This window comes from Bifidobacterium callitrichidarum, assembly GCF_003129905.1.
Lineage (GTDB): Bacteria > Actinomycetota > Actinomycetes > Actinomycetales > Bifidobacteriaceae > Bifidobacterium > Bifidobacterium callitrichidarum.
This window is the reverse complement of record NZ_QFFM01000013.1, coordinates 57672-99647: the sequence shown is the minus strand read 5'-3', so window position 1 is coordinate 99647 and position 41976 is coordinate 57672. Positions and strand designations below refer to the sequence as shown.

Annotated in this window: 38 protein-coding genes, 2 pseudogenes and 1 riboswitch (1 of these 41 cut by a window edge); of the genes and pseudogenes, 35 read left to right on the top strand and 5 right to left on the bottom strand. The window is 60.9% G+C overall.

Translation table 11 applies throughout. The annotated features are described in order from the left end of the window. The 9 genes and pseudogenes from DF196_RS07525 to DF196_RS07485 all read left to right on the top strand — a co-directional run. Window positions 1–140: pseudogene (locus DF196_RS07525) on the top strand (N-acetyl-gamma-glutamyl-phosphate reductase); the annotation flags it as partial. Beyond that, window positions 137–1315 carry a bifunctional glutamate N-acetyltransferase/amino-acid acetyltransferase ArgJ gene (gene argJ, locus DF196_RS07520; protein ID WP_109057236.1) on the top strand — a complete coding sequence of 393 codons (1179 nt, stop codon included), beginning with the start codon at window positions 137–139 and terminating at the stop codon, window positions 1313–1315. The pseudogene DF196_RS07525 and the gene argJ, both read left to right, overlap by 4 nt. Window positions 1316–1459: 144 nt before the next feature. After that, a complete protein-coding gene (argB, locus tag DF196_RS07515) occupies window positions 1460–2416 on the top strand; it encodes an acetylglutamate kinase (RefSeq protein ID WP_109057235.1) in 957 nt (318 codons plus the stop codon). Next, entirely contained in the window at window positions 2406–3701 is a 1296-nt protein-coding gene (locus tag DF196_RS07510; RefSeq protein ID WP_109057234.1) for an acetylornithine transaminase, read from the top strand. Before argB ends, DF196_RS07510 begins: the two co-directional genes overlap by 11 nt. 11 nt (window positions 3702–3712) lie before the next feature. Beyond that, window positions 3713–4678, top strand: a complete 966-nt coding sequence (gene argF / locus DF196_RS07505; protein ID WP_109057233.1) for an ornithine carbamoyltransferase — start codon at window positions 3713–3715, stop codon at window positions 4676–4678. Beyond that, a complete protein-coding gene (locus tag DF196_RS07500) occupies window positions 4675–5205 on the top strand; it encodes an arginine repressor (protein WP_109057232.1) in 531 nt (176 codons plus the stop codon). The genes argF and DF196_RS07500 overlap by 4 nt, the downstream gene beginning before the upstream one ends. A gap of 178 nt (window positions 5206–5383) precedes the next feature. Then, window positions 5384–6622 (top strand): argininosuccinate synthase, encoded by a 1239-nt coding sequence (locus DF196_RS07495; protein ID WP_109057231.1) that lies wholly within the window; start codon window positions 5384–5386, stop codon window positions 6620–6622. A 363-nt stretch (window positions 6623–6985) separates the two neighbouring features. Continuing rightward, entirely contained in the window at window positions 6986–7645 is a 660-nt protein-coding gene (locus DF196_RS07490) for a restriction endonuclease subunit S (RefSeq protein ID WP_241519633.1), read from the top strand. Between the two features lie 63 nt (window positions 7646–7708). Beyond that, complete coding sequence (locus DF196_RS07485; protein WP_109057230.1) at window positions 7709–8638, top strand: site-specific integrase; 930 nt, start codon at window positions 7709–7711, stop codon at window positions 8636–8638. A gap of 26 nt (window positions 8639–8664) precedes the next feature. Here the strand turns inward: DF196_RS07485 and DF196_RS07480 are convergent. Next, window positions 8665–9240, bottom strand: a pseudogene (locus tag DF196_RS07480) (restriction endonuclease subunit S); the annotation flags it as partial. A 105-nt stretch (window positions 9241–9345) separates the two neighbouring features. On the opposite strand from DF196_RS07480, the gene DF196_RS07475 reads away from it, so the two are divergent. The 19 genes from DF196_RS07475 (at window position 9346) to DF196_RS07385 (ending at window position 30831) form a co-directional block, all read left to right on the top strand. Beyond that, a complete protein-coding gene (locus DF196_RS07475; RefSeq protein WP_241519632.1) occupies window positions 9346–10161 on the top strand; it encodes a GIY-YIG nuclease family protein in 816 nt (271 codons plus the stop codon). Continuing rightward, window positions 10154–12715, top strand: a complete 2562-nt coding sequence (locus tag DF196_RS07470) for a type I restriction-modification system subunit M (RefSeq protein ID WP_109057228.1) — start codon at window positions 10154–10156, stop codon at window positions 12713–12715. The genes DF196_RS07475 and DF196_RS07470 overlap by 8 nt, the downstream gene beginning before the upstream one ends. Before the next feature lies 1 nt (window position 12716). After that, window positions 12717–13976, top strand: a complete 1260-nt coding sequence (locus DF196_RS07465; protein WP_109057227.1) for a restriction endonuclease subunit S — start codon at window positions 12717–12719, stop codon at window positions 13974–13976. A gap of 14 nt (window positions 13977–13990) precedes the next feature. Then, the gene (locus DF196_RS07460) at window positions 13991–14179 is read left to right on the top strand and encodes an antitoxin VbhA family protein (RefSeq protein WP_109057226.1); all 189 of its coding nucleotides are present in this window, start codon (window positions 13991–13993) and stop codon (window positions 14177–14179) included. Then, a complete protein-coding gene (locus DF196_RS07455) occupies window positions 14172–14837 on the top strand; it encodes a Fic/DOC family protein (protein WP_109057225.1) in 666 nt (221 codons plus the stop codon). The genes DF196_RS07460 and DF196_RS07455 overlap by 8 nt, the downstream gene beginning before the upstream one ends. 22 nt (window positions 14838–14859) lie before the next feature. Then, complete coding sequence (locus DF196_RS07450; protein WP_109057224.1) at window positions 14860–18066, top strand: type I restriction endonuclease subunit R, EcoR124 family; 3207 nt, start codon at window positions 14860–14862, stop codon at window positions 18064–18066. Window positions 18067–18132: 66 nt separating this feature from the next. Further along, window positions 18133–19605, top strand: coding sequence for an argininosuccinate lyase (argH, locus tag DF196_RS07445; RefSeq protein ID WP_109057223.1), 1473 nt, complete (start codon window positions 18133–18135; stop codon window positions 19603–19605). An 80-nt stretch (window positions 19606–19685) separates the two neighbouring features. Further along, a riboswitch (TPP riboswitch) is annotated at window positions 19686–19786 on the top strand. Between the two features lie 174 nt (window positions 19787–19960). Beyond that, entirely contained in the window at window positions 19961–20155 is a 195-nt protein-coding gene (gene thiS, locus DF196_RS07440) for a sulfur carrier protein ThiS (protein ID WP_109057222.1), read from the top strand. Window positions 20156–20367: 212 nt separating this feature from the next. Continuing rightward, complete coding sequence (locus tag DF196_RS07435) at window positions 20368–21141, top strand: thiazole synthase (protein ID WP_033890456.1); 774 nt, start codon at window positions 20368–20370, stop codon at window positions 21139–21141. Window positions 21142–21346: 205 nt separating this feature from the next. After that, window positions 21347–22156 carry a thiazole biosynthesis adenylyltransferase ThiF gene (gene thiF, locus DF196_RS07430; RefSeq protein WP_109057220.1) on the top strand — a complete coding sequence of 270 codons (810 nt, stop codon included), beginning with the start codon at window positions 21347–21349 and terminating at the stop codon, window positions 22154–22156. Between the two features lie 96 nt (window positions 22157–22252). Then, window positions 22253–22612, top strand: coding sequence for a rhodanese-like domain-containing protein (locus DF196_RS07425; RefSeq protein ID WP_109057219.1), 360 nt, complete (start codon window positions 22253–22255; stop codon window positions 22610–22612). A 272-nt stretch (window positions 22613–22884) separates the two neighbouring features. Next, a complete protein-coding gene (locus tag DF196_RS07420; protein ID WP_109057218.1) occupies window positions 22885–23430 on the top strand; it encodes an HD domain-containing protein in 546 nt (181 codons plus the stop codon). Next, window positions 23421–24374: a putative ABC transporter permease gene (locus DF196_RS13885; RefSeq protein ID WP_241519631.1), complete on the top strand. Its 954-nt coding sequence runs from the start codon at window positions 23421–23423 to the stop codon at window positions 24372–24374. Before DF196_RS07420 ends, DF196_RS13885 begins: the two co-directional genes overlap by 10 nt. A gap of 231 nt (window positions 24375–24605) precedes the next feature. Beyond that, window positions 24606–25928, top strand: a complete 1323-nt coding sequence (tyrS, locus tag DF196_RS07410; protein ID WP_109057217.1) for a tyrosine--tRNA ligase — start codon at window positions 24606–24608, stop codon at window positions 25926–25928. Window positions 25929–25961: 33 nt separating this feature from the next. Further along, window positions 25962–27827: a hypothetical protein gene (locus tag DF196_RS07405; protein ID WP_109057216.1), complete on the top strand. Its 1866-nt coding sequence runs from the start codon at window positions 25962–25964 to the stop codon at window positions 27825–27827. Further along, window positions 27827–28867: an HAD-IIA family hydrolase gene (locus tag DF196_RS07400; RefSeq protein ID WP_109057215.1), complete on the top strand. Its 1041-nt coding sequence runs from the start codon at window positions 27827–27829 to the stop codon at window positions 28865–28867. The genes DF196_RS07405 and DF196_RS07400 overlap by 1 nt, the downstream gene beginning before the upstream one ends. A 9-nt stretch (window positions 28868–28876) precedes the next feature. Next, window positions 28877–29083 carry a hypothetical protein gene (locus tag DF196_RS07395; RefSeq protein ID WP_109057214.1) on the top strand — a complete coding sequence of 69 codons (207 nt, stop codon included), beginning with the start codon at window positions 28877–28879 and terminating at the stop codon, window positions 29081–29083. 49 nt (window positions 29084–29132) lie between these two features. Beyond that, complete coding sequence (locus DF196_RS07390; protein WP_109057213.1) at window positions 29133–29903, top strand: TlyA family RNA methyltransferase; 771 nt, start codon at window positions 29133–29135, stop codon at window positions 29901–29903. Between the two features lie 247 nt (window positions 29904–30150). Further along, on the top strand, window positions 30151–30831 hold the full coding sequence (locus DF196_RS07385; RefSeq protein WP_146194731.1) for a hypothetical protein: 681 nt from the start codon (window positions 30151–30153) through the stop codon (window positions 30829–30831). A 32-nt stretch (window positions 30832–30863) separates the two neighbouring features. Here DF196_RS07385 and DF196_RS07380 read toward each other — a convergent pair whose 3' ends face one another. Beyond that, window positions 30864–31538: a potassium channel family protein gene (locus tag DF196_RS07380; RefSeq protein ID WP_109057211.1), complete on the bottom strand. Its 675-nt coding sequence runs from the start codon at window positions 31536–31538 to the stop codon at window positions 30864–30866. A gap of 66 nt (window positions 31539–31604) precedes the next feature. Then, window positions 31605–33071 carry a TrkH family potassium uptake protein gene (locus DF196_RS07375; protein ID WP_109057210.1) on the bottom strand — a complete coding sequence of 489 codons (1467 nt, stop codon included), beginning with the start codon at window positions 33069–33071 and terminating at the stop codon, window positions 31605–31607. Window positions 33072–33373: 302 nt separating this feature from the next. Here DF196_RS07375 and DF196_RS07370 point away from each other — a divergent pair, with 302 nt between their 5' ends. From DF196_RS07370 to DF196_RS07360, 3 genes are all read left to right on the top strand, one after another. Beyond that, window positions 33374–34393, top strand: coding sequence for an NAD kinase (locus tag DF196_RS07370; protein WP_241519630.1), 1020 nt, complete (start codon window positions 33374–33376; stop codon window positions 34391–34393). After that, window positions 34393–36234 (top strand): DNA repair protein RecN, encoded by a 1842-nt coding sequence (locus DF196_RS07365; RefSeq protein WP_109057209.1) that lies wholly within the window; start codon window positions 34393–34395, stop codon window positions 36232–36234. The genes DF196_RS07370 and DF196_RS07365 overlap by 1 nt, the downstream gene beginning before the upstream one ends. Window positions 36235–36315: 81 nt before the next feature. Then, window positions 36316–36969, top strand: a complete 654-nt coding sequence (locus DF196_RS07360; RefSeq protein ID WP_109057208.1) for an HAD family hydrolase — start codon at window positions 36316–36318, stop codon at window positions 36967–36969. Between the two features lie 211 nt (window positions 36970–37180). On the opposite strand, the gene DF196_RS07355 is transcribed toward DF196_RS07360, so the two are convergent. Continuing rightward, on the bottom strand, window positions 37181–37801 hold the full coding sequence (locus tag DF196_RS07355) for a GNAT family N-acetyltransferase (protein ID WP_109057207.1): 621 nt from the start codon (window positions 37799–37801) through the stop codon (window positions 37181–37183). Window positions 37802–38053: 252 nt separating this feature from the next. On the opposite strand from DF196_RS07355, the gene DF196_RS07350 reads away from it, so the two are divergent. The 4 genes from DF196_RS07350 to DF196_RS07335 all read left to right on the top strand — a co-directional run bounded on the left by DF196_RS07350 (window position 38054) and on the right by DF196_RS07335 (window position 40904). Further along, window positions 38054–38434 (top strand): GntR family transcriptional regulator, encoded by a 381-nt coding sequence (locus DF196_RS07350; RefSeq protein ID WP_109057206.1) that lies wholly within the window; start codon window positions 38054–38056, stop codon window positions 38432–38434. Between the two features lie 108 nt (window positions 38435–38542). Next, the gene (locus DF196_RS07345; protein WP_109057205.1) at window positions 38543–39469 is read left to right on the top strand and encodes an ABC transporter ATP-binding protein; all 927 of its coding nucleotides are present in this window, start codon (window positions 38543–38545) and stop codon (window positions 39467–39469) included. Next, a complete protein-coding gene (locus DF196_RS07340) occupies window positions 39466–40185 on the top strand; it encodes an ABC-2 transporter permease (protein ID WP_109057204.1) in 720 nt (239 codons plus the stop codon). The genes DF196_RS07345 and DF196_RS07340 overlap by 4 nt, the downstream gene beginning before the upstream one ends. Continuing rightward, window positions 40185–40904 (top strand): ABC-2 transporter permease, encoded by a 720-nt coding sequence (locus DF196_RS07335; RefSeq protein WP_109057203.1) that lies wholly within the window; start codon window positions 40185–40187, stop codon window positions 40902–40904. The genes DF196_RS07340 and DF196_RS07335 overlap by 1 nt, the downstream gene beginning before the upstream one ends. A gap of 149 nt (window positions 40905–41053) precedes the next feature. Here the strand turns inward: DF196_RS07335 and thrC are convergent, their stop codons facing one another. Next, on the bottom strand, window positions 41054–41976 hold the 3' portion of the coding sequence (thrC, locus tag DF196_RS07330) for a threonine synthase (protein WP_109057202.1). 568 nt of this gene lie beyond the right edge of the window; the window shows 923 of its 1491 coding nt (coding positions 569–1491); its start codon lies beyond the right edge, outside the window — the gene reads right to left on this strand; its stop codon occupies window positions 41054–41056.

The following is a 41976-nucleotide window of genomic DNA, read 5'->3' as shown; positions in this document are numbered from 1 at the left end:
GCAAGTCCGGCCGCATCTACGCCTTCGCCGCCATCGACAACCTCCACCGTGGCACCGCCGGACAGGCGGTCCAGTCCCTGCACATCGCACTCGGCCTGCCGGAAGACGCGGGCCTGACCAAGATCGGAGTCGCACCGTGAGCGTCACATTCGCACAAGGTTTCTCCGCCGCCGGCGTGGTGGCGGGCATTTCATCCGTCGAAGGCAAGAAGGACCTGGCCCTCGTCGTCAACAACGGCCCGCTGGACGCGGCCGCGGGCGTGTTCACCTCGAACCGTTTCTGCGCCGCCCCCGTGCAGTGGAGCCGCAAGGCCGTGGCCGACGGTCACATCAAGGCCGTGATACTGAACTCCGGCGGTGCCAACGCCTGCACCGGCGAGGCCGGCTACCAGCAGTCCGTGGCCACCGCCGAGACCGTGGCCTCCCTGGTGGGCGCCGACGACCCGTCCGAAGTGGCCGTCTGCTCCACCGGACTCATCGGCGAGCTCCTGCCGCTCGACAACGTGCTTTCCGGAGCCAAGGCCGCGTTCGGCGCCCTGGCCGCCACGCCCGAGGCCGGCGCGGACGCCTCGCACGCCATCATGACCACCGACACCAAGCCCAAGACCGTCGCGCTGACCGGCTCCAACGGTTGGAAGATCGGCGGCATGGTCAAGGGCTCCGGCATGATCGCCCCGCAGCTGGCCACCATGCTGTGCGTCATCACCACGGACGCCGTGGTGAGCGCCGGCCAGATGCAGGCCGCACTCGCCACCGCCACCGAGCACTCCTTCAACCGCATCGACGTGGACGGCTGCATGTCCACCAACGACACGGTCCTGCTGCTCGCCTCCGGCGCCTCCGGCGTGGAACCGGACAAAGACGAGTTCAACAAGCTCGTGCGTGAGGCCTGCGCCTCCCTGGCCCGCCAGATCATTGGCGACGGCGAAGGCGCCTCCCACGACATCCGCATCACCGTCACCGGCGCCACCAGCGAGGACGCGGCACTGGCCTGCGGCCGCGCCGTGGCCGCCTCGAACCTGCTCAAGTGCGCCATCTCCGGCAACGACCCGAACTGGGGACGCATCGTGAGCTCCCTGGGCACCGTGCCTCCGGAAGTCGCCCCGTACGACTCGGACAAGGTGACCGTGGACGTCAACGGCGTGCGCATCTGCGAGAACGGCGGAGCCGGACGCGACCGCAGCGAAGTGGACATGACACCGCGCGAGGTCCACATCGACATCGACCTCAACACCGGCTCGGACGCCCAGGCCACCGTCTGGACGGACGATCTGACACACGAGTACGTGCATATCAACGCCGACTACGAAAGCTGAGTACACGAGAGTTGGCGGGTTTCGGTGTCGGTGTCCGTTGTGCGACACACTCAAGGCCGTTCGGCCAAGCCTACGGTCTTACAACGGACACCGACACCGAAACCCTTCCCTTCGTGGGGGATGAAAGACAAGGAATAACAAGGAATGGCTACTGAATTGAAGGGACCTGGGTTCCACTTCGACGTGCATACCGACCTCAGGGCCGATCAGAAGGCGGAAGTGCTCATCGAAGCGCTGCCGTGGCTGGAGGAGTTCGCCGGCCAGCGCATCGTGGTCAAGTACGGCGGCAACGCCATGGTGGACGAAAACCTCAAGCGCTGCTTCGCCGAGGATATGGTGTTCCTGCGCCAGGTGGGCCTGCACCCGATCGTCGTGCACGGCGGCGGCCCGCAGATCTCCCACATGCTCAAGGCCTTGGGCATCAAGTCCGAATTCAAGGGCGGCCTGAGGGTCACCACCCCCGAGGCCATGGACGTGGTGCGCATGGTGCTGACCGGCAAGGTCTCACGTGAGCTCGTCGGCCTGATCAACGCGCACGGCCCGCTCGCGGTCGGCCTGTCCGGCGAGGACGGCGGCCTGTTCTCCGCCATGCAGCGCAAGCCCGTCATCGACGGCAAGCCCACGGACATCGGCCTCGTGGGCGACGTGGTCTCCGTGGACGCCTCCGCCGTGGAGGACCTGGTGGCCGCCGGCCGCATCCCCGTGGTCTCCTCCGTGGCCCCGAACGAGGAGGACGCCACCGAAGTGCTCAACGTGAACGCCGACTCCGCCGCCGCGGCCCTCGCCGCAGCCGTCGGTGCCCACAAGCTGATCATTCTTACCGACGTGGACGGCCTGTACGCCGACTGGCCGGACAAGAACTCCCTGATCGGCCGCATCGGCGTGGAGAACCTGCGTGACATGCTGCCCGACCTGGAATCCGGCATGCGCCCGAAGATGGAGGCGTGCGTGCGCGCCCTCGACGGCGGCGTGCCTCAGGCCCACATCATCGACGGTCGCAAGCCGCATTCGATTCTGAACGAGATATTCACCTCCGCCGGCATCGGCACCATGGTCGTTCCGGAGGACGGACTGGAAATGAGGAGCTCCTATGGCTACTGAACACAAGGAAACACTGGGTGCTGAGGACAGCAAGTGGCTGGGGGAGTACTCCCAGGTCCACATGAACGTGTTCGGCACGCCGCTGCGCGTGATGGACCACGGCAAGGGCGCGCACATCTGGGACGTCGACGGCAACGAATACCTCGACTTCCTCGCCGGCATCGCCGTCAACTCGCTCGGCTACGCCCACCCCAAGTGGGTCGAGGCCGTCACCGAGCAGGCCGGCCGCATGGCCCACATCAGCAACTACTTCGCCTCCGAGCCGCAGATCGAGCTCGCCGCCAAGCTGGTCAAGCTCGCCGGCGCCCCCGAAGGCTCCAAGGTCTACTTCGGCAACTCCGGCGCCGAAGGCAACGAGGCCGCCCTGAAGCTCGCCAAGCTCTACGGCCGCACGCTGCCGGGCGCGCTGCCGTCCGTGGGCGGCAAGCCCGCGCGCATCATCGCCATGACGCACGGCTTCCACGGCCGCACGATGGGCGCGCTGTCCGCCACGTGGAAGCCGAACATCCGCAAGCCGTACGACCCGCTCGTGCCGAACATCGAATTCGTGCGTGCCGGCGACAAGATCGCCCTGCATGACGCCTTCGCCCAGACCGGCGTGGGCCACTACGGTAAGGGCCCGGTGGCCGCGGTGATCCTGGAACTCATCCAGGGCGAAGCCGGTGTCAAGCCGCTCGGCGCCGACTACGTCAAGTTCGTGCGCGAGATCTGCGACATCCATCACGCGCTGCTCATCATCGACGAGGTGCAGACCGGCATCGGCCGCACCGGCTCCTGGTTCGCCTTCCAGCGCGAGGACCTCTCCGGCGGCGTGACCCCGGACATGGTCACCTTCGCCAAGGGGGTGGCCGGCGGCTTCCCGATGGGCGGCATGATCGCCTTCGGCGCCAAGCTCGCCGCGCTGTTCACCCCCGGTTCGCACGGCTCCACCTTTGCGGGCAACCCGCTGGGTGCCGCCGCGGCCCTCGCCACGCTCGGCGTGATCGAGGACGAGAACCTGGTGGCCAACGCCGAGGAACGCGGCAAGCAGCTGCGCGAGGGCATCATGGCCACCGGAAACCCGCTGTACGTCTCCGTGCGCGGCCGCGGCCTGCTGGACGCCGTCGAACTCAAGCACCCGTGCGCCCACGCCGTGATGAACTACTGCCTCGAACATGGGCTCATCGTCAACGCGGTGGCCCCCGACGCGCTGCGTTTCGCACCGCCGCTGATCGTGACCGCCGAGGACGTGGACCAGGCCGTCGCCGTCCTGAAGAACGTCCCCGCCGACCTGCCCAACGACTAAGGAGACCCATCATGACCCCAGAACTGCGTCACATGCTGCGCGATGACGACCTCAACCACGAGGAGCAGAAGCAGGTCCTCGAGCTCGCCATCAAATTCCACAAGGACCGCTTCTACAAGCAGCCGTTCGCCGGCCCGCAGGCCGTGGCCGTGCTGTTCGACAAGCCCTCCACCCGCACCCGCTCCAGCTTCTCCATCGGCGTGGCCGAGCTCGGCGGCTACCCGCTGGTCATCGATAAGTCCGGCTCCCAGCTGGGCCGCGGCGAACCCGTGGCGGACACCGCCCGTGTGCTCGACCGCATGGCCTACGGCGTGGTCTGGCGCACCTTCGGCCAGGACCGCGTCGAGGAGATGGCCAAGTACTCCACCCACCCGGTGGTCAACGCCCTGACCGACGACTTCCACCCCTGCCAGATCCTCGCCGATTTCCAGACCATCGCGGAGCACCGCGGCGGCGTGGACAACCTCAAGAACCAGACCATCGCCTACCTGGGCGACGCGGCCAACAACATGGCCAACTCCTACCTGCTTGGCGGCGCGGTGGCCGGCATGGACGTGCGCGTGGCCGGCCCCTACGGCTACTTGCCCCGTCCGGACATCGTGGCCGACGCCAAGCGCATCGCGGCCCAGACCGGCGGCTCCATCACGGTGACCACCGATGCCAAGGCCGCCGTTGAAGGCGCCGACTGCGTCTTCACCGACACGTGGGTTTCCATGGGTGAGGAAGCCGAGTACGCCATCCGCTCCAAGCCGTTCTGGGGCTACCAGGTCAACGCCGAGCTCATGGCGCTGGCCAAGCCGGACGCGCTCTTCCAGCACTGCCTGCCCGCCTACCGTGGCAAGGAGGTCACCGCCGAGGTGATCGACGGCCCGCAGTCCGTGGTGTGGGATGAGGCCGAGAACCGCCTGCACGCCCAGAAGGCGCTGCTGACGTGGCTGACCGGCAAGGCCCGCGGCGACGAAAGCCTGCTCGCATGACCGCTCGCGTCAGCGAGACCTCACCGTCCCTGCAGCGGCCCGCCACGCGCGCGGCCCGGCTCAGCGCCATCGAAGAGGCACTGGCCACGCATGTCATCACCTCGCAGTTACAGCTCTCGAAGATCCTCCTCGACGAGGGCATCGTGGTTACGCAGGCCACGCTCAGCCGTGACCTCGATGAGATGCATGCGGTCAAGACCCGTCTGCGGGACGGGACGGTGGCGTATGCGGTGGACCGCGGGGCTTCCTCCGGTGCGGACACCGGCGAGGACGTGGGCCAGCGCGGTGAACAGCAAATGGCCCGCGTGCTCTCCGGCCTGGTCACCTCGGTGGCCGCCGCCCGCAATCTCGTGGTGGTGCATACGCCGTCCGGCGCGGCCCAGTACGTGGCCTCGGTGATCGACAAGCAGCCGCTCGACGGTGTGCTCGGCACGATTGCCGGCGACGACACCGTTATGGTGATCTGCGCTGATGACGAGGCCGCCGTCACCCGCGGCGACTGGCTCCTCGCCCTCGTTTCCAAGTAGGCGGCCCATACTCTCCTGCTTCGGCTCCACTTGTCAGGGGAGCTGGCGCCGAAGGCGACTGAGGGGTAGTCGTGGACATACGTCTTTTGTCAGTTGCCTCAACACGCCCATGCATAAATATGCATAGGTCTGTATATACTTGCATCAGTTTGTTTTTGACTTATAGGAAAGGTGACCCATGGCAGATAACAAGCGCATTGTTCTGGCCTATTCCGGCGGTCTCGACACGTCCGTCGCCATCTCGTACCTGAAGGAGCGCACCGGCAAGGATGTCGTGGCCGTCTCCCTCGATGTCGGCCAGGGCGGCGAAAGCTTGGAGACCATCAAGCAGCGCGCCCTCGCCTGCGGTGCCGTCGAGTCCTACGTGGTTGACGCCCGCGACGAGTTCGCCAATGAGTACTGCATGAAGGCCCTCAAGGCCAACGCCATGTACGAAGGCGTCTACCCGCTGGTCTCCGCCATCTCCCGTCCGCTCATCTCCAAGCACCTCGTGCGCGCCGCCCACCAGTTCGGCGCCGACACCATCTCCCATGGCTGCACCGGCAAGGGCAACGATCAGGTGCGTTTCGAGGTGTCCATCGCCGCTATTGATCCGACCCTGAAGGCCATCAGCCCGATCCGCGACCTGGCCCTCACCCGCGACGTGGAGATCGCGTTCGCCAAGGAGCACAAGCTGCCGATCACCCAGACTGAGAAGTCCCCGTACTCCATCGACCAGAACGTGTGGGGCCGCGCCATCGAGACCGGTTTCCTGGAGGATCCGTGGAACGGCCCGACCAAGGACTGCTACTCCTACACCGACGATCCGGCCTTCCCGCCGGTCGAGGACGAGGTGGTCATCGAGTTCAAGCAGGGCATCCCGGTCAAGATCGACGGCCGCGACGTCACCCCGCTGCAGGCCATCGAAGAGATGAACCGCCGCGCCGGCGCCCAGGGCATCGGCCGCATCGACCTCATCGAGGACCGTCTGGTCGGCATCAAGTCCCGCGAGCTGTACGAGGCCCCGGGTGCCGTGGCCCTCATCACCGCCCACCAGGAGCTCGAGAACTGCTGCCTCGAGCGCGAGCAGCACCGCATCAAGCGCGACATCGACAAGCGTTGGGCCGAGCTGGTCTACGATGCGCAGTGGTTCTCCCCGGCCACCCAGTCCCTGAACGCCTTCATCGAGGACACCCAGAAGTACGTTTCCGGCGAGATCCGCATGGTCCTGCACGGCGGTCGCGCCGTGGTGACCGGCCGTCGTTCCGACACCTCGCTGTACGACTACAAGCTCGCCACCTACGATTCCGGCGACAGCTTCGACTCCAAGTCCTCCAACGGCTTCATCGACATCTACGGCCTGCCGACCCGCGTGGCCGCCGCCCGCGACGTCAAGTTCGGCAACGGCATCGAGGTGCCGACCAACACCGTGGAGTAGTCCCATAACCGCGTAACCCGAATAACCCGCTGAAGGAAGCGATGTCCCGCGCAGTCCTTCAGATTTCTCGATCGGTCCTCCCTGCGAAACGCAGCGAGGACCGATTTTTTGTTGCCTGAGCTGTATTTGAGCGTGCTTGTCGCTCCTGTCGGATCGTGAGGTTCCGAGTTTCCTGAGTCTTGTGATTTGACGGCTAAGAAGCTTCCCCGCAGCCATGCCGACGGTCTCCAGAGGTGCGATGTGGTTATCTACTGCCCGATTGACCGCGCTCATATCATTTCAGTGAAGCGGATTCTCCAGTTCATGCTCGAATAGCTGCGCTTACTGCGTTTAAGCGCAGCAAGGCAGGTACTTAGTGGCCATATGTCTTCGTTTACAGACTTTCATCGCAGTCGATTCGCCACTTTCTGCCCGAATAGCCTCGATAAACCATATCTCGGCATTACCATTCGGGCATTTACCCATGTCTTCCGCCGCTGGGCCGTCATTCCGCCCGCTTGGGAACAGCGTAAGTTGGGGAACATTGCTTCTTTCACGAAAGGTAACGGCTACTCGAAAGCCGATATTCGCGAATCGGGTGTACCTCTATTCTTGTATGGGCGCATGTATACCCAGTATGAGGCAGCGGTCGAGTCAGTCGACACATTTGCTATGCCGAAACAGGGAACTCTTTATAGCACGGGTAAGGAGCTTGTTGTCCCGGCTTCAGGTGAAAGTGCTGAAGATATCGCGCGAGCATCAGCGATTTGTAGGGCCGGTATTGCATTAGGCGGGGACCTCAATGTGATTTATCCTCAAGAGATGGCTAAGCCATTGTTTCTGGCTTATGGCTTGTCCCATGGTTCTAACCGGAAACTGTTAGCGCAACGAGCACAAGGGAAAACTGTAGTTCATATACATGCAAGTGATCTTGAAGGATTGAGTGTGGAGCTGCCATCCATACCTGAGCAGCAGACCATCGGCCGGTTCTTCTCCCGTCTCGATTCCCTCATCACCCTTCATCAGCGTAAGCGTCTTCTCTGATTGATTGGCTAGTTGCGTCATCCGGCATCAGCGTAGGCCACACAATAGGAAGACAGAAATACTATGACCGAAAACGACACAAGCCAAGAACCACTGTTCTGTGATTATTACGAGCAATGGGTCAGTGTCTATAAGGAAGGCGCAATCCGTGAAGTGACGATGAAAAAGTACAGACTGACACAAGCCTGGTTACGGAAGCTTGCACCTAGCCTGAAACTCGCGGAATTTAGTCGAGTGAATTATCAGCAACTCATCAACGGATATGCCGAACATCACGAACGGCAAACCACGATGGACTTTCATCATCAGCTGAAGGGAGCGATTTTGGATGCTGTAGATGAAGGCCTTATCCAGCGGGATCCAACACGCAAAGTCGTTATCAAAGGCAAACAACCGCGAGTAAAGAAGACGAAATATCTCAATCAGTTCGAACTGCATGCAATGCTTGCCGATTTGTCACTCGGTTCTGGACCAAGCTGGGATTGGCTAATCCTGTTGATCGCAAAGACAGGGCTTCGCTTTTCCGAAGCCCTGGGGCTGACTCCCAATGATTTCGATTTCGTCCATCAGACTCTTTCAGTGGATAAGACGTGGGACTACAAGAATGGCGGCGGGTTCGTTCCGACCAAGAACGCATCCTCGGTACGTAAAGTGCAGCTCGACTGGCAACTTATCATGCAGTTGTCAGCACTGCTTAAAGACTTGCCGGAAAACGAGCCCATATTCGTTCACGGCAAAGTCTACAACTCAACCGTAAACGGCATTTTGGCGAAGCATTGCAAAAACGTTGGAGTACCCGTGATCTCCATTCATGGTCTGAGACATACCCATGCTTCGCTGCTGCTATTCGCCGGAGTGTCGATTGCCAGCGTTTCCAAGCGGCTAGGACATGCCAGTATGAACACGACGCAGGACACGTATCTGCATGTGATTCGGGAGCTCGAGAATAAGGACGTTGATATCGTAATGCGAGCGTTGTCCACGCTCGTGTAAGCCAGTCCAAATCGCTTACGCTGATGAAGGGTGATGAGGGAATCAAGACGCGAGAAGAACTGTCCTATGGCTCGCTGCTCGGCGAGAGACGGCATCAAAACTGGGCACTCAGCATATTCCTCAGCATTAACTCCAGGTTGCCCAGATCGTTGCGAAGTAATACTCACATAACGTTTATAAGGCTCACCAAGCGTTGACTGGAATACAAAACACGGATCAACATCAGACTTCAATCTCACGCGAATCAGAAAACCAGCAAAATACGTAATGCCATCTTTTGCCTGATAAATATAGGTTTTCCCAACGCTTGCGCCGGTTCTAGCAAAAACAATATCGCCTTCAGACAGCCGGTAATCCTCGCACTGGTTAAGATCGGCATCAGGCGAAGTCAAATCATTCTTAGAAAACCGACGGGTACTGTCATCGATATCTGTAATACGAAGATACCCATTTTTACCATCATAGGCAGTGGCAGCTGCGTTCAAACCATAATCGAATGAATCGGCAATCTCCCCCAACTTACGCTGTTCCCAAGCGGGCGGGTTATCTGTTGTTCTTGTCGTATCATTTGTAAAGCGCGCAAATGGAAGGAAAGGAAACAAGGATGATTCCGGGGTATAACGGTTTTCTCGACTTCTGCATCTGCACAATTGCGTGGTCTTGATAGGTGGTTGAGGGCAATGGCGATTCAACTTACAACTATGACCATGCGACTCATCGACAATGATCCTGACGGTATCCGCATTTGCTGGGTGGAAGGTGAGTCGTTGGTTACCATCGTGGTTCCCCGGGATAAGTTGACTGAAGCAAAGCAACTCCCGGATATGCCGGAACGAGGTGTGTATTACCTGCTGGATGAGGACCATGGCGTGCTTAGCCGCGTATATGCCGGGCAGACCACGCAGGGTCTTGCGCGTCTCGAAGCTCATAAGGCCAAGAAAGAGTTCTGGAACAAAGCGGTCATGTTCCTCGATAGCGATATCAACATAGATCGTGATGTATTGGATGTACTTGAAGCGAAGACGATTGACTTTGTCCGACGGAATGGCTCGTATGAGACGGATAACACATACCTTCCTAGTCCACATGTGAACCCGTATAAGGAACAGCGGGTTGAGGAATTGCACAAGAGCATTCTCTTCCGTATGAAGGTTCTCGGCTATGACCTCAATCGTTTGGAATCCATAGTGCATGTGAGCGAAGGATTCCATACTAAGAAGAACGGAATCGCGGCAACAGGGAAATATGACAAGGAAACCGGACGGTTTACCGTTTTTGCCGGTTCTGATGTGGATTTGGGACATGGCATCATCAAGAACCTGAGAGCCATTGCTGCGCGCGAGCATCTTTTCAAGGGTCGAACCGGCAAGGCGAAGCTTGATCGTGACATCACATTTGCCAGTCCATCAACGGCTGCGGTGTTCGTTCTCGGCGGCAGTCAAAACGGATGGACTGAGTGGGTAGATGACCAGGGTAAAACGCTCGATGAAGTGTATAGAAACAAGGAGCATATGAATGAATAAGCAGCAGTTGGCCGCGAAGATTTGGGAATCCGCCAATAAGATGCGTTCCAAGATCGAAGCCAACGAATACAAGGACTACATTCTGGGCTTCATCTTCTATAAGTTCCTCTCGGAAACCGAGATTGCGCGCCTGAAAGCCGCCGGCATGGAAGAAGACGACCTCGTATCGCTCGTCGAGGATAATGCCGACACCGTTGACTATGTACGTGGCGAATGTGGCTACTTCATCTCCTATGAGAACCTGTTTTCCACATGGATTGATAAGGGTTCCAGCTTCGAGATTTCGAACGTGCGTGACGCGCTTTCCGCATTCGAGCGCAATATCGACCCTGCCCGCAAGCGCGTGTTTGCCGGTATTTTCGATACGTTGCAGACCGGTCTTTCCAAGCTGGGCACGGATGAGCGCAGCCGCTCCAAGGCCGCGCGAGATTTGATCTACCTCATCAAAGACATCCCGATGGATAGCCGAGAAGGCTACGACACCCTCGGCTTCATCTATGAGTATCTGATCGACAAGTTCGCGTCCAACGCCGGTAAGAAGGCCGGTGAATTCTATACGCCGAGTGAGGTCTCCGAACTGATGAGTGAAATCATCGCTTGGCATTTGCAGGGCCGTGGTGAGATCAATATCTACGATCCGACGTCCGGCTCCGGCTCGTTGCTGATTCATATCGGCAAAGCGGTGGCTCGCCGTAACGGTAATCCGAATGATATTAAGTATTACGCACAGGAACTCAAGGAAAACACCTACAACCTCACACGCATGAACCTCGTGATGCGCGGCATTTTGCCAGACAATATCGTGGCTCGCAACGGTGATACGTTGAAAAGCGACTGGCCGTGGTTCGACACCGACGAGAACAGGGACGAAACCTACGATCCGCTGTTCGTGGATGCCGTGGTCTCCAATCCGCCATACTCCCAGAATTGGGAGCCGCCGGCACCCGGCGAGGATGTGCGTTTCGAGTATGGACTCGCGCCCAAATCCAAGGCTGATTATGCCTTCCTGCTGCATGACCTCTACCATTTGCGCGATGACGGCATGATGTGCATCGTTTTGCCGCATGGTGTGCTCTTCCGCGGTGGCGAGGAGGGAACAATTCGTAAGAATCTTATTGAACATCACCATATTCAAGCCATCATCGGTTTGCCGGCAAACATCTTCTTCGGCACCGGTATCCCCACCATCGTGATGGTGCTGCGCAAGCATCGCGACGATGACCATGTGCTCATCGTGGATGCGTCCAAGGGCTTTGAAAAGGACGGCAAAAACAACAAGCTTCGCGCTTGCGATATTCGCCGTATTGTGGATGTGGTGACCGGTTCGAAAACGGTCGACAAGTTCAGCCGTCTCGTGAGCCTTGATGAGATTCGCGCGAACGATTACAATCTCAACATTCCGCGCTACGTGGACTCATCCGAACCGGCTGAAAACTGGGATATCTATGCCACGATGTTCGGTGGCGTACCGGTGCAGGAAGTCAACGCGCTCCACGATTTCTGGGATGTATTCCCGAGTCTCAAATCCCAGCTCTTTGACATGAAAGATGGTCATAGCGCTCGCGTTAATGCCAGCTCCGTGAAGGATACGGTATATAGCAATGCCGAAGTCAAGGCATATGTTGAGCAGTACAAGCAGCAATTTGCCGATTATCGTGACTTCCTCAACCAAGAGCTAATCGAAGATTGCGCACAGGTGGATATTGCCAGCAAGCAGGAAGAACTTGCCAACGACCTATTCTGTCGCTTGCATGACGTGCCGCTGGTGGATTCCTATGCCGCATACCAGGTGTTTGTTGACAGCTGGGAAACCATCGCCACCGATCTGGAAGTAATCCAGAGCGAAGGTCTGGATGCGGTCCACAAGGTCGATGCCAACATGGTGCTCAAGAAGAAGAGCGGCAAAGACGTGGAAGTGCAGGAAGGCTGGAAAGGCCATGTGCTTCCATTCACTCTGGTGCAAGAGAAGCTGTTGAGCGCGGACTTGGCCCAAATCGCTAGTCAAGAGCATCGTCTGACCGAAATTGGCCAGGAGCTCAACGACCTGCTGGAGAATGTTGATGAGGATGATAAAAGCTCGGATGCGATTACTGAAGACGGCGACGCATTCGTGCCCGCCGTTCTTAAGAAGACGGTAAAGGCCATCGGCAAGCATCCTGAGACCGATTTTGACCGTACGCTGGTGGCAGCCCAGCGCTTGCTCGATGAAGAAAAACAGGTCAAAAGCGATATTAAGAAGTTGAACGTTGCTCTTGAAGATAAGACCAAGACGGTTATTGAGGGGCTTGATGCCGGTCAGGTTGCCGATTTGCTGAGCAGTAAGTGGGTCGATCAGCTGCAAAGTAAACTCGAAGCACTGCCAACCGCTGTATTGGACGAGCTGATTGCCAAAGTCACGGCATTGGATGAGAAGTACGCGACTACCTATGCCGACGTATGCAGCCAGATCAAGACCGCCGAGAGCGAGCTGAGCTCCATGCTCGACCAGTTGGTTGGTGATGAGTTCGACATGGCCGGCATCGCTGAGCTCAAGAGCCTGTTGGGAGGTGAGTGAGATGACTGAATCTTCGAACAAACCTTCGATTCGTTTTACTGGTTTTACTGACCCTTGGGAACAGCGTAAGTTGGGGAACATTGCTTCTTTCACGAAAGGTAACGGCTACTCGAAAGCCGATATTCGCGAATCGGGTGTACCTCTATTCTTGTATGGGCGCATGTATACCCAGTATGAGGCAGCGGTCGAGTCAGTCGACACATTTGCTATGCCGAAACAGGGAACTCTTTATAGCACGGGTAAGGAGCTTGTTGTCCCGGCTTCAGGTGAAAGTGCTGAAGATATCGCGCGAGCATCAGCGATTTGTAGGGCCGGTATTGCATTAGGCGGGGACCTCAATGTGATTTATCCTCAAGAGATGGCTAAGCCATTGTTTCTGGCTTATGGCTTGTCCCATGGTTCTAACCGGAAACTGTTAGCGCAACGAGCACAAGGGAAAACTGTAGTTCATATACATGCAAGTGATCTTGAAGGATTGAGTGTGGAGCTGCCATCCATACCTGAGCAGCAGACCATCGGCCGGTTCTTCTCCCGTCTCGATTCCCTCATCACCCTTCATCAGCGTAAGTATGACAAGCTCGTGGTGCTGAAGAAGTCGATGCTCGAACAGATGTTCCCTCAAGAGGGTGAGTCGGTTCCGAAGATTCGTTTTGCTGGTTTTACTGACCCTTGGGAACAGCGTAAGTTGGGGGAGCTGATATCCGAAATTGCTGCCGGCAAAAGTGTTAATTCAACTGATGATCCGGTGAGTACTGCAGATATAGCGGTGCTGAAAACAAGCTGTGTGTCTAACGGTTATTTTGAGTCTGCTGAATGTAAGCGTGTAATTGAGTCTGAGAAAGACCTCGTGAAATGTTCTGTTGTGGCAGGATCGATCATCGTTAGTCGTATGAATACGCCTGACAGAGTCGGAGCATGCGGTCTTAGTGAAGCTAGTCATGACAATCTTTTTCTGCCAGACAGACTTTGGCGTCTGTCTCTTCGTTCTGACTATGACCCATATTGTGTTTATGTGGTTCTTGCGTCTGAATCAAGCCAGACAAGGATTAAAGGAATGGCTTCGGGTACAAGCGGGTCAATGCATAATGTGCCCAAACAGTCTTTTTTGGGCATGAACTTGTTACTGCCTGCGAATTGTACTGAGCAGCAGGCCATCGGCAGTTTCTTCTCCCGTCTCGATTCCCTCATCACCCTTCATCAGCGTAAGTTGGAATTGCTGCAAAACATCAAGAAATCACTGCTTGAACAGATGTTCGTCTGAGGATTGGAGGAATCATGGATCGTAAACGCATCATGGAAGAGGCCATCCATTCCGGCGAAATGGAAGGTGCATACGTCTCCGCCGAGTTCCGTAGTGATGCCGAACAGTACGTAAAGGGTGACTTCACGATAGAGGAGCTTATGACTAGAACCAAACGCCGTTGGAAGGTCGATAAATCCGACACAGGGGCCGCTCATGTCTGACCGGTTCGTGGATCCATATCTCGATCCAGCCAGTGGAGTGCTCCGCAATCTCGTTGGCGCGACAACCTATGACGAGTTGCAAAATGCGGAAGGTGAATTCGTCGCATTGCGCATGAATGAGTTCTTTACTCGTCCGGTTCCACATCTCAGTGGTACATTGGACGATTATTGCATGCTGCACCGCATGCTCTTCCAAGATCTCTATGCATGGGCCGGCCAAATTCGTACAGTGGAGATTCGCAAAAACATCGAAGGCGCGGAGTTCTTCCTGCCCTCCACGAATATCGCGATGGGCATTGGATGGGCGCAGAACGAGTTGAAAAAAGACGATATGCTCGCAAATCTCGCCCCTCAGGAATTCGCGAAACGTCTGGCCTACCATTACGACAATTATAATTTCGTGCATCCGTTTCGTGAAGGCAACGGAAGAGTGCAACGATTGTTCTGGACCTTGCTGTGTCATGATGCCGGGTACGATCTTGATTGGCGGCTCGTAAGCGGTGAGGAAAACAATGAAGCCAGTAGATTGGCTGCGGAAAACCAGGACTATGAAGCTCTGGAAACGATATTCCACCGAATCGCAACGCCATGTGATTCCCAAGCTCCAATCAACCAAGAATCATTAGCATCCGGGCATTTGCGAAATAACAAGCAATGATCGCTGAAGCAGGAGACCATCAATGATATTCGACGATGAATCGGTCTTTGAAGAGAACGTCATCACCGTGCTCAAACAGCATGGTTGGAAAGATGGCGTGCTCAGGTACCCAACCGAGCATGATTTGCTGGAAAATTGGAAAAGCATACTGTACCGCAACAATTGCGGTGTGGACCGGTTGGGACAATACCCGCTTACCGATGGCGAAATGGCTCAAATCATCGAGCAAATCGAAGCATCGCGTATGCCGCTGGCGTTGAACTCATTCGTCAACGGCCGTACGGTCTCCATCACACGAGACAATAAGGAAGACAAGGCGCATTTCGGTAAGGAAATCAGCCTGTATATCTACGACCGTCAGGAGATCGCCGGCGGCAAAAGCACCTATCAAATCGCACAGCAGCCGGTGTATGCGGCAAAGAACAGCATGGTGCATGCCCGTCGAGGCGATCTGATGCTGCTGATCAATGGCATGCCGTTGATTCATATCGAGTTGAAGAAAAGCGGTATACCGGTCAGTCAGGCTGCCAACCAAATCGAAAAGTATGCGCACGAAGGCGTATTCACTGGTCTATTCCGGCTTGTGCAGGTCTTCGTGGCCATGAACCCTGATGATGCCGTGTACTTCGCCAACCCCGGTGTCGACAAGTTCAATCCGACCTATTACTTCCATTGGGCTGATTGGAACAATGAGCCCATCTGCGGTGGCAACCATCCCGGCAAGGACGAGTGGAAAACCTTCTGCGCCAAACTGCTCTCTATACCAATGGCACATCAGCTTATCGGCTTCTACACTGTCGCCGACTCGGCGGACGGATGCCTCAAGGTACTGCGCAGTTACCAGTACTATGCAGCTTCCGCTATTTCCGATGCTGTACGCAAATGCGATTGGGAAGTCCGCCCGTCCATTCCGGGCAGGCCGGGCGGTTACGTATGGCACACCACCGGTTCCGGCAAAACTATGACCAGCTTCAAGTCCGCCCAGCTTATCGCCGATTCCAAAGATGCCGACAAAGTTGTGTTCCTTATGGATCGCATCGAACTCGGCACGCAGTCGCTCAAGGAATACCAATCCTTCGCGGACAGCAAAGACGATGTGCAAGGCACCGAGAACACCGGTGTCTTGCGAGATAAGCTCGCCAGTACGGATCCCAAAGATACGCTGATCGTCACCTCCATCCAGAAGATGAGCAACATCAAGCTCGGTGAATACGGCGTTACCCAAGCGGAGCTGGATCGCTTTGCCGACAAACGAATCGTATTCATCGTGGACGAATGCCATCGCTCCACGTTCGGCGACATGCTGCAAGACATTCGCCGCGCCTTCCCGAACGCGCTGTTCTTCGGATTCACCGGTACACCGATTCTGGGCGAAAACAAGAAGAAGCATTCCACCACCGCAATGGTGTTCGGCGGATGCCTGCACCGCTACAGCATCGCCGATGGTATCCGCGACCATAACGTGCTTGGCTTCGACCCGTACATGGTCACCACCTACAAGGACTCCGACGTTCGGCTCGCAGTGGCATTGCAGCAAGCCAAGGCTTCGAGCGTGGAAGAAGCGCTCGGTGACCCGGTTAAGGCCAAGGTGTACGAGCACTACATGGATAAGTCGCAGATTCCCATGGGCTCCGAGATCGATGCTGATGGCAACCGCGGCACCAGCATCGAAGGATTCCTTGGCCGGGAACAGTACGGTATTGGAACCGAGCATGAGGCCATGGTGGTCAAGGACATTCTCGAACAGTTCCCTGTGCTCAGCCACGGGAGGAAATTCCACGCGATGCTTGCCACCAGTTCCATACCGGAGGCCATCAGCTACTATCACCTGTTCAAGGAACAGGCGCCCGAAATGCGCGTAACCGCACTGTTCGACCCCAACATCGACAATAACGCTGGCGCTACCATGAAAGGCGATGCGCTCGCCGAAATCATGACCGATTACAACGCCGCGTATGGCAAGCATTTCGGCATCGTGGACTGGCCGGCCATGAAGAAAGATATTTCTTCGAGGCTTTCGCATAAAGAGCCTTATGGAGGCATCGACTCGAACCGGGAACAGCGTCTTGATCTGCTGATCGTAGTCGATCAGATGCTCACCGGCTTCGACTCCAAATGGGTGAACACGCTGTATCTGGATAAGGTCATCGAATACGAAAGCATTATTCAGGCGTTCAGCCGCACCAACCGACTGTTCGGGCCGGATAAGCCGTTCGGTACTATTCGTTATTACCGTAAACCGCATACGATGCGTGAGAACATCAAAGCTGCGGTTAAGCTGTATTCGGGCGACCGGCCGCTTGATTTGTTCGTGCAGAAGCTACCGGAGAATGTCCGGGCGATGGATGAACGATTTGCGGAAATCCAAGAGGTGTTCAATTCATCCGGTGTGAGCGATTTGGCTCAACTGCCGGAATCGGTGGAATCGAAGCGCAAGTTCGCCAAGGAATTCGTGGAACTGAACAAGGCGCTGGAAGCCGCCAAAGTACAGGGCTTTACTTGGGATCATCCGACGTTTGAATGCGTCGATGACGATGGTGCGGTCACCACTGTGCAGCCGTCGATCGATGAACGTTCCTATCTGATTCTTGCGCAGCGCTATAAGGAATTGTTCGATGATGATCCCGATGATCAGGGCAATGATAATACCGAAGCGCCGTATGACTTGGAGGGTTATCTCACCGAAATCGACACTGGTCTGATTGATACCGATTACATGAATGCCAACTTCGTGAAATGGCTGAAGGCGCTGCAAGAGCAAAGTCCCGAGTTGCAGTCCGCATCTGAGGAACTGCATCGTTCCTTTGCTGCGCTTTCGACGGACGAACAACGTCTTGCCGAACTGTTCCTGCACGATGTGGAGCGCGGCGATATGACCGTAGAAGAAGGCATGTCGTTGCGAGAGTACATCACCCGATATGCACGAAGGGAAAAAGACGAGCAAATCGATAAGCTTGTTGACGCTACCGGGGTTGATCGTTCTCTGGTGGAGGAGATGCTGGCGCTTAAACTGAGTGAAGCCAATATCAATGAATACGACAGACTTGGCAAGCTGAAAGCCACCATTGACGCGGCGCGAGCGCAGCATTACTTTGAAGCGAAAGAGGGCATGCCGCTAAAGCGCTTCAAGGTGAACATATTGGCTTCCAAGCTACTGAAGGATTTTATTCTCAAAGGCGGCTATGACATTGACTCGGACGCGGCGAATGATGATGTAGCCGCGCGCTGATAGCCTTGCTTGCAGCTGATAATAGAGCTTTGCGGAGCTTCTTGGAGCTTATTAAAGGAGTGATTCATGCCTGAAAACAACGAACATCTGGCCCTGTGGGGCGGTCGCTTCACGTCCGGCCCGTCCGCCGAGCTGGCCCGCCTGTCCAAGTCCACCCAGTTCGACTGGCGTCTGGCCGACGACGACATCGCCGGATCCCGCGCCCACGCCCGCGCGCTCGGCCGCGCCGGCCTGCTCACCGCCGACGAGCTCCAGCGCATGGAGGACGCGCTCGACACCCTGCAGCGTCACGTGGACGACGGCTCCTTCGCGCCCATCGAGGACGACGAGGATGAGGCCACCGCGCTCGAACGCGGCCTCATCGACATCGCCGGCGACGAGCTCGGCGGCAAGCTGCGGGCCGGCCGCTCCCGCAACGACCAGATCGCCTGCCTGATCCGCATGTGGCTGCGCCGCCACTCCCGCGTGATCGCCGGCCTCTTGCTCGACCTCGTCAACGCTCTGATCGAGCAGTCCGAAAAGGCCGGCCGCACCGTGATGCCGGGCCGTACCCACATGCAGCACGCCCAGCCGGTGCTGCTGGCCCACCAGCTTATGGCCCACGCCTGGCCGCTCATCCGCGACGTGCAGCGCCTCATCGACTGGGACAAGCGCATCAACGCCTCCCCGTACGGTTCCGGCGCACTGGCCGGCAACACTCTTGGCCTCGATCCTGAGGCCGTGGCCCGTGAGCTCGGCTTCTCCCGCGTGACCGACAACTCCATCGACGGCACCGCCTCCCGCGACCTTGTGGCCGAGTTTGCGTTCGTGGCTGCCATGACCGGCGTGGACATCTCCCGTCTCTCGGAGGAGATCATCATCTGGAACACGCAGGAGTTCGCCTTCGTCAAGCTGGACGACGCCTACTCCACCGGCTCCTCGATCATGCCGCAGAAGAAGAACCCGGACATCGCCGAGCTGGCCCGCGGCAAGTCCGGCCGACTCATCGGCGACCTGACCGGCCTGCTGGCCACCCTCAAGGGTCTGCCCACCGCCTACGCCCGCGACCTGCAGGAGGACAAGGAAGCCGTGTTCGACCAGGTCGACACGCTCGAGGTGCTGCTGCCCGCCTTCACCGGCATGGTCCGCACGATGCACTTCGACGCCGATCGTCTTGAGGCCGAGGCCCCGACCGGCTTCGCCCTGGCCACCGATATCGCCGAATGGCTGGTCAAGAACGGCGTGCCGTTCCGTCACGCCCACGAGCTCTCCGGCGCCTGCGTCAAGATCGCCGAAGGCCGCGGCCAGGAACTGTGGGACCTGACCGACCAGGACTTCATCGACACCTTCGCCGCGTTCCTGCCGGCCGACGTGGCCCCGGGCGTGCGCGAGGTGCTTTCCAGCCATGGCTCCGTGGACTCCCGCAACGGCAAGGGCGGCACCGCCTACGGCCGTGTGCGTGAGCAGATCTCCGGCGCCAAGGCCCAGGTCGAGGAGCTGAAGCTCTTCCCGGCCTCCACCTCGGACGGTTCCGCATACAAGGCTCCCGGCACGTTCTGATTGACGTGTGACGGCTCTCCTCATACGAGGGGAGCCGTTTTTCTTGTTTTTCTTGTCATACATCGCACCTACACTGGGTAACTGTAACGAACGGGAGCCGCAAGGCTGAGAGGAAGCGAAGCTTCGACCGGGGAACTTGACGCGGGTCATGCCGCCGTAAGGAATCGTTGTCCGAAGATTTGTTGGGTTCTCCACCGCAGTTCGTACGCATAATTCAGCCGTGTGCGGCTTGTGTGGTGTAGCCAATGCGCCATCTGGTCATGCACGGTCGCATGACTGGGTTCATGAATGGGCGCACCACTTAAGGTACGGTTCGTTTCGTGCGCCCTTTTTTAGTATCGGAGGGATTTTCACCATGCAGGTCAACGGAGAGCAGGTCACGCTCGAAGCGCCGGTCAGCGTCGCCGACTACCTCGAAGCGCACGGATTCCGTGCCGAGCGCGTGGCCATCGAACTCAACGGCGAGATTATCCCGCGCGAGAAGCGCGCTGAGGCCATGCTGGACGACCAGTGCGTGATGGAGATCGTGCAGTTCGTCCAGGGCGGCTGAGCGATATCACGGCATCATGCCGTACTCCGGAAAACAAATTTGACTACCCCTCAGTCTCGCTTCGCGAGCCGGCTCCCCTGACAAGGGGAACTGCGGTATGGGGTGAAAGGAAAACAACCATGAACATCAATCCGGTTACCGAAGCATCCGTCGAGGCGACGCCGCTGCCGCCCCAGCCCGCCGTCGTGAACCCCGTGGGCACCGCCGCCCCCATGCTGCCGGTGGAGGACAAACCGCTCAACCTCGGCGGCCACGAATTCCAGTCGCGCTTCATCCTGGGCTCTGGCCGTTACGACCTGAACCTCATCAAGGCCACGGTCGAGCACGCCGGCACGCAGATCGTCACGATGGCGCTGCGCCGTGCCCAGACCACCGAGAACAGCGTGCTCGACTACATCCCCGAAGGCATCACGCTGCTGCCGAACACGTCCGGCGCACGCAACGCCGAGGAGGCCGTGCGCATCGCCCGACTGGCCCGCGAGGTGTGCCACACCGACTTCGTCAAGGTGGAGATCGAGCACGAGACCAAGTACCTCCTGCCGGACAACGCCGAAACCATCCGCGCCACCGAGATGCTGGCCAAGGAAGGCTTCGTGGTCATGCCCTACATGTTCCCGGACCCGATCGCGGCCCGCCAGCTCGAGGAGGCCGGCGCCGCGGCCGTCATGCCGCTCGGCTCGCTCATCGGCTCCAACATGGGCCTGAGGATGCGCGACTTCATCGAGATCATCATCGCCAACGCGCACGTGCCGGTGATCATCGACGCCGGCATCGGCCGCCCGAGCCAGGCCTGCGACGCCATGGAGATGGGCGCGGACGCCGTCATGGCATACACCGCCGTGGCCTCCGCCGGCAACATCCCGCTCATGGCCGAGGCGTTCAAGAACGCCATCAACGCCGGCCGCGCGGCCTACCTGTCCGGCCTCGGCAAGGTGACCGAGGGACAGGCGGTGCCGTCCAGCCCGACCACCGGCTACCTGCACTGACGACTTGCCTGATAGGGAGTCGGGATTCGGTCTGTGATGAACCATGACTGGTAAGACCGCTGTTCCCGGCTCCCCGTGAAAGTGCAGTCATCGGCGAAACCGGCTGAGGGGACCCAAACGGGATTATCGGCAGCCTTGGCGTAATGGAGTCGGAATTCGCGTGAGATCGGACGGATTCCAGACGAGCGGTTAGGAAACGGAGAACATGGCATTTACGGACGAACAGCTTGAGCGGTACGCGCGGCACCTCATCCTCAAGGGAGTCGGCGTCAAGGGGCAAAAGCGGCTGTTGGCCTCCAGCGTGCTCATCATCGGCGCGGGAGGCCTCGGCTCGCCGGCGGCATTGTATCTTGCGGCGGCCGGTGTGGGACGCATCGGCCTGGTGGACGGCGACGTGGTGGACCTGAGCAACCTGCAGCGCCAGATCATCCACACCACGGCCCGCGTGGGCGAGCCCAAGGTGGAATCGGCCGCGACCGCCATCCGCGAGCTCAACCCGGACGTTACCGTGGAAACCCATCACGAACTGGTGGATGTCAGCAACATCGCCGACCTCATCGCCCCCTACGACCTGGTGCTGGACGCCACGGACAACTTCGCCGCGAAGTTCCTCATCAACGACGCCTGCGTGCTGGCCGGCAAACCGTTCATCCACGCCGGCGTGGTGGGCTTCTCCGGACAGGTGATGGACGTGGTGCCCGGTGCCGGCCCCTGCTATCGCTGCATCTTCCGCGACATGCCGGCCGCCGGCGAGATCCCGACATGCAAGGAGGCCGGCGTGCTCGGCGCGGTGGTGGGCGTCATCGGAAGCCTTCAGGCCGCCGAGGCCGTCAAGCTCATCGTGGGCGTGGGGGAGCCGTTGGTGGGCCGCATGCTCACCGTGGATGCGCTGACCATGAACATCCGCCGCGTACCGCTGCCGAAGCATGTGCCGGATTGTCCGGTATGCGGCGATAGTCCGACCATCACCGCCCTCGACCCGGCCAACTACGTGCAGCCGGCCTGTGCGATTTGATTTGGGGTTGCTTTAGGCGGACTGTGCCATGCGTTCTGTGGTTGCGGGTTTAAGCCTGAGCCACGGACGTCCAGGAAATGATGAAGGGGATTGATTATGACGATTGCCGTGCACATCGGTAAGGACACGGAAGAGGACGACGAGCCGTCGTACGGCCGTATCACGCCGGAGGAGTTCGCGGCGCTGGATCCCGATTCGGTCACGCTGTTGGACCTGCGTGAGCCGGCCGACGTGGCCGTGCACCCGGTCGAAGGTGCCATCAACGCGCCGCTCGACCCGCTGGCCCATGTGTTGAGGACCGTGCCGAAGGACCGGAAGGTCGTGGTCTACTGCGCCGAAGGCTGGTGGAGCGAGGAGGTGGCGGAGATCCTCGCCGACCGCGGCTACGACGTGGCCAGCCTGATCGGCGGGTTCCGCGCCTATCAGCAGTATCTCGACGGGCAGTCCGCCCGGTAGCGCAACAGCCTTGGCTCCCCCAGAGAGGGGAGCCGATATGACGATGCCCAATCATCCCCACGGATGAGGCCGGGCGTTCAGCATGCGTCCTACAATCGGCACCGTAGAAACCATGAAGCTCCCGCTGCATCGAGATTGCATGAATTCCGGCAAGACTACCCCTCAGTCGTCTACGACGACAGCTCCCCTGACAAGGGGAGCCAAGAAACAGGGTATGCCCGATGCTTTCACGGAGCCGACCATCGACAGTCGATTGTGAGGAGTCCGGAATCGTGGGACGTCTGCTCACCCGCACGCAGATTCAGCGACTTGTGGCCAAGCACGGCCGCGACGTCATCGAACATGACCACATGCAGATCGAACGCTGCTGCTACCAGCATGGCAACGTGACCACCTTTGCCCATTCCGTGCGCGTGGCGTGCCTGGCCGTCTGGCTGGCCGATCGCGCCCATCTGTGGCATCGTGTTGACCTGCGTTCGCTCATCCGCGCCGCCCTCCTGCATGACTACTTCCTGTACGACTGGCACGACTGGGACAACGGCGAACACCGCTGGCACGGCTTCACGCACGGCCGCGCCGCTCTGCGCAACGCCCTGCGGGACTTCACCCTCAACGACATCGAACGTGACAGCATCGAAAAGCACATGTTCCCGATGACACCGGTGCCGCCGGCCTACATCGAGGGCTATTTGGTCACCCTCGCGGACAAGATCTCCGCCACCCGCGAGACGTTCTCCCGCGGTCGCTTCCACAAGAAGGCCCTGCCCGCCCGCGCGCCGCTGCCCGAAATCGGAACCGGAGCCCGCCGATGCCGCTGATCGTCGAATACCTGTTCCTGTGGTTCATCTTCTACAGCTTCGCCGGCTGGGTCTACGAGTCGATACTCGTCTCCTGCCAGGAGAGGCGCTGGGTGAACCGCGGCTTCCTCAACGGACCGCTGTGCCCGATCTACGGCACCGGCGCGGTGACCGGCGTGGTGGTGTTCGGTGATATGCGCGATCCGTTGGTCATCTTCCTCATTTCGATGATCGGCGCCTCGATTCTCGAATACGTCACCTCCTGGGCCATGGAACAGCTGTTCCACGCCCGCTGGTGGGACTACTCCCACTTCCGCTTCAACATCCAGGGCCGCGTATGCCTGCTCGGCGCCGTGATCTTCGGCATCGGCGGCGTGGTGATCGTGGATGTGGTGCAGCCGCAGGTGGCACGAGTGACGGCTTTGATTCCGCTGCAGATGGTCCATGCACTGTTCGCTGTGCTGGTGGTGCTCACCGCCGTCGACACCGTGATCACCGTGTGCGGCATTGTGAACTTCGAGCAGAGCCTCGAGCAGTTCAAGGTGGCCATGGCCAAGGCGGCCCAATATGGCGACGCCATGCGCGAGAAGGTTGGCGACGCCGTCTCCGGTGCGGCGGGCATGGTCTCCGGCGCCACCGGTGGTGCTGCCTCCAGCGTGGCTTCCGCCGCCTCCGCGATGGCCTCGAGCGCGGCGAACATGGCTTCCGGCGTGATGGACGGCGCCTCCGAACGGTTCGGCGGCGTGCCTGGCAAGGTGGGGGAGAAGGTCGGCGAGTCGTGGCAGAGCGGCAAGGAGATGTCCGCCGAATTCATGCTGCGCGTGCGTGACGTGGCCGACTCCATGTTCAACCGCCAGCAGCGCCGTATGATCGCCTCGTTCCCGCGCCTGAAGACCAACCGCAACAACGAGACGCTGAAGGAACTGCGCGAGACGATGGAGAAGTTGCACCGTGGCGGCAGATGACGGTAATCGAGCTTGAACTGCGTATGAACCGAGCTTGAACCGTGCGCCATGCCCGGCTGAGGCCGCGGCCGGCTCATGACCGGTTCGCGGAGAAGTGATGATCGGCATCCTGCCCCCACCCGGCAACCCGCGGCCCGTCCACTGTCGGTGTGTTCTGCGAGACTTGGAGACGCTTGAAAATGGAGTAAAGCACGTCCAAATCACACAATTCGATAGGGAGAGCGACCAGTTATGGCTCACGTCATCGACTTCAAAGAAGCGGGATTCGATACCCTGCTCGATGAACTGGAATGGCGCGGGTTGATCTCGCAGTCCACGGACCGCGATCGACTCGCACACGCATTGAACGGCGAGCCGATCACCTATTATTGCGGTTTCGATCCCACCGCCGCCTCCCTGCACATCGGCAACTTGGTGCAGCTCATCAACATGCGTCACCTGCAGCTCGCGGGTCATCACCCGATTGCCCTTGTGGGCGGCGCCACCGGCCTGATCGGCGATCCGCGCCAGTCCGGCGAACGCACCCTGAACCCGAAGGACGTTGTGGCCGGCTGGGCCGAGCGCCTCAAGAACCAGATCGGTGGCATCCTGGAGACCGAAGGCGCCAACCCGGTGCGTTTCGTGTCCAACTACGATTGGACCGCCTCCATGTCCGTCATCGACTTCCTGCGCGACGTCGGCAAGAACTTCCGCCTGGGCACCATGCTCGCCAAGGACACCGTGGCCCGCCGCCTCAACTCCGAGGAGGGCATCTCCTTCACCGAGTTCAGCTACCAGGTGCTGCAGGGCAACGACTTCCTGCACCTGTTCGACGAGTACCACTGCACGCTGGAGCTCGGTGGCTCCGACCAGTGGGGCAACCTGACCTCCGGCCTCGACCTCATCCACAAGGTGCGCGGCGTGGACGTCAACGTGTTCACCAGCCCGATTATCACGGATGCGCAGGGCAAGAAGTTCGGCAAGTCCGAGGGCAACGCCGTCTGGCTCGACGCCACCATGCTCTCGCCGTACAAGTTCTACCAGTTCTGGATCAACCGACCGGACGTGGAGATGGAGAGCCTGCTCAAGGCCTTCACCTTCCTGCCCAAGGCGGAGATCGAACGTCTGGTGGAGGAGTCCAAGACCAACCCGGGCGCCCGCGAGGCCCAGAAGACGCTGGCGTGGGAGGTCACCAGCTTCGTGCATGGCGAGGCCGCTACCCAGGCCGCCATCGACGCCTCCTCCGCGCTGTTCGGCCGCGGCGGCAACCTTGAGGACATCGATGAGGACACGCTCGAATCCGTACTGGATGGCTTCAAGGTGGCCGACGAGAACGGTGGGCACGTGTTCCCTGCCGCCAAGCCGGGCGACCGCGTGATCGACGCCGCCCAGGCAGCCGGCCTGTTCAAGTCCGGTTCCGAGGCCCGTCGCGCCATCAAGTCCGGCGGCGTGTACCTCAACAACAACCGCGTGGAGGATGACGAGCAGGTGCTGGCCGAAGGCGACTTCCTCGCCGGCCGCTTCGCGCTCATCCGTCGCGGCAAGAAAGCGCTCGGCGCCGTGGAAAACCGTTAATCAGTTCAGCAATAAGCAGTAAAGGAATCGTAGATGGCAGAAGGTAACGAGCATTCCGGCAAGTCCTACGGCGGTCGCAAGTCCTACGGCGACCGTCGCCCCGGCAACCGCGGCGGCAAGGGCTTCAAGCCGCGTGGCAAGGGCGGTTTCCGCCGTAACGGCGAAGGCTTCCGTCCGCGCCGCCACGAGGACGGTGACGGTTTCAAGCCGCGTCGTCGCGATGGTGAGGGCGAAGGCTACAAGCCACGCCGCGAAGGCGACGGCGAAGGCCATTCCGGCGGTTTCCGCAAGTCCTACGGCAAGTCCGGTGGCTTCCATAAGGGTGGCTACCGCGGCAACGGCCCGCGTCGCGATGGCGAGGGCTTCCGTCCGCGCCGCGACGATGGCGAGGGCTTCAAGCCGCGTCGCCGTGAGGACGGCGAAGGCTACCAGCGTCGTGACGGCGAAGGCGAGTCCGGCCGTTCCGGTGGCTTCCACAAGTCCTACGGCAACAAGTCGTACGGCAAGTCCGGTGGCTTCCACAAGGGCGGTTACCGCGGCAACGACCGTCGCGATGGCGAGGGCTTCCGTCCGCGCCGTCATGAGAGTGACGGTGACGGTTTCAAGCCGCGTCGTCATGAGGATGGCGAGGGCTTCAAGCCGCGCCGCGAACACGGCGAGAACCCGCGCTACCAGCGCCGCGACGACGACCGCCGCAATGATCGCCGCGACAACCGCAACGATGGCGAGCGTCGCGAGTTCACCCCGCAGGAGAAGCGCGAGTACCGCGAGCAGAAGCGTTCCGAATACATGAGGAAGCCGCGCCGCAACTCCGACGGCACCATGAGCTTCCCCTCGCAGAACCCGTACACCGACCGTCGCCCGGACGAGCCGAAGATGCCCAAGGGCATGGAATGGCGCATGCTCTCCAGCGACGAGCGCGAGCGTCTGCGTGGCCTGTCCAAGGAGCACGCCGAGAACATCGGCCTGCACATCCTGGCCGCCTACGCACTGGAGGAGAGTGACCCGGCCGCCGCGCTGGAGCACGCCAAGTGGGTGGCCCGCCAGGCCTCCCGCATCGACTTCGCTCGTGAGACGCTGGCCTTCGTGGCCTACCGTCAGGGCGAGTACAAGCTGGCCCTGCGTGAGTTCCGTACCGCCTACCGCATGAACGGCTTCCCGGATTATCTGCCGTTCATCGCCGACTGCGAGCGTGGCGTGGGCAACCCGGACAAGGCCGTGGAACTGGCGCTCTCCGACGAGGGCAAGAGCCTGGTCGGTGCCGCCAAGGTGGAGATGTTCCTGGTGTACGCCGGTGCGCTGGGCGATCTGAAGCTGTGGGACAAGGCCATCAACGTGGTGCACACCGTGGGCCGTTCCCAGGGCCTGCCGGGCGAGTACCGCATGCGTGCGGTGCAGGCCGAGCAGTACTTCCTGGAGCAGGCCGGCCGTGACGAGGAGGCTGCCGCGCTCGACGGCCTGCTGGACCGTCTCGAGGACCAGTTCGCGGACGAGGACATCGATGAGGACAGCGAGGACGTGGTGATTGACCACGATCTGGCCGGTCTGACCGACGATTCCGAAGTGCTGGAGAAGCTGGGCATCGACCCGTCCGAAGCCGAGTACGCGCCCGAACTGGAGCCGGAGGGCTCCGATGAGGACGGCGAGGGTGAATCCGAGGAGTCCGAGGATTCCGAGAACGAGAAGTCCGAGGATAAGGACGACGACGAGTCCGCTCCGGCCGCCGAATCCAAGGAGGATACGGACGAGCAGACCGCCGAGGAGCCGTCCGAAGGCGAGTCCGAGGAACCGGCTTCCGAGTCCGACGAGTCCGCTGAAACCGCCGAATCCTCCGAGGTTTCCGAGGAGTCCACCGAGGCCGCTCAGGACGCCGAACAGTCCGAGGAGACCGCGGAGTAATGACCCGTTTCCTCAAAGGAACCGACCGCACCCTGGCCGAGGCCTACCAGCTGGCGTTGCTGGACCTTGACGGCGTGGTCTACCGTGGCAAGAACCCGGTGGAACACGCCGCCGACTCCATTCGCGCCGCCGAGCGAGCCGGCATGACCATCGAATACACCACGAACAACTCCTCGCGCTTCCAGCACGTGGTGGCCGATCAGCTCAAAGGCTTCGGCCTTGACGTGGAGCCGTGGCAGGTGATCACTTCCTCCGTGGTGGCCGCCCGCATGGTGGCCAAGGCCGTGCCGGCCGGTGCCAAGGTGCAGGTGCTGGGCGCCGAACACCTCCGCGAGGAGGTCTCGCGCAACGGTCTGACCATCGTGGAGGGCCCCGAAGACCATCCCCAGGCCGTCATCCAGGGCTGGTATCCGGAGATGACCTGGCAGATGATGGCCAACGTGGCCTTCGCCGTGGAAGCCGGTGCCGAATACTTCGTGACCAACCGTGATCTCACCATTCCGCGTGAGCTGGGCATCGCCCCCGGCTGCGGTTCGATGATCCGGGCCGTGATCGCCGCCACCGGCGTGGAACCGGTGGCCTCCGCAGGCAAGCCCGAATCATACATGTACGACGAGGCCCGCGAACTCAACGCCGCCGAAGGCCACGACCTGGTGCCCAAGGAGGCGTCCATCGCCATCGGCGACCGTCTGGACACGGATATCGAGGCGGGCAACCGCGGCGGATACGATTCGCTGGCCGTACTGACCGGCGTGACCAATCCGACCGAACTCATGCTCGCCCCCGCGCACCTGCGCCCCACGTACGTGGCGCGTGACCTGCGTGAATTGGGCTGCGTGCAGCCCGAGCCGGTGCGCGCCGAGGACGGCACCTGGGAGTGCCGCGACGCCTGCGCATGGTTCGAAAACGGTAGCGTGCACGTCAGCGACGCCACCAGCATCGACGGTCTGCGTGCGGCCATTTGCGCCGCATGGGAGGCCGCGGACAAGGGCGCACAGCTGGACGAGACCACGGTCCCGACCTTCGATCTGAAGGACTGAGAACGGATTATGACCGAGGCCGTGCAGTCGGATAGAGGTCAGGTTCCGGAGGTGTCTGCTGACGCTTCCGGAACCGGCACGCCGCCAACCGACACGCCGATCGAACAGCGGTACCCTGAACTCGCCGACATCGAATCGAAGCCCATCGACGACCAGATCGAGACCTATCAGGCCGTCCTCAAGTCCCTCCAGCAGCGGCTTGACGAATCACGCTGATTCCTTGTGAGGGGAGCCAATCCATTACCCACCACCGAGAGAAAGCCATATGACCGAGCAGAATCTTGATCCGTCCACGCCACTGGACCGTCTCGACATGATGCTGGTGGCATCCGGACTGGTGGAGTCGCGGGCCAAGGCGCAACGACTCATCAAGGCCGGGCATGTGCGCGTGGACGGCGAAACCGTCACCAAACCCTCCTTCATGGTCAAGGCCGGCCACAGCGAGCTCGCCGTGGACAAGGGCGACGACTACGTCTCCCGCGGCGCCTACAAGCTGTTGGGAGCTTTCTCCGCTTTCGCCGATGACGGTCTGCTCGGCCCAGAAGGCCTGGAATGCCTTGACATCGGTGCTTCCACCGGCGGCTTCACCGACGTGCTGCTGCGCCGGGGCGCGGCCAAGGTCATCGCTCTCGATGTGGGGCACGGACAGCTCGACCCGCGTATCGCCGGGGACGACCGCGTCATCGAAATGAGCGGCGTGAACATCCGCGAGGTCGAGGCCGACGATCTGCCGTACCGCCCTCAGATGATCGTGTCGGACGTCTCTTTCATCTCCCTGACCTACGTGATTCCGGTGATCGCTCGCATCGCCGCACCGGGTGCACAGATCGTGCTGCTGGTCAAGCCGCAGTTCGAAGTGGGACGCGAAGGCCTCGGCAAGAACGGCATCGTGGAGGATGAGACGTTGCGCAGACAGGCGTTGGACACCGTGGTCGCCTGCGCCGAACGCCACGGTCTTACGGTGGCCGCCACTGCCGACAGCCCGATCACCGGCACCCACGGCAACGCGGAGTATCTGCTGTACGCGCGCGCATAGGGTGTGCGTTCCCGCGCACGTCGTTCGCTGAAAACGACCCGCGCGGCACGGCAACATATCGTTGCACAATGGTGTGCAATCGCAGTCTATTTTTCCGCAAACGGCATCCTTCCAGCATGTGACAATGCATACGATTTCATTAGCTGCTTGCCTTTCATGCGTTTACATACAGAGGGTTCCTTGCTAGTAGCGTTGATAACGTATGCATGATGAGCCATGCATACGGGACAAGAGAGAAGAGCACGCCATGAATGGCGAATCGACAGGAATGATCCACGTGATGCCGGGAGACCACGATGCGATAGATGTCACCGCACGGACACGGTTCGTCAGAGGCGTCCGTTTCCGATGTACCACCGTCAAGTCGCTGCTGGAGGCCGAATCGCTCGACGGTGAGGTCCTGGAACTGGAAGGCGGCAAAGTGCGGTGCAAGGGCGTCACCCGCATAGGACGTCTCACGGGCCGCGGCATCATCGAAATCTCCGGCGACCTGTTCTGCGATGCCATCGACATGACCGGCGAATTACGCTGCTCCGGCAGCATCCACTGCAGCGGAGACATCCTTGTGAACGGCAAACTCCTGAGCCGGCAACACGTCAGCGGCGGCAACATCACGCTCAAAGGCACACTGACCACCAAAACCGTCAGCGGCAACGCACTGACCATCCGACCGCTGCACAGCGCCATATTCTCACGGTTCGGCATGACCCAGTACGAGGGCCGGTCCGAGGCGGATCAGGTGACCGTGATCGATCTGGATGCGGGCAACCTGCAATGCAAACTGCTCAAAGCGGATACGGCCGTCCTGCGCGACGGCACAATGGTGGAGCATGCGGTCTGCGACACCTCGCTGAGTATGGACGCCAGCTCCGCCGTGGTCATGCTCAGCGGCACATGCCATCGCGCGAAGCATCTGAGATCCGCGTGAGGTAATCCGCGTAAAACGCGCGTTCGTCCCTGTCAGCCTTGGATGAAGTGGTCGATCTGATCCTGCTTGCCCATGATGATGAGCTCGTCGTTACGGTGCATGACCAGCTCCCTGGAGCCGTACTGGAATTCCTTGCCGGGGGCCTTGATGCCCACCACGGTCACGCCGTACTTGTCATGGACCTGCACGTTCTCGATGGTGCGGCCCACCGCGTATAGCGGCGTATGGATCTTGACCACGGTGTACGGGCCGTCGATCTCGATGTAGTCGAGGTAGTTGCCGGCCACGAGATGACCCACGCGCTTGCCGGCATCCGTCTCGGCGTTGATGATGTGACGTGCGCCGATACGCTGCAGGATGCGCGCGTGTTCCTGGGAGACGGACTTGGCCCACAGATCCGAGATACCGGCGTCCAGCAGGTTGCCGGTGATGATCACGGACGCCTCGATGCTGTCGCCGATGGCTACCACGGCCGTGTCGAACTGGGAGGCGTCGATCTGTTCGATGGCCATCACATCGGTCATGTCCGCCTGAATCGTGGGCAGGTGCGCGGACCAGCGGGCCACGATCTCCGGGTTCTTGTCCACGGCGAGCACGTCCTGGCCCATCTGGTCGAGGGTTGAGGCCACGGAACCGCCGAAACGGCCCAGACCGATGACCAGCACGCTCTTGTTGCTGCTCTTGGTGTCACGAGGCTTGACTGCCATGCGAATAACCTCCTCAAACGAATGCTTGCCGAACATATGCATCGAACCAAAGAACCGGGCCGGCGATCAGCCGACGATGATGTTTTCCTGCGGATAGCGGATGGGCTCGGGCGCCATCGGCCTACTGATGGCGTAGGCGATGGTGAGCGGGCCAAGGCGGCCCACGATCATCTCGCCGGCGAGGATGAACATGGATGCGGCGTTGCCGGCGCTGGCCACCCCCACGGAGTAGCCGCCCAGCGAGAACGCCGAACAGGCCTCGAACACGGCATCCACGAACGCGCAGCCGGTCACGAACATCAGAGCCACCGCACCTACCATCACCAGCGCGAAGCAGGCGGTGCATACGGAAACGGACGTCATCTGGATACGGCGGGGGATGCGCCGGTGGAATGCGGTCACGTCGCGGTGGCCGGTGAAGGACGCGCCGCAGATGAGGATGATCACCGCGAACGTGGTCACTCGGATGCCGCCTGCGGTGGAGGATGAACCGGCACCAATGAACATGAGCACGCTCATGAACACCTTCGTCTCGTTGGTCACCTCGGGTACCCAGGAGATGTCGAAGCCGGCCGAGCGCGGCATCACGGCGGCCGAAAGCGCGCGCCTGAGCTTCATGCCGGGATCATCGGCCGGGAACAGGCCGACGTTGCCCCATTCGACCAGCAGGAACCAGGCGAGCGAGGCGAGCACCAACAGGCCCGTGGTCACCAGCGTGAGCTTGGTGTGCAACGTCCAACGCTTCGGGCTCTGGTGCTTACGCGCGCACTGCACCAGGTTGAGCACCACCGGGAAGCCGAGCGTGCCCACGAAGGCGCTGATGAGAATCGGCAGGCCCACGCCCCAGCGGTTGATGTGCAGGCCGGTGGCATCGGGCGTGAAGCCGGTGTTGTTGTAGGCGGAAACGGCGTAGAACAGCGCCTGCCAGAGCGTGCGGCCGAGCTGGCCGTGGTTCACGCGGAACAGTTCCGGCAGCAGCAGCGCGAAAGTCAGTCCCTCGGCAATCACGAAGGTGCCGAACACCACGGTGAGCACGCTCTTGATCTCGGAAAGCTTGGTGGTGCCAAGCTCGCTGGCGGTGAGCATGCGCTGGGAGACCTTCAGACGGCGGGAGACGCCGAGCGCCACCATCGAGGCGAAGGTCATGACGCCGAGGCCGCCGAACTGGATGGAGAACAGGATGACGACCTGTCCGAACGTGGACCAGTATTCGGCCGTGTTCACCACCGGGATGCCGCAGGTGGACAACGCCGAGACGGCGGTGAAGAATGCCACGGGGAAGTTGGTGAACACCCAGTCGTGCGTGGAGAACGGCAGCAACAGCAGGGCCGTGACCAGTACGATGAGCACCACGAAATACAGGATGGAAAGACGTCCGGGATGGCTGAGCAGCCGGTCGGTCAGGCCGATACGGCGGATACGGCGGGAGGTCCGCTCCTCATGACTGCGGTTGGGGTCGTCGGACGAATACCACCATGACAGCCCCTTCGAGGCCTCCTCATTGAGGGAGGATTCGTCGAAGTCGTCGGACATGGTTCCTGCGCTTCCTCAGCTTCTTCTGCTTGGGACTGTTCTTCTTGCTCTCCGGCATGCCGTGCGCGCGACGTCGTTTCGCCGTACGCGATGCCTTGCGGACGGGTGCCGGTACTCGCCGCCGCACGTCTGCCATTGTATGCCGGCAAACCAGAATAATCGACTCCGTGGAACTTGCCGGCCGAGAGGTCCGCCGATTGGCCATGCCGGATTCGGACGAATCGGGGAGAAGGTCCGGGCCTATGGCGGCAACGCCGGTTAGGATGGTCAGTGGAACGCATCCCCGGAACACAGGAGGTCCAATGGCCAAGCGCAATGCTGTGGTGGTGACGCATACCAGGCTCAGGCAGTCCGGCACCGTGGTGTCCGAGGCGGTGAGCCAGTTGCGCGTGGCCGGGTTCGACGTCACAATCATCGACAACACCGAGGCCCCTGATTTCGGCGTGCAGCCGGCATGCGTGCCCGAGGACACGGAGATCGTGGTGGTCCTCGGCGGCGACGGCACCATCCTGCGCGCGGCCGAATTGGTGCATTGCACCCAGGTGCCGATTCTCGGCGTGAACATGGGGCACGTGGGCTTCCTGGCCGAATTCGAAAGCTTCCAGATCGACGAGGCGATCCGACGCATCGCCGACCATGACTATTCCATTGATGAGCGCATGATCGCCCACGTGGACGTGTGGCTGCCCGGTGCCTCCAAGCCCATCGAGGACTGGGCCCTGAACGACATTACGCTGGAGCGCGCCGACCGCGGCAAGATGGTCGAATTGTCCATCCGCGTGGACGATGTGGAGATGAATTCGTTCGGCGCGGACGGCGTGATCGTCTCCACGCCCACCGGCTCCACCGCCTACGCCTTCTCTGCGGGCGGACCGGTCATCTGGCCGAACGTCAAGGCACTGCAGCTCATCCCGCTCGCCGCGCACGCCCTGTTCGCCCGTCCGCTCATCATCGGTTCGGGATCCACGTTCACCATCGACATCCTGGACGATTCCATGTCCGACGGGTGGATCTGCTGCGACGGCCGTCGCCAGCGCGCGCTACCGAAGGGCACGCGCATCATCGTGCGCGAATCGCGCGATACGCTGCAGCTCGCCCGCCTGTCCGGTGTGCCGTTCACCAACCGTCTGGTCTCCAAGTTCGACCTGCCCGTGGTCGGCTGGCGTGAGCACGCCCGTGCGGAGGCCGGCAAGTCCGGTGCGATGCGGCATGGCCATGTGTTCCCGGCGGGGGCGTCCGGCGACGGGGCTCCGGGCGATGACGTTCGGGCCGCCGCCGGAGCGGGTGATGCCGGCGAAACGTCCGGCAAGGCGGCCGCCTGATGCTTGAGGAACTCGATATCCGCAATCTCGGCCCGATTCGTGAGGCCACCATCACGCCGGCGGCGGGCATGACCGCCATCACCGGCGAAACCGGTGCGGGCAAGTCCATGCTGTTGTCCGCGTTGAACCTTATTTCCGGAGGCCCGGCCGATGCCGGTCGTGTCTCCACCGGCGCCAGCGAGGCGTGGGCGCAGGGCATCTTCGCGGTCAGCGAGGATGCGGCGGCGGCGACCATCGCGCGGGAAGCCGGCGTGGAGCCCGAGGACGGCGAACTGTTCCTTTCGCGCACCGTGCGCGCCGCGGGCCGTTCCCGTGCCGTGCTGGGCGGCAAGAGCCTGCCCAAATCCGTGCTCGTCGCGGTCGCCGGTGAGCTCATCACCATCCATGGCCAGGCCGAACAGCTCAAAATCGCCTCGCCCTCACGTCAGCGGGACTTCCTGGACCGTGCCGCGGGCGACGAGCGGGAGCTGGACGCCTACCGCGAGGCATGGCGCGCGCTTTCGGCCATGGACGAGCGTCTGGCCCGGCTGCGCTCGCAGGAATCCTCCGCACGCCAGCGCGCCGACTACCTGCGCGAATCCGTGGAGCACATCAACGAAGTGGACCCGCATCCCGGCGAAGACGAGGAACTCAAGGCCAAGCGCGATCGCATTGAGAACGCGGCCGAGATCGCCGAGGGCGTCTCCCGTGCGCTTGGTGCATTGGATTCCTCGCAGCTTGACTACGACTCGTCCTCGGATAGCGCCAGCGCCTCCGACCTGCTGTTGCAGGCGGCCCAGGCGTTGCGCGGCATCCATGCCTCCGGCGACTTCGGCGAGCTTGCGGACCGTCTGGAATCGTTGAACGCGGAACTGCAGGATGTGGTGTTCGCACTCTCCGGACATCTGGACGAAGACTTCGGCGACGCCGATCTGGACACGTTGAACGCGCGCATCCACGAGCTCGGCGAGCTCATGCGCCGCTGGGGACCGACCTTGGCCGACGTGGTGGCATGGCGAGACAAGGCCGCGTTCGAAATCGAGGACCTGGACGCCTCGCCGGAGAAACTGGCCGAGCTGGAGGCGGAACGCGAACAGCTGTATCGGGTTGCCGTCTCGGCCGCCGATGCGCTGAGTTCGGCACGCACGGATGCGGCCTCGCGTCTGGCCGCGCGCGTCACCGCCGAATTGGAATCGCTGGCCATGGCCGGTGCGTCCCTGGAGATTCGCGTCACGCCGCGCAAGACCTCGGGGGCGACAGGTGACGGCAAACCGGGCGCGGCGGGGGAGCGCGGGCTCGACCAGAACGGCGGAGACGACATCGCATTCCTGTTCACCCCATACGAGGGATCGCCGCAACTGCCGATGGGCAAGAGCGCATCCGGCGGTGAGCTGAGCCGACTGATGCTTGCTTTGGAGCTGTCCGCCGCGGATATGCACGCCGGTGCGGATGGCGGTGCGGGGGAGAGTCGCCAGCCCGCTTCCGAAGCTGGTGATGCCGGTGACAATGCCGGATCCGCCGATGCCGCACCGTCCGATATGACGTTCATCTTCGACGAGGTCGACGCCGGCGTGGGCGGCAAGGCGGCCGCGGAGCTCGGCCGTCGTCTCGCCCGGCTGGCCCGCACCTCGCAGGTCATCGTCGTCACGCACCTGGCACAGGTGGCTTCCTGGGCGGACGCGCAGTTCGTGGTGACCAAGGAGCCGCCGGATGCGGACGACGATGCGGTGGGCGTCGTCACCACCGTGGCCGAAGTGCAGGACGACGCGCGCGTGCACGAGGTGGCCCGCATGCTCTCTGGCAGTGAATCCGAGGCATCCCTCGACCACGCCCGCGAACTGCTCTCCTCGTCAACGTTATGATTCCGGTTCAGATGCATCATGATTAACGGGATGTAATCTCGGCTCCCCTGTCTGAGGGAAGTCAGAGGGAAGGATTTTGCAATGGTCCAGCACACCAAAGCCGCCATCTTCGATCTCGATGGCACGCTGCTCGACTCGATGGGCGTCTGGAACCAGATCGACATCGACTTCCTTGGTAAGCGAGGCCTCGCCGTACCGGACGATTACATGGCCACCGTGGCCTCGATGCAATTCCGGCAGATCGCCGAATACACCATCGACCGGTTCGGCCTCAAGGACACGCCCGAGGCGCTGATGGCCGAATGGAATGAGATGGCCCGTGAAGCCTACGCCACCACCGTCAAAGCCAAGCCCGGGGCAATCGAATACCTGCATGAGCTCAAAGCCGCCGGCGTGAAGCTCGGTGTGGCCACCACCCTGTTGCCGGAATTGCGCGAGGCCGCGCTCGGCCATCTCAGTATGCGCGACCTCTTCGACACCATCGTCTCCGTGGACGACGCACATGGCGTGGGCAAGGATCAGCCGGACGTCTATCTGCTGGCCGCCTCGCGTCTTGGCGCGGCGCCGGCCGACTGCACCGTGTTCGAGGACCTGCTGGCCGGCATCCGCTCGGCCAAGTCCGCCGGCATGCGGGTCTGGGCCATGTACGACGACTCCTCGGCCACCGACTGGCCCGAAATCACCCGCATCGCCGACGGCACCCTCCGCGACTTCCGCACCGCCCCGCAGCTTTAGCTTGGCTCCCCTCTGTGGGACATTGCCGTGAAGCAAACAGCAGAGCTGTTTGTAGGCGATGTGCGAGACGACAGTCGAGCTAACAAAGTGCGGGCATAGCCCGTCATTAATTGCTGGACGAGCTGATGGCGAAGCCGACTGAAGGGTAGTAGTCAGCAGGCGAAAGCCTGCGGGGGATACGGTATCAGCCGTGAGGCTGATACCGAATACATCACCGCAACGGCAGCTTGTCTCCCGGACGTTGCGCGGCGAAACGCTGACGTTCCATCTCCTCGCCTTCGGTGCGTTCCGTCTGCTCGGCGGCGATACGCTCCAGCAGTACGTCGATCGGCGCGCGGTACACCACTTCGTCGAACGAGGTGCCGTTGCGCTCCACGGCCTTGGCTGTGCGGTCCACCTCCTTGAATCCCAGTGATTCGTACATATGCCGCGCACGCAGGTTGAATGACCACACCTTCACGGTGATGGTTTTGGCCTTGAGCTGGTCGGCGGCGATGCGGATGCCGAGTTTCATGGCCTGATTGCCGTAGCCGAGGCCCTGGAAGTACGGTCCGATGAGAATGCCCATTGTGGCGTCGCGGTCCGGATCTTCGCAGTCCCATGCGGCGATATGGCCGATGGGCATGCCGCCCGGGTCGAGCACGGTGCGTCCGAAGCGATGCTCGTCGTTGATGTCGCTCCAGCCGTGGAACAATGCGTCCACCCGTTCGCGGGGAAGATCGTCCAATGTGGCACGGCATCCGTCCGCGACGGACACGTCGTTCCACCAGGCTTCAAGATAGGGATAATCACTTGGCTCTGTTGCGCGCAAGGTAACAACGTTGTTTGGCATATCAGGCCCCTTTCCGGGGCCATTGTAGGCATGACGAATGTTTCGACTCGTGGTCGGTCGGGGCTCTCCCGGGATTGTTCGCTAACTGTTCATTGTCGGTCTCTTCGTTGCCCATCATCGACCCTGCGTGGCACCCGTGCTGTTCTACTGTTATACAACACACCTTGACAGTGAACCATAACAGTTATACTGTGATATATAACAGCTGAACAGCTGCGAGCGCTATAACGAAACCAACCGAAAGGGGCATAGATGAAACTGATCATCTCATCCGTGTCCGGCGAACCCATCTACGAGCAGATCAAGAATCAGATTCGCGCTAGCGTCCTGAACGGCGAGCTCAAGGCGGGGGAAGCTCTGCCTTCCCTGAGGAAGCTCGCCAAGGAACTGCGCATCTCCGTGCTCACCGTCACCAGGGCATACAACGAACTGGCCGATGAGGGCGTGGTGCAGAACATCCAAGGCAAGGGCACCTTCGTGATGGACAAGGGCAACGAGCTGATGCGCAATCAGCTCGAGGCCCAGGCCCGCACGAGCCTCGCCGAAGCCGTCCGCGCCGCCAAGGCCGCGGACATGCCGCTGACCGATCTGACCCGGATGCTCGCCGAGGAATACGAAAAACTCCCCTCCTAGGGCTCCCCTTGTCAGAGGAGCTGGCGTGCGAAGCACGACTGAGGGGTAGTCACATGGATGACATGCATTTGGCATTGCTTATCATCCGATGAAAGGCAAGGCATTGTTATGACCATTGACCAATCGCCGATGGCGCTGTCCATCACCGGCGCAACCAAGCATTACGATTCCGGCTTCACGCTGGACGACGTCACCTTCGACCTGCCGGCCGGCTACATCATGGGCCTCATCGGCCCGAACGGCGCCGGCAAGTCCACGCTCATCAAGCTCATCTTGAACATGATTCGCCGAGATGCCGGCGAAATCCACGTGTTCGGCCTCGACAACCTCGCCGACGAGGAAACCGTCAAGGAAAACCTCGGCGTGGTCTTCGACTCCAGCTACTTCATCGAGACGTGGACGGTGAACAAGGTCGAACAGACCATGGCGGCGATGTATCTCGCATGGAACCATGAGACTTTCGACAATTACCTCAAGCGCTTCGGCCTGGACCGCAAGAAGCGCGTGAAGGAACTCTCCCGCGGCATGCAGATGAAGCTCATGCTCGCCGTGGCGCTGAGCCACGACGCCAAACTGCTGGTGTTGGACGAACCCACCAGCGGCCTTGACGTGCTTGCCCGCGACGAACTCATGGACATCCTCCAGAACTACATCACGGACGGCGAGCGCAGCGTGCTGTTCTCCACGCACATCACCGCCGACCTCGAACGCGCCGCCGACTTCATCACCTACATCACGCGCGGCAAGCTCTACTTCACCGGCCCCAAGGACGAATTCGAGGAATCCTTCCGCCTGGTCAAGGGCGGGCCGGACGACCTGGCGCCCGACGTCAAAGGTGTCGCGGTCGGCGTCCACCGATACGAAACCGGCTTCGACGCACTCGTGCGCACCGAGGATCTCGGCAAAATCGGGGGTCTCAAGGCCGAGGGCGGACAGCATTGGGCGGCTCCGCTCACCGCCGAACCCGCCTCCATCGACGACATCATCCGACTGACCAATACGGACGACGCCGCGCGCGCCATGGAGGTGGCATGATGACCGGGGTACTGCGCGCGTTCGTATTGGATGTGCGGCGAGTTGCTTCACAGGGCATGTTCTCGATAGTGGTCCTGCTCATAGGGTTTCCGGCTGCGATGATACTGCTCGGGAGCATCTCGGGCGGTGTCAGCTATATGCCTGGAGCCGCCGTTGGTGGTGTCTCCGCGATGCTCGCCTTGTTGCCGCTCAATACATTCACCTTTGAGCAGCAGGGGCGGAACAATTGGATGAACGGCGTGATTCCGGTTCGTCGTGTCCATCAGGTGATCGGCCGGTATCTTGTGATGGCCGTGTGCATGCTGATATTGGCGTTGGAGGTCGCGCTCTGCGCTGGAGCCGGCATGTGGTTCGAATCCGGAACGCTGCTGCTGCCCGAGTTGGCGGTGTCCGTGCTGATTGCGGTCGTGGCGTATGCATTGCTGGAAGCGGTGATGCTCCCATTGTGCTACCGGTTCACCTATCAGAAGGCGTTGCTGACGATGATGCTCATCTGCATAGGGTTCGGTGCGGTGGTGGCCGCTGCATTCGCACTGCTCGCCAAACTAGTTCCTGCGGTGATTGACGCCCTGATTTCATGGGTGGTGTCGTCGACCGAGGTCATGTCGGGCGCGGACGTAATCTGGCCGGCTTTGGGTGGAGTGGTTTTGGCGGCGGTCGCCGTGGCTTCCTCGCTCGCCGTGTCGTTGCACATTTATCTCGCTAAGGAGTTCTGATGGCATTCATAGCGGATAACAACATTCATGCGCATGCCGAGCGCATCGCCATGCGCATGGATTTCGCCGCCATCACCGGCAACTCCATGGTGATGAACGTCATCGCATTCCTGGCCCCACTGGTATTCACCGCGTTCACCTGGCAATCGGGGCCGGAGGAATCGGGACTGCCGCTCACGGTCATGTCGTATCTGACCGTCATGTACTGGGTGGCGTCCATCGCCGTGATGTTCCAGTTCAACAGCGACAATCAGCTGGCCTCGGCCCGGATGATCGGCGTGATGCCGGTGTCCCGCCGCACGCAGGTCAATATGCGCTACTGCTCCGCGGGCGTGCTGTTTGTGATTTGCTTTACGGAGCTCGGCATCGAAATCGCACTGTCCAGACTGTGGTTCGGCATCGGCCTGAGCGCGCTCGCCACGGTCGTGCCGCTTGCCATGGCCGCATTCGTGGTGCTGGCATCCATAGTGATTCCGGTGTTCTACTCCTGCGGCGATTTCGTCAAGGCCTATTCGAGGCTGTTCGTCGGTGCCATCACCGTGTTCTTCGCCGCGCAGATCATCATGCTGCTTCTGCCTGACGGTCTGCGCCTGCAGATATTGTCCACGTCCGTCACGGTGTCCCCGGTCGGATGGGTCGTGATCACCGCCGTAGCCATTCTGGCCATCACGGTGTCCTACCGCATCTCCCTGCGCATCTGGAGCGCCAAGGAACTGTAGGTCTCATGGTCCGCAGGGGCCTCCGTCCAATGGAAACGGGGCGAAACGCAAGTTCGCGACGATGCGATGTTGCGTTTCGCCCCGTTTCGGTGTCTCGATATGGCACGAAACGCAAGTCGACGACGTTCGGAACTTGCGTTTCGTGCCGTTTACAGCGCTTCGGCGGCGTTGGCCACGAAACGCTCCATGCCGTCGATCGGCACGACCGTGTCGAAACGCACCTCGGCATGCTCCAGACCGCGCAGCGCGGCGGGGGCGGTGGTGCCGGTCTCGCGGGAGAGCACGTCCATGCATTCGAAGTCGGTGCCGGTGGCGTCGAAGCCCAGGGCCTCGTTCACCACGCGCGGGAACTTGTACGGGCTCGCGGTGGATAGCAGCACGCGCGGGGTCAGCGGGTCGCGCGGCATCTGCTCCAGCAGGTAGTAGCCGCAGGCGGTGTGCGGGTCGATGACGTAGTGGTTCTCGTCCCAGCAGTGCTTGATGGCCTCGCGCACCTGGTCCTCGTCGGCCCAGCCGGTGCCGAAGATCTGGCGGATCTGGGCCAGCAGCGGCTCCGGCACCTCATAAGCGCCCCACTTGTTGAGGTCGTTCATGAGCATGGAGATCAGACGGGTGTCGCCCTCGGAGAAGTAGTAGAGCATGCGCTCCAGGTTGGAGGAGATGAGGATATCCATCGAGGGGGAGATGGTCTGGAAGAACGGGCGCTGGCGGTTGTACGTGCCGGTGGTCAGGAAGTCGAACAGCACGTTGTTCTTGTCGGATGCCACCACGAGGTGCTTGACCGGCAGGCCCAGCAGCTTGGCGTAGTAGCCGGCCAGGATGTCGCCGAAGTTGCCGGTGGGCACCACGAACTCCACCTCGTCGCCCACGTTGATCACCTGGTCGGCGAGCAGCTGCGCGTACGCGGAGAAGTAGTAGACCACCTGCGGCACCAGGCGGCCCACATTGATGGAGTTGGCGGAGGAAAGCACCACATGCGATTCGGCGGCGAGCTTGTCCGCCAGCACGCGGTCGCCGAAGATGCGCTTGACCGCGGACTGTGCGTCGTCGAAGTTGCCCTGCACGGCCGCCA

Coding starts and splice junctions, on each gene's coding strand:
- DF196_RS07450 (WP_109057224.1), top strand. CDS start 14,860: ATGATATTCGACGATGAATCGGTCTTTGAAGAGAACGTCATCACCGTG.
- DF196_RS07435 (WP_033890456.1), top strand. CDS start 20,368: ATGCTGCCGGTGGAGGACAAACCGCTCAACCTCGGCGGCCACGAATTC.
- DF196_RS07460 (WP_109057226.1), top strand. CDS start 13,991: ATGGATCGTAAACGCATCATGGAAGAGGCCATCCATTCCGGCGAAATG.
- DF196_RS07455 (WP_109057225.1), top strand. CDS start 14,172: ATGTCTGACCGGTTCGTGGATCCATATCTCGATCCAGCCAGTGGAGTG.
- DF196_RS07355 (WP_109057207.1), bottom strand. CDS start 37,801: ATGCCAAACAACGTTGTTACCTTGCGCGCAACAGAGCCAAGTGATTAT.
- DF196_RS07345 (WP_109057205.1), top strand. CDS start 38,543: ATGACCATTGACCAATCGCCGATGGCGCTGTCCATCACCGGCGCAACC.
- DF196_RS07360 (WP_109057208.1), top strand. CDS start 36,316: ATGGTCCAGCACACCAAAGCCGCCATCTTCGATCTCGATGGCACGCTG.
- DF196_RS13885 (WP_241519631.1), top strand. CDS start 23,421: ATGCCGCTGATCGTCGAATACCTGTTCCTGTGGTTCATCTTCTACAGC.
- DF196_RS07385 (WP_146194731.1), top strand. CDS start 30,151: ATGAATGGCGAATCGACAGGAATGATCCACGTGATGCCGGGAGACCAC.
- DF196_RS07495 (WP_109057231.1), top strand. CDS start 5,384: ATGGCAGATAACAAGCGCATTGTTCTGGCCTATTCCGGCGGTCTCGAC.
- DF196_RS07490 (WP_241519633.1), top strand. CDS start 6,986: ATGTCTTCGTTTACAGACTTTCATCGCAGTCGATTCGCCACTTTCTGC.
- DF196_RS07475 (WP_241519632.1), top strand. CDS start 9,346: ATGCGACTCATCGACAATGATCCTGACGGTATCCGCATTTGCTGGGTG.
- thiS (WP_109057222.1), top strand. CDS start 19,961: ATGCAGGTCAACGGAGAGCAGGTCACGCTCGAAGCGCCGGTCAGCGTC.
- DF196_RS07395 (WP_109057214.1), top strand. CDS start 28,877: ATGACCGAGGCCGTGCAGTCGGATAGAGGTCAGGTTCCGGAGGTGTCT.
- DF196_RS07350 (WP_109057206.1), top strand. CDS start 38,054: ATGAAACTGATCATCTCATCCGTGTCCGGCGAACCCATCTACGAGCAG.
- argF (WP_109057233.1), top strand. CDS start 3,713: ATGACCCCAGAACTGCGTCACATGCTGCGCGATGACGACCTCAACCAC.
- DF196_RS07335 (WP_109057203.1), top strand. CDS start 40,185: ATGGCATTCATAGCGGATAACAACATTCATGCGCATGCCGAGCGCATC.
- DF196_RS07375 (WP_109057210.1), bottom strand. CDS start 33,071: ATGTCCGACGACTTCGACGAATCCTCCCTCAATGAGGAGGCCTCGAAG.
- argB (WP_109057235.1), top strand. CDS start 1,460: ATGGCTACTGAATTGAAGGGACCTGGGTTCCACTTCGACGTGCATACC.
- DF196_RS07465 (WP_109057227.1), top strand. CDS start 12,717: ATGACTGAATCTTCGAACAAACCTTCGATTCGTTTTACTGGTTTTACT.
- DF196_RS07500 (WP_109057232.1), top strand. CDS start 4,675: ATGACCGCTCGCGTCAGCGAGACCTCACCGTCCCTGCAGCGGCCCGCC.
- argH (WP_109057223.1), top strand. CDS start 18,133: ATGCCTGAAAACAACGAACATCTGGCCCTGTGGGGCGGTCGCTTCACG.
- DF196_RS07370 (WP_241519630.1), top strand. CDS start 33,374: ATGGCCAAGCGCAATGCTGTGGTGGTGACGCATACCAGGCTCAGGCAG.
- DF196_RS07470 (WP_109057228.1), top strand. CDS start 10,154: ATGAATAAGCAGCAGTTGGCCGCGAAGATTTGGGAATCCGCCAATAAG.
- DF196_RS07400 (WP_109057215.1), top strand. CDS start 27,827: ATGACCCGTTTCCTCAAAGGAACCGACCGCACCCTGGCCGAGGCCTAC.
- tyrS (WP_109057217.1), top strand. CDS start 24,606: ATGGCTCACGTCATCGACTTCAAAGAAGCGGGATTCGATACCCTGCTC.
- DF196_RS07485 (WP_109057230.1), top strand. CDS start 7,709: ATGACCGAAAACGACACAAGCCAAGAACCACTGTTCTGTGATTATTAC.
- DF196_RS07340 (WP_109057204.1), top strand. CDS start 39,466: ATGATGACCGGGGTACTGCGCGCGTTCGTATTGGATGTGCGGCGAGTT.
- DF196_RS07365 (WP_109057209.1), top strand. CDS start 34,393: ATGCTTGAGGAACTCGATATCCGCAATCTCGGCCCGATTCGTGAGGCC.
- DF196_RS07510 (WP_109057234.1), top strand. CDS start 2,406: ATGGCTACTGAACACAAGGAAACACTGGGTGCTGAGGACAGCAAGTGG.
- DF196_RS07425 (WP_109057219.1), top strand. CDS start 22,253: ATGACGATTGCCGTGCACATCGGTAAGGACACGGAAGAGGACGACGAG.
- DF196_RS07405 (WP_109057216.1), top strand. CDS start 25,962: ATGGCAGAAGGTAACGAGCATTCCGGCAAGTCCTACGGCGGTCGCAAG.
- thiF (WP_109057220.1), top strand. CDS start 21,347: ATGGCATTTACGGACGAACAGCTTGAGCGGTACGCGCGGCACCTCATC.
- DF196_RS07380 (WP_109057211.1), bottom strand. CDS start 31,538: ATGGCAGTCAAGCCTCGTGACACCAAGAGCAGCAACAAGAGCGTGCTG.
- DF196_RS07390 (WP_109057213.1), top strand. CDS start 29,133: ATGACCGAGCAGAATCTTGATCCGTCCACGCCACTGGACCGTCTCGAC.